Origin of the sequence: Variovorax boronicumulans NBRC 103145 (assembly GCF_001591345.1) — a bacterium.
Classification (GTDB): Bacteria; Pseudomonadota; Gammaproteobacteria; order Burkholderiales; family Burkholderiaceae_C; genus Variovorax; species Variovorax boronicumulans.
In genome coordinates this window covers 1-55,751 of the sequence record NZ_BCUS01000028.1, presented here as the reverse complement: position 1 = coordinate 55,751, position 55,751 = coordinate 1, and the positions used below count along the sequence as shown (strand labels likewise).

Below are 55,751 nucleotides of genomic sequence, written 5' to 3'. Positions count from 1 at the left end.
CATCGGCAAGCGCATGGTGATCATCGGCCAGGTGCTGATCGTGGCCGTCGTCTTCGACGTGCTGTACCGCCGCAAGTTCGGGGAGAGCTGACATGGCCGACATCGACAAGACAAAACCACTCGTCGAGCTGCGCGAAATCCGCAAGGCCTTCGGTGGCGTGAAGGCCGTGGACGGCGTGAGCATCAACCTCTACCCCGGCGAAGTGGTCGCGCTGCTGGGCCACAACGGCGCGGGCAAGTCCACGCTGATGAAGATGCTTGCGGGTGCCTACCCGATCGATTCGGGCGACACGCTCATCGCGGGCGAGAAGGTCCACATCCGCACGCCCTCCGAGGCGCAGGCCCAAGGCATCGAGACCATCTACCAGACGCTCGCGCTGGCCGACAACCTCGACTCGGTGGCCAATCTCTTTCTGGGCCGCGAGAAGATGACGGCGTGGAACACGCTGGACGACCACTTCATGGAAGTGCAGGCGCGCAAGGTGTTCCAGCGCCTGAACAAGAACTTCACCAACATCCGCATCCCGGTGCGGCGCCTGTCGGGCGGGCAGCGGCAGGTGGTGGCGATCTCGCGCGCGCTGTACTTCAACGCGCGCATCCTCATCATGGACGAGCCCTGCGCCGCGCTCGGCCCCGAAGAGACGGCGATGGTCGGGCGCCTGGTCAAGCAGCTGAAGGACGACGGCGTCGGCATCTTCCTGATCACGCACGACATGCCCGACGTGTTCTCGCTGAGCGACCGGCTCGCGGTGATGAAGAACGGCAAGCTCGTGGGCACCTACCGCACGGCCGACGTGACCGAGGACGAGGTGCTCGGGATGATCATCGCCGGCAAGCGGCCCGAGGGACGCGAACAGGCGCACCACGCCGCAACCGCGGCCACTGCAGCGGCATGAAGACCATCGGCGACCAGCAGCTGCTCAAGCGCCTGAACCGCAGCGTGCTGCTGCGGTTGCTGCGCGCGCAGCCGGGCTTGTCGCGTGCGCGCCTTGCGAGCGAAAGCGGGCTCACCAAGTCGACCGTGAGCCTGCTGGTGCGCGAGCTGCTCGACGAGGGCTGGTTGAGCGAATCGGGCGCCGCCGTGGCCGACGGGCTCGGGCGGCCGTCCACGCCGCTGCGGATCAACGTCGGCGTGCGCGCGCTGATGGGCGTGGAGATCGCCGTCGAAACGCTGCGCCTCGTGTGCGTCTCGCTGCAGGGCGAGGTGCTGCACGCGCAGGCCGAGCCGCTGGACGACGGTGAGCCCGCCCGCGTGTGCGCGCAGCTTGCGCGCATGGCGGCGGCGGCGCACGCGCAGCTCGACCAGCGCGGCCTGCGCCTGTCGAGCATCGGCGTGTGCGTGCCGGGCGCGGTGGACGACTGCACGGGCGTGGTCCGCTTCGCGCCCAACCTCGGCTGGCGCAACGTGAACCTGTTGCCCGCGCTCGAGAAAGCACTGGCTGCGGCGGGCCTGCCGGGCGTCACCGTGCAGCTGCAGAACGACGCCGATGCCGCCGCGCTCGGTGAGTACGAGTTCGCGGCGGGCGAAGGCGAAGACCCGCTGATCTTCGTCAACAGCGACGTCGGCGTGGGCGCGGGCGTGGTGCTGAACGACCGCCTCTTCACCGGCGCGCAAGGCATGGCCGGCGAGATCGGCCACACCATCCTGCAGCTGGACGGGCCGCTGTGCTCGTGCGGCCGGCGCGGCTGCGCCGAGGCCTTCTTCGGTTCGCGCGTGCTGGCGCGCGAGGGCGCGGACATGGCGCGCGCTGCTGCGTTCTTCGGCGTGCTGCTGCAGAACCTGTGGGTCACCTTCAACCCGCGCGCGATCGTGCTCGGGGGCAAGGTCTGCGCCGAGCATCCGGAGTTCGCGCAGGCGGCGTTCGAAGGCGTGAAGGGGCACGCGGAGCGCGCCGGCATGCCTGCGCCGGAACTGCGCACGGCGCGCTATGAAGAACTCGCTCCGGCCGTGGGCGCGGCGGCACTGGCGTTGCACGACTACCTGCGGCCGTTGCAGCCCGATGCGAAGGCGCGCCGCGCGCGTGCGCTGGCCCGCGCCGGCGCCTGAACCGTCAGTCCGCTACCGCGCTGCTGTCGTCGTCGCGCCAGCCGCGCAGCCGCCGGTACAGCGTGCCGCGCGACACGCGCAGCTGCCGCGCCGCCTGCGACACGTTGCCGCCGTGCGCCGCGAGCGTGTCCTCGATCAGCTTGCGGCTGTGCTCGCGCAGGGTTTCGGTGGGCGGCACCGGCTCGATGTCGCTGGCGGGTGCAAGCGCCACGGGCTGCTGCGCCTGCACGTCGATCGCCACGGGCGCATCGACCGGTGCGCTCGCCATCTCCGGCATCGCCACCGCGTGCCGGAAGTCCGCGCCGTCCGCGCCCTTGAGCTGGGCCTGCATCCACACGCCGAGCCCGCTGGCCAGCCGCAGCGGCTGCGCGGCCTCGCGCCGGCCCAGCCGCAGCAGGCTCGCAAGGTCGTGGCCCAGCAGGCATTCCACGTCGCGGTCGTCGGGGGCCTCGGGCAGCCGCCCCAGCAGCCGCGCGCCGGCGTTGTTGAGCCATGCGATGGTGCCGTCGGGCGCGATGCCCGCGAGCGCCTCGAGCGGCGTGCCCAGCAGCGTGGGGCTGGCCTGGAAGCGCAGGATGAGGTGGTCGCGCGACTGCGCCTGCAACAGCCGGTTCTCGATGATGGTGGCGTGCAGCGCGACCATCGAGGCCGCGTCGAAGCCGAAGCGCCGCGCCTCCACCGTGAGGTCGAGCACGCCCGCGAGCTGGCCGCTCACGTCGCGGATCGGCGCCGCGGCGCATTGCATGTGGCACAGCACGTCGTAGTAGTGCTCGGCGCCGTCGACGGTGCAGGCCTGCCCGGTGCTGGCCACGATGCCCGGCGCCGTGGTGCCCACCACGCGCTCGGAAATGTTCACGCCCAGGCGCGCGGTCTGGCGCAGCACGGGCTGGTGTGTGCCGGCGGGCTGGCTCGTGACATGCACCACCACGCCGTCGCGGTCGGTGAGGATCACGCGGCAGTCGGTGCCCGCGAGCATGTGCTCCATCTGCACGAGTTCGTGCCGCGCCACGTCCAGCAGCTCGCGGTTGCGCGCGAGCGTGGTGTGCAGCCGGCTGGGCGTGACGGCGTCGAAGGCCACCACGCGCTGCCGGTCGGCGTGGGTGCGGCTGCAGCGCATCCACGACTGGATGACCGCCTCGCCGACCAGCCCCGAGGGGCGCACACCTTCTTCGAAGAACTGCTGCCGCGCCAGCGCCACGCGCTGCGCCGGCGTGCTGGCAAAGAGTTGGCGCGGCGCATCCGCCGTGCCGAGCCTGTCGAGCGCCATGGGTTCGCCACCTCTTCCGGGTTCAGGGACCCTTTCGAATGTGTTCCGCAATGGAACAAGGCTTGATTGGGGAAATCCCGGGGGTGAAGGCCGATGCCGTGCGAACGATCCTTGGGGCAGAACGAAGAAGGAGACAGACCCCGATGAAGACGACAACGACACAGCCTCTTTCCGGACGGCGCCTGCTTGCGGGCGCCTTGCTGTGCCTGGGCCTGGCGGCCCCGGCGCTGGCCCAGACGGCCGCCAGCCCGCAGGACCGCGCCGGCGCGGCCGCCAAGCGCGTCGACGGCAACTTCGTGCGCGCCAACGCGGCGAAGAAGACGCCCGACTGGCCCAGCTACGGGCTGGACTACGCCGAGTCGCGCTTCAGCAAACTCGACCAGGTCAACACCGGCAACGTGAAGCAGCTCGGGCTGGTCTGGTCGTACAACCTCGAATCGACGCGCGGCGTGGAAGCCACGCCGCTGGTGGTCGACGGCATCATGTACGTCACGGCCTCGTGGAGCATCGTGCATGCGATCGACACGCGCACCGGGCAGAAGATCTGGACCTTCGATCCGCAGGTCGACCGCACGAAAGGCTTCAGGGGCTGCTGCGACGTGGTCAACCGCGGCGTGGCGCTGTACGAGGGCCGCGTCTACGTGGCCGCCTACGACGGCCGGCTGATCGCGCTCGACGCCGCCACCGGCCAGAAGGTGTGGGAGAAGAACACCATCGAGGGCCAGAAGGGCAGCTACACCATCACCGGCGCGCCGCGCGTGTTCAAGGGCAAGGTCATCATCGGCAACGGCGGTGCCGAGTACGGTGTGCGCGGCTATGTCACCGCCTACGACGCGAAGACTGGCGACCAGAAGTGGCGCTGGTTCGTGGTGCCCGGCGACCCGAGCAAGCCCTTCGAGGACGAGTCGATGGCGCGCGCCGCCAAGACCTGGGACCCGAGCGGAAAGTACTGGGAAGCCGGCGGCGGCGGCACCGCCTGGGACAGCTTCGCCTTCGACCCCGAGCTCAACCTGATGTACGTGGGCACCGGCAACGGCTCGCCCTGGGCGGCCAAGGCGCGCAGCCCCAAGGGCGGCGACAACCTGTACCTGGGCTCGGTGGTGGCGCTCGACCCCGACACCGGCAAGTACAAGTGGCACTACCAGGAGACGCCCGGCGACAACTGGGACTACACCTCCACGCAGTCGATGATCCTGGCCGACGTCAAGCTGAACGGCAAGGCGCGCAAGGTGCTGCTGCATGCGCCCAAGAACGGCTTCTTCTTCGTCATCGACCGCACCAACGGCAAGTTCATCTCGGCGAAGAACTTCGTCGCGGTCAACTGGGCCACCGGCTACGACAAGAACGGCCGGCCGATCGAGGTCCCCGCCGCGCGGCAGAACGAGAAGCCGGGCGACAGCATCCCGGGCCCGTTCGGCGCGCACAACTGGCACCCGATGTCCTACAACCCGCAGACCGGCCTGGCCTACCTGCCCGCCCAACACGTGCCGATCAACCTGATGGACGACAAGGCCTGGAAGTTCGACGAGAACGCGCCTGGGCGCCCGCACGCGGCGCTGGGCTGGAACCTGGGCAAGTTCGCCAACGTCGAGCCACCCACGAGCAAGCCCTTCGGCCGCCTCGTGGCCTGGGACCCCATCAAGCAGAAGGAAGCCTGGGGCGTGGACTACGCCTCGCCGTGGAACGGCGGCACGCTGACCACCGCCGGCGACCTGGTGTTCCAGGGCACGGCCGACGGGCGCCTGGTGGCCTACCACGCGAAGACCGGCGAGAAGCTCTGGGAAACGCCCACCGGCACCGGCGTGGTGGCGGCGCCCGCGACCTACATGGTGGACGGCAAGCAGTACGTGTCGGTGGCCGTGGGCTGGGGCGGCGTGTACGGCCTGGCGCAGCGCGCCACCGAGCGCCAGGGCCCGGGCACGGTCTACACCTTCGCGGTCGGCGGCACGGCCAAGATGCCCGCGTTCGTCGAGTACCGCATGGCCAAGCTGGTGCAGGGCGTGAAGTACGACCCCGCCAAGGTCCAGGCCGGCACCATGCTGTACGTGAGCAACTGCGTGTTCTGCCACGGCGTGCCGGGCGTGGACCGCGGCGGCAACATCCCGAACCTGGGCTACCTCGACCCGGCCTACATCGAGAACCTGGACAAGTTCGTGCTCAAGGGCCCGGCCATGTCGCGCGGCATGCCTGACTTCACGGGCAAGCTCTCGGGCGACGACATCGAGAGCATCAAGGCCTTCATCCAGGGCACGGCGGACGCGATCCGGCCGAAGTAAAGGCATCGCGGACTCAAACAGAAAAGGCGCCATCGGCGCCTTTTCTTTTGGTGCAGGGCGGTGGTCAGCCCGCCAGCCGCAGCTCGTGGATCAGCCCCGCCACGTTGCCCACCTGCAGCTTGTCGTAGATCGACTGGATGTGGTTGCGCACCGTGGCCGGCGAGCGGTTCAGGATGGCGGCCACTTCCTTGTGGGTGTCGCCGCGCGCCAGCAGCTCGGCGATGGTGTGCTCGCGCGGCGTGAGGCTGTCGGCGCGGCAGCGGTGGCGGCACTTGAGGAACAGCAGGCGCTGCTCGACGCGGTGCGTGACCACGATCTCGCGCCCGTTGAAGCGCGCGTGGCCCTGCAGGAAGTGCTGCAGCAGCGCATCGGGCAGCGTGCGGCCGTGCCAGGCCGGCCACTCGGCCTTCAGCATCGCCTCGAACAGCCGGTCGGCGTGGTACAGCACGCCGCGCAGGTCGCCGATGGCCGAGCCGCCGGGCGACGCGCTGCCCGCTTCGAGGCGGTCCAGGTGCATCACGCGGTTCAGCGCCAGCGCCTGCATCACGTGCGGCGCGAGGCTGGCGAGCAGTTGCCGCTCTTCCTCCGTGCCGTGGGCTTCCGGGTCGGCGCGGAACAGGCTGAGCCAGTGGACGAAGCTCGTCTGCGGGTTCGAATCCGAGGTGATGAAGAAGTTGGCCTGCTCGAAGCGGCGGCCGTAGTCGCGCAGCTCGGCCTGGTCGTCGCGGCAGAACCACGCCTGCGCATTGAAGGCGAGCGTGGCGTTCGATTGCTTGGCCACCTCGCCGGCGGCCGTGTCCATGTGCTTGACCTGCTCGTAGGCCGTGACCATCTCGAGTGGCTGGTTGTGCAGGTGGATCGTGTGGATGTCGATCCCGTGGTCGGTGCGGGTGGCGGTGCCCCACATCGACGAGTCGAAGGGCAGCACGGGCTTGAGGAGGTCGAGCGCGGCGTCCTGAAAGGCGTCGATGGGCAGCTCGTGCGAGAGGCGGTACAGCCGCAACAGGAGGTCGCTGAAGTCGCGCGGGACACCGGCCGTGAAGGTCATGCGGGGAGTCTTCCAGTCCCGCCGCCGCATGCCCATCCCATGTTCCGGTGACGCGCGCGGGGCTCGGCCGCACGGTTTCAAGAATGGTGCATTTGCATCATTTGATTTCCAAAAGCGAAAGCTATTGTTTGCAGCGCCCTCGGTTGCTGACCAGGCCCTTTCCCTTTTCGAGAGACCCACGATGCCCCACCCCACCTCCAGAATCCCCCACGCCCTGTCCCTTGCCACCCTGTTGATCCTCGGCGCCTGCGGCGGCGGTGGGGGTGGCGGAGGCGGCGGTGGCTTCGCATTTCCCGTCGGTACGGGCGGCAACGGCGGCACGCCGCCCGCCGCCGAGTCGCCCGGCACGCTGAGCGGCACCGTGGCCACCGGCGCGGCCTTTGCCGGCGCCGCGCTCACCGTGTTCGACCAGACCGGCGCCAAGGTCTGCGAAGTGACCGTGCCGGCCGAGGGCACCTACAGCTGCGTGCTGCCCGCGGGCACCAAGGCGCCGCTGGTGATCCAGGCCGTGCGCGACGACCTCACGCTCTACAGCACCACCGCCAGCACCGCCACCGGCACCACCAACGTCACGCCGCTGACCACCGTGGTGGTGGCGCAGCTGTCGCCCAACGGCGATCCGTCGAAGCTCGCCGCCGCGGTGCAGGCCGACGCCGGCGCCGTCACCCCGGGCGCCATCAGCGACCAGGTGGCGAAGCTCGTGGCCGCGCTCAAGCCGCTGCTGGACGCGCTCAACACCAGCATCGACCCGATGAGCGGCACCTTCCAGGCCAACGGCACGGGCCAGGACCGCGTGCTCGACACGCTGAACGTCTCGGTGCGCCCCGACGGCACGGCCGCCAACATCGAGATCACCGTCAAGGCGCAGCCCGCGAGCGAAGAGAGCGCGCCGGTGTCCATCGTCTTTCGCACCGGCGAGAGCAGCATCGCGCCGCTGCCCGCGGTCGATGCCGCGGCCCTCGTGCAGCCGCCCACGCCGGCGATGGTCAAGGACCTGCTGGACCGCCTCAACGCCTGCTACGCGCTGCCGCTGAACGAGCGCGTGGACAGCACCATCGGCTCCGACGGCAACGCCTTCGGCGAGGCCGCCGACGTGGTCGCGCCGGCCTGCCGCACGCTGTTCGTGGGCGACGACCCGGCCAGCTTCGTCGCGGCCGGCCTGCACATCGGGCGCGCGTCGAGCGGCCCGCGCCGGCCTTTCGAAAGCCTGTTCCGCTTCGGCCCCACCAACCTGAAGCACGACCGCGGCAACTTCGAATACTTCCACCCGGGCGGCGACATCGCGCTCACCTACCGCTGGACCGACAGCGTGGGCAACACCGACAACGACGTGTTCAACGCCAGGATCGTGAATGGCGCGCTCAAGCTCACCGGCAACAGCAACGCCTACCGCGCCGCCGTGCGCCCGCAGCAGGAGCTGAAGGACTTCCTCAAGCACGCGAACCTGAAGTACCACGCCGCGGGCTACAACGTGTCGGTGGACAACGTGCTCGACGGCAATGGCGACTCGATCTTCACGAAGGTGGTGGCCACCTCGTCCGCGCTGCCCGGCCGCGAGCTGGTCCTCGTGCCCCGGGCCGGGCTGACCACCCTGGTGCTCACCACCGACGGCACCGCCAACGGCGCGCTGAACTCCTCGCTGTGGCGCATGGCCGCGCGCTACGTGGACCCGGCGCAAGGCGGCAACCCGAGCAGCGTCGAGCCCGGCAATCTCTTCGCAGCGCCGCAGTTCGACGACGCGCAGCTGAGCGCCATTCCCGATCAGGCGGTCTGGAAGCTCGAGTTCTTCCTGGCGGCCGGCGGGACCAACCCGGTGCAGTACGTGCGCACCTTCTCGCGCGCGCCGACCCTCGCCGAGGCCGTGCAACTGCCGACCGTGGAAATGACGCCGGCCCTGCGCGCCGAGCTGATGTCGGAAATCGACGGCGTTCCGCGCGGCATCGTGTTCGGCGCGCCGGTTCCCTCCGACCCCAGCGCCAACAACATCGACTTCAGCGCCGAGGGCAACCTCGACGGCTGGTCGGTGCCGAACGGCGCCTACGCCCCGACCACCTTCCTGGTGGCCGGCCGTGGCCCGAACAACAACCGCTTCACCGACTCGATCACCGTGCGCACCTCGGCGCGCAAGGCCGTCATCTACTGCCAGCCGGTGAACTCGCCGAGCGACAACCACTGCACGAGCGTCGGCAACAACGCCTACCAATACGCGCAGGGCTCGTCGGTCAGCAGCTTCATCTTCACGGCACGCACCGCGCGCCAAGTCGACGTGCGCAAGAACTTCGAGGCGTGGACCGTCTCGCTCCCCTGAGCCTTCCTGCTGTCACCACCGCATGAAAAAAGCCGCCGACCCGAAAGGGCCGGCGGCTTTTTCTATGGGAGATCGAAAGGATCAGTCAGCGTACACGCCGGCGGCCTTGATGATCGGGCCCCACTTGGCGATTTCGGCGGCAACGAACTTCTTGTGTTCGGCCGGCTCGACGCGCTTGTCGGTGGTGATCACGGCGCCCAGGCCTTCTTCACGCTTGATGAACGCCGGGTCCTTCATGGCGGCCCGGATGGCTTCGTTGATCTTCTTCAGCACCGGTGCGGGCGTGCCCTTGGGGGCATACACGCCGTGCCAGATCGACACTTCGAAGCCCTTCAGGCCCGACTCGTCGAGCGTGGGCAGGTCTTTCAGCGCGGGCGTGGTCAGGCGCTTGCTGGTGGTCACGGCGTAGGCCTTGACCTTCTTGGCCTCGATCTGCGACGTGGTGTTGGTGGTCTGGTCGCACAGCAGGTCGATCTGGCCGCCCAGCAGGTCGGCGATGGCCGGCGCGGTGCCCTTGTACGGCACGGGCGTCATCTCGATCTTCAGCGCGCTCTGGAACAGCAGGCCGCACAGGTGCGAGGCGGCGCCCAGGCCGGCGTTGCCCAGGTTGATCTTGCCCTTGTTGGCATTGATCCAGGTCGTCAGTTCCTTGTAGTTGTTGGCGGGCAGGCCGGGCTTGCCGATGAGCGTCATCGGCACTTCATTGACCATGCCGAGGTATTCGAAGTCGTTCTCGACGTTGAACGGCAGCTTGCGGTACAGCGCCGGCATCGTCGACATGCCGATGTGGTTCAGCAGCAGCGTGTAGCCGTCGGGGTTGGCGCGCGCCACCTTGGCGGTGCCGATCGAGCTGCCGGCGCCGGCGGTGTTGTCCACGATGATCGTCGTGCCCAGCGTCTTCTGCAGCGATTCGGCCAGGTCGCGGGCCACGCGGTCGGTCGGGCCGCCGGCCGAGAAAGGCACCACCAGCGTCACGGGCTTGCCTGCGGGGAAATCCTGGGCGTGTGCGCCGACGGCGGCCGCGGCAATCGCCGCGAGGGCAAACAGTTTCTTCATGATGTCTCCGACGGAGTTTTTAAATGGAAAGGGTCGCGATCTTATCGGCTGACCGGGGGCTGACCCATACCGAATAGCCCTTAGGAATGTCACCGTTTTCGCCCCATGCTGGGGCATGATCACGCCCGTCCCGCGCACCCGCGCCGGGGTGATGACAACCACAAACAGGCCAGCCCGACGGGCGGCATCGAGGAGAAGAAACCAATGGATCCCTGGGTCTATCCGCGCGAGCGCTGGCTCGGCAAACTCACGCTCGTTCTGGGCCTGCTGGCCTGGACGCTGATCGTCGTGGGCACGCTGGGCATCGCGCTCGTCTACGTGCTGCTGGGCTTCATCGGCTACGTGTTCGCGCAGTCGGCGGTCATCGCCTGGATCAAGGGCACGGGCGTGAAGCTGTCGCCCCAGCAGCTGCCCGAGCTGCACGCGCGCTTCGTCGACTGCTGCACCCGCCTGGGCATCGCGCAGCCGCCCGAGGCCTACCTGCTGCACGGCGACGGCATGTTCAACGCCTTTGCCACGCGCTTCTTCGGGCGCAACTTCGTGGTGCTGCTGTCCGACGTGGTCGACGCGATGGAGGCGCAGCCCGACGGCATCCACTTCTACATGGGCCACGAGCTGGGCCACATCCGCCGCGGCCACCTCACGGGCCACATCTGGCGCGCGCCCGTGCTCTGGCTGCCGCTGTTGGGCGCGGCCTATGCGCGCGCCAAGGAATACACCTGCGACCTGCACGGTGCCGCCTGCTGCCGCGAGGTCGACTCCGCACCGCGCGCGCTGGTGGCGCTGGCCGCCGGCGCGCAGCAGTGGCGCAACGTGAACCTGCAGCGCTACGCCGCCCAGTCGGCCGGCAACCGCGGCTTCTGGGGCTCGTTCCACGAACTCATCGGCGGCTACCCCTGGCTCACCAAGCGCGTCGCGCGCGCCATCGACCCGGGCGCCAAGCTGCCCGAGCGCAATCCGGTGGCCTACCTGCTCGCGCTCTTCGTGCCGTATGCCGGCCGGGCCGGCGGCGGCGCGGCAGGGGTGCTGATCGTGGTGGCTGTCATCGGCGTCATGGCGGCTGCAGCCATCCCGGCCTACCAGGAGTACCAGACCCGCGCCGTCGTCGCCCAGGCCTGGGCCGAGGGCGCGCCGGTGCGCAACGCGCTCACGCGCCACTATGAAGAAAAGGCCGAGATCCCCGACACCCTGGCCGCCGTCGGCCTGCCGGAGAACCTGCCCAACGGCGCCACCCTCACGCTCGACCCAGACAGCATGGTGGTGGAGGTGGCCACGCCCAAGGGCACGCTGCGCATGGAGCCGTCGTCGACCGACCGGGGCATTGCGTGGCATTGCAGCGCGGGTGAGGGGTTGAAGGACAAGGCGTTGCCGGCGAGCTGTAAGAAGTAAGTGGCCGTCCGTTGGCTTCGATGACGTCTTCCGCTTCACTCGCGAATGCGTGGCGCTTGCCGCGCGACTTCGCGCTCATCACCCTGGCCGTCGAAGTCGCGTTGGTGTTGTTCCACTTCGGCAAGCAGCTGTGGCCCGGCATGCCGGACAGCCAGCAGATGCTTGCCAGCTATGCCCAGCCGGACGTGTGGGTTCCCATGATGGCCAACCTCTCGATGGCCTGGGTGCTGGCGGCGGCGCTGGCCTGGAGCCATGCCCGCCAGGCACTGGAGGTGCGCGGCGCCGCGAGCGTGGCGCAACTGCCCGGCCCGCACCTGCGTTATGCCGCGGTTTATCTCATCGCGCTGCTGCTGAACCACTACGCGCTGGGCCCGCTTCTCTACAAACTGCAGCAGATGCTCTTCTCGGGGAGCTGGCTTCAGGCGGTCTTCGGTGGCTTCGCGGTGACTTCGACGGCGGTCGTGTACGAAGCGGTGCAGCTGGTCGTGCTTGTGTTGAGCGTGTGGCTTGCGGCCTGGGTGGCACTGCGAGCACCGGCTGCGGCGCCGTCCGGCGACCGCGAGGTGGCAGATGCGGTGCAGGCGGGTGTGTCGCCACGCCGCGCGGTGGCAACGCTGGTCGCTGTCGTGTTCGCGTCGCTGCAGGCGCGCTGCATGATGGCCGCCAACATCGGGACGGCGATCGTCGATCCGTCGAACGGCGTCGCGCTCCTGCTGTTCTGGGGCGGTCCGCCCCTGGTGATTTTCGCGCTGTCGTACTGGGGCGGATGGCTCGGCACCGCGTCCGGCCTGACGCAGGTCCGGCCCTTCCGGGCCGTGGCGGCGTCGGTGCTGGCCTTGGTGGGGGTGTTTGCGAGCTGCGTCGTCGTCTTCGTCGTGGGGCTGCCACTGATGGTGACGTCGTCATCCGGCTTTTCCGGCGCCGTCGGCTTGATCATGCTGCTGGCCGCGCTCGTGCCGCTCTACCCCTTACTGACCGTGCTGCTCACGCGCTTCATCACGCGTCGCCTGTACCGCCCCTACTTGTAGCTGCGCGCGTCCTCGATCACCTTGCCGTCGTTCGGCAGGGTGCCCGGCGCCACCAGCTCGATGGTGCCGCGCAGCTTGGTCACTTCGCGCACCGCATCGGCGATGCGTGCGTCGAGCCCGGCCGGGGCGCCGGCGCATTCCAGCTTGAAGGTCATCTGGTCGTCGCCCATCTCGCCCGACACCACGAGCCGCGCGCGCACGATCTCGGGAAAGCGCCGCACGACCTCGGCGACCTGCGAGGGGTGCACGAACATGCCGCGCACTTTGGTGGTCTGGTCGGCGCGGCCGAGCCAGCCCTTGATGCGCTTGTTGGTGCGGCCCGTGGGGCAGGTGCCCGCGAGCACGGCCGAGAGGTCGCCGGTGCCGAAGCGCACCAGCGGGTAGTCGGGGTTGAAGGTGGTGACGACGATCTCGCCCACTTCGCCGTCGGGCACGGGGTCGCCGGTGCCGGGACGCACGATCTCGACCAGCACGCCCTCGTCGATCACCAGGCCCTGGCGCGCGCTGGTTTCATACGCGATGAGGCCCAGGTCGGCGGTCGCGTAGCACTGGATGCCCTGCACGCCGTGCGCGGCGATCCAGTCGTGCAGGCTGGGCGGAAAGGCCTCGCCGGACACCAGCGCCTTGGTGAACCACGGCAGCTTCTGGCCCTTCTCTTCGGCCTTCTCCAGCAGGATCTTCAGGAAGCTCGGCGTGCCCGCGTAGCCGTCGGGCTTGAGGTCGACGATGGCTTCGAGCTGCTGCTCGGTCTGACCCGTGCCGCCCGCGAAGATGGTGCAGCCCATGGCATGCGCGCCGCTTTCCATGATGGAGCCGGCCGGCGTCATGTGGTAGCTGAAGCTGTTGTGGATCAGCTCGCCGCTGCGAAAGCCCGCCGCATGCAGGGCGCGCGCGGTGCGCCAGTAGTCGCGCGCCTCGCCCTCGGGTTCGTAGATGGTGCCGGGGCTCGCGAAGATGCGCGGCATGCGCGGCCCGCGCACGATCGATGCGAAGCCGCCGAAGGGGTCGTCGGCGCGGCGTGCCTTCTGCAGCTCGAGCAGTTCCGACTTGCGGGTGACGGGCAGCTTCGCGAGGGCTTCACGCGAGGTGACGTCGGCGGGCTTCACGCCGTCGAGGATCTTCGTGAAGGCGGACGTTGCAGTCTGTGCCTGGGTGATCTGCCGGGGCAGCGCGGCCAGCAGGTCACGTTCGCGTTCGGCAGGGTCGCGGATTTCCAGTTGGTCGTAGTGGTCGTTCATGTCCGTACCCTTCGTCTATCGATTCGGTCGCTCTGGGGTGGGTACTTCAGGCCAGCCAACGCTTGCGGCGCTTGTAGCTCTTCACATCGCGGAAGCTCTTGCGGTCTGCGCCGCCCACGCCGAGGTAGAACTCCTTCACGTCCTCGTTCTCGCGCAGGCTCTTGGCCTCGCCGTCCATCACGATGCGGCCGTTCTCCAGGATGTAGCCGTAGTCGGCGTAGCGCAGCGCCATGTTGGTGTTCTGCTCGGCCAGCAGGAAGGTCACTTTTTCCTTGGTGTTCAGGTCTTTGACGATCTCGAACACCTCTTCCACGATCTGCGGCGCCAGGCCCATCGAGGGCTCGTCCAGCAGCACCATGGTCGGGTTGGCCATCAGCGCACGGCCGATGGCGCACATCTGCTGCTCGCCGCCCGAGGTGTAGGCCGCCTGCGAGGTGCGGCGCGTCTTCAGGCGCGGGAAATACGCGTACACCTTCTCCAGCGTCTCCTGCACCGAGGCCTTGCCGTCGGTGCGCGTGTAGGCGCCGGTCATCAGGTTCTCTTCGATGGTCAGGTGGGCGAAGCAGTGGCGGCCCTCCATCACCTGGATCAGCCCGCGCTTGACCAGCTCGGCCGGCGACAGCGCCTCGATGCGCTCGCCGCGCAGCTCGATGGTGCCCTTGGTCACGGCGCCGCGTTCGCCCGCGAGCAGGTTGCTCACGGCGCGCAGCGTGGTCGTCTTGCCGGCGCCGTTGCCGCCGAGCAGCGCGACGATGCCGCTTTCGGGCACGGTCAGCGACACGCCCTTGAGCACGAGGATCACGTGGTTGTAGATGACCTCGATGCCGTTGACGTTGAGAAGGATCTTGGGTTCGCTCATGGTGTAGTCCGAAGCATTCGAAAGAACAACGACGCTGTTCTTTCAGATACCCGCTTGACCCACCGCCCTTCGGGGAACACCGCGGAACCGGCTTTGCCGGGCCGCTGGTGTTGCCCCCTGCAAGGGGGTGGGAGAAGCGACACGAAGTGCGCGTAGCCTGGGGGTTAGCTCAAGACTGGCAGTCGGCCGCTTCGCGGCGGGTGAGCTTCTTTTCGCCCGCGTACTTGTCGGCGGCCGCCTTCACCATCGGCTTGATGATCTGGCTGTCGGCCTCGTACCAGTCGGACATGCCGCCCCACTTGGCGCCGTCCCAGGTATGGACGCGCGCCCAGGTCGAGCCCATGTGGTCCTGGCACGAGGTGCTCACCGGACGCATCACGCCCGAGAAGCCCAGGGCATCGAGCTTCTTCTGGTCGAGCGCGAGGTTCTCCATGCCCCAGCGCACCTGCTCGCCGGTCATGACCTTGCCCTTGCCGAAGCGCTCCTGCGCACGACGCACGGCCTCGATGGTCAGCATCTGGATGATCACGCCGCGCGTGTAGAGCACCGAGCCCACTTCGTCCTTCGGACCCGTGCCCTGGCCCTTGTCGTGCACCTGCTTGAGGATGTCCTGGATCACCTTGGGCTGCGTGCCCGAGGTGTTCAGCGCCAGTGCGTTGTAGCCCTTGGCGTTGGCGCCCACGTCCTTCACGTCGGGTTCGGCGCCGGCCCACCACACGCCGTACATCTTCTCGCGCGGGTAGCCCGTGGCCACGGCTTCCTTCAGGGCGGTGGAGTTCATCACGCCCCAGCCCCACAGCAGCACGAAGTCGGGACGCGACTGGCGCACCTGCAGCCAGGCCGACTTCTGTTCCACGCCCGGCGCGGTCACGGGGATCAGAGAGAGCTCGAAGCCGTTCTGCTTGGCGCGCTCCTGCAGCAGCGGGATCGGCTCCTTGCCGAACGGCGAGTCGTGGTACACGAGGGCGATCTTCTTGCCCTTGAGCTTGTCCATGCCGCCTTCTTTTTTGCCGATGTGCTGGATCAGGATGTCGGCCGCGGTCCAGTAGGAGCCCATGAGCGGGAAGTTCCACTTGAACACGCCGCCGTCCTGCGAGGCCGACAGGCCGTAGCCCAGCGTGATGAGCGGGATCTTGTCGGTGGGCACCTTGTCGGTCAGCGCGAAGGTGATGCCGGTGGCCTGCGGGTCGAACAGCGTCACGCCCGGGCGGCCCTTCAGGCGCTCGTAGCATTCCACGCCCTTGTCGGTGGCGTAGCCGGTTTCGCATTCCTCGTACGTGATCTTCACGCCGTTGATGCCGCCGGTGGCGTTGATGTACTTGATGTAGTCCTGCTTGCCGTTGGCCCAGGGCGTGCCGTTGGGCGCGTAGGGACCGGTGCGGTACACCAGCAGCGGGAAGAACTGTTCCTTGGCCTGGGCCTGCGCGAGCGAAGGCGCGAAGGCCGCGCCGAGGGTGCTGGCCACCAGGGCGGCGGTCAGAGCGAGCGATTTCAGTGTCATGCCTGTCTCCTTTTGTGGGCACCTCGGTGCCGGGTTTTTACGAACGAACAACAACAAGAACGGGAACCTGTCAGTGCGGGAAGGGCCACAGCCGCAGCTTTTCCTTGGCCGTGGACCACAGCCGCGCCAGGCCGTGGGGCTCGACGATCAGGAAGAACACGATCAGCGCGCCGAAGATCATGGTCTCCAGGTGCGAGGCCAGTGCGGTCGAGATCGAGAAGCCCAGCCAGCCCGGCAGCTGGTTCAGGAAGAGCGGCAGCAGCACGATGAAGGCGGCGCCGAAGAAGCTGCCCATGATCGAACCGAGCCCGCCGATGATCACCATGAACAGCAGCTGGAACGAGCGGTCGATGCTGAACGCCGCCGGCTCCCACGCACCCAGGTGAATGAAGCCCCACAGCGCGCCGGCCACGCCGACGATGAAGCTGCTCACCGCGAAGGCCGTGAGCTTGGCGTACACCGGACGGATGCCGATCACCGCGGCAGCCACGTCCATGTCGCGCATCGCCATCCATTCGCGGCCGATGGCGCTGCGCACCAGGTTCTTGGCCAGCAGTGCGAACACCACCACGAAGATCAGGCAGAACAGGTACTTCTGTACCGGCGACTCGATCGGCACGCCGAACACGTTCAGCCCCGCCACGCTCACCGAACCCGACGACGAGTTGTTGGTGAACCACTGGATGCGCAGGAAGGCCCAGTCAGTGAAGAACTGCGCGGCCAGCGTGGCCACCGCCAGGTACAGGCCCTTGATGCGCAGGCTCGGAATGCCGAACAGCACGCCGATCACCGTGGCGCACAGACCGCCCAGCAGCAGCGAGGCGATGAGCGGCATGCCGTCGATGCGCACCTGGAAGTTGTAGGCCGCATACGCGCCCACCGCCATGAAAGCGCCGGTGCCCAGCGAGATCTGGCCGCAGTAGCCGACCAGGATGTTCAGGCCCAGCGCCGCCAGCGACAGGATCAGGAAAGGCGTGAGGATGGCGCGCATCCAGTAGTCGGACACGCCCATCGGCACCACGACGAACGCCACGAGCAGCAGCACCAGGATCGCCAGGCGGTCCTGCGCGATCGGGAAGATCTGTTGGTCGGCGCGGTAGCTCGACTTAAACTGGCCGTTTTCTCTGTAGAACATGTGCTCAGACCCGATCGATGATTTTTTCGCCGAACAGGCCTTGCGGGCGAACCAGCAGGAAGACCAGTGCCAGCACGTAGGCAAACCAGATCTCGATGCCGCCACCGAGCATGGGGCCGAGATAGATTTCAGACAGCTTCTCGCCGACACCGATCAGCAGGCCGCCGATGATGGCGCCGGGGATCGAGGTCAGCCCGCCGAGGATCACCACCGGCAGCGCCTTCAGCGCCACCAGCGAGAGCGAGAACTGCACGCCGAGCTTGGAGCCCCAGATGATCCCGGCCACCAGTGCCGAGAAACCGGCCACCGACCACACGATCACCCAGATGCGCGACAGCGGAATGCCGATCGATTGCGCGGCCTGGTGGTCGTCGGCCACCGCGCGCAGCGCACGGCCCGTGGCCGTCTTCTGGAAGAAGATCGCCAGCACCACCACCAGCGCGGCGGACACCAGCGCGGCGATCAGGTCTTCCTGGCTCAGCAGCAGGCCGCCCTGGAAGGTGCCTTCGAGCACCATCAGCGGTTCCTTGGGCATGCCCACGTCGATCTTGTAGATGTCGTTGCCGAAGATCGTCTGGCCCACGCCGTCCAGAAAGTAGGCGATGCCCAGCGTGGCCATCAGGAGCGTGATGCCTTCCTGGTTCACCAGCTTGCTCAGCGCCAGCCGTTCGATGAGCCAGGCCACCACGATCATCACCGCCATGGCCGCGATGAAGGCCAGGATGTTCGCGAGGATCTGGCTCTGGAAGCCGAACCACAGCGGGAACCACTCGGCGAAGCGCGCCATGGCCAGCGCCGCGAACAGCACCATCGCACCCTGCGCGAAGTTGAAGACGCCCGAGGCCTTGTAGATCAGCACGAAGCCGATCGCGATCAGCGAATACAGCATGCCGACCATGAGGCCGCCGAAAAGGGTTTCGAGGAAAAATCCCATGGTCAATGCTCCACGCCGAGGTATGCCCGGATCACGTCTTCGTTGTTCCGAACTTCATCCGGCGTGCCGTCGCCGATCTTCTTGCCGTAGTCCAGCACCACCACGCGGTCGGAGATGTCCATCACCACGCCCATGTCGTGCTCGATGAGCACGATGGTCGCGCCGAACTCGTCGTTCACGTCGAGGATGAAGCGGCTCATGTCCTGCTTTTCTTCCACGTTCATGCCGGCCATGGGCTCGTCCAGCAGCAGCACCTGCGGCTCCATCGCCAGCGCGCGGCCGAGGTCGACGCGCTTTTGCAGGCCGTAGGGCAGGCGGCCCACCGGCGTCTTGCGGTGCGCCTGGATTTCCAGGAAGTCGATGATGTGCTCGACGAACTCGCGGTGCTGCAGCTCTTCGCGTTCGGCCGGGCCCCAGCGCAGCGCCTGTGCGAACAGGCCGCTCTTCATCTTGAGGTTGCGCCCGGTCATGATGTTGTCGAGCACGCTCATGCCCTTGAACAGCGCCAGGTTCTGGAAGGTGCGCGCCACGCCCATCTCGGCCACCTGGCGCGAGTTCATGTGCTTGAAGGTCTGGCCGCGGAAGGTGATGGAGCCCTGCTGCGGCCAGTACACGCCGTTGATGCAGTTCAGCATCGAGCTCTTGCCCGCGCCGTTGGGGCCGATGATGGCCCGCACCTCGTGCTCGCGCACGTTGAAGCTGATGTCGGTCAGCGCCTTCACGCCGCCGAAGCTCAGGCTGATGTTCTGGACGTCGAGGATGACGTCGCCAATTTTCCGATTGCTCATGCGGCGGCCTTCACGATGGGGAAGGTCTTGGCGTCGTTGATCTTCAGCGTGGCGCTGACAACCCCCGTGCGTCCGTCCTCGAACTTGACCTGGGTCTCGATGTACTGCGCGGTCTTGCCGCCGTACAGCGCGTCGACCAGCACGGCGTATTTCTCGGCGATGAAGCCGCGGCGCACCTTGCGCGTGCGGGTCAGTTCGTCGTCGTCGGGGTCGAGCTCCTTGTGCAGCACGAGGAAGCGCGCGATCTGCGTCTCGCCCATGCCGTCCTCGGCCGCGAGGTCGGCATTGACCTTGGCGATGCACTCGGCCACCAGCGTCAGCACCTCGGGCTTGCCGGCCAGGTCCACATAGCCGCCGTAGGCCAGGCCGCGGCGCTCGGCCCAGTTGCCGACGGCCTCGAAGTCGATGTTGACGAAGGCGCAGACCTCGTCGCGGCCGTTGCCGAAGCACACGGCTTCCTTGATCTGCGGGAAGAACTTGAGCTTGTTCTCGATGTAGTTGGGCGCAAAGATCGCGCCGCCCACGAGCCGGCCCACGTCCTTGGCGCGGTCGATGATGCGCAGGTGGCCTTCGCTGTCGAGCACGCCCGCGTCGCCGGTGTGGAAGTAGCCGTTGGCATCGAGCACCTCGGCGGTGGCGTCGGGGCGCTTGTAGTACTCCTTGAGCACCGACACGCCGCGCACCAGCACCTCGCCGTCGTCGGCGATCTTCAGTTCGATGCCCGGCGCCGCCGTGCCCACGGTCTGCAGCTTGACCTTGCCGTCCTGCTGCAGGCACACGTAGGCGCAGGTCTCGGTCTGGCCGTAGAACTGCTTGAGGTTCACGCCGATGGAGCGGTAGAAGCGGAACAGGTCGGGCCCGATGGCCGCGCCGGCCGTGTAGGCCACGCGGATGCGGCTCATGCCCAGCACGTTGCGCAGCGGGCCGTAGATCAGCAGGTTGCCCAGGCTGTACATGAAGCGGTCGCCGGTACTCACCGGAGCACCATTGAGGATGTCGGCGCCCACGCGCTGCGCCAGCGCCATGAACTTCGCATACAGCCAGCGCTTGGGCGCGGCCGCGTCTTCCATGCGGATCGACACGGCCGTGAGCAGGCCTTCGAAGGTGCGCGGCGGGCCGAAGTAGTAGCTCGGGCCGATCTCGCGCATGTCGTTCATCACCGTCTCGGCCGACTCGGGGCAGTTGAGCGTGAAGCCGCCCACCAGCCACTGCGCCACCGAGAACAGGTGGTCGCCCACCCACGCCATCGGCAGGTAGCTCATGATGTTGTCGCCGGGGCCGAGCTTGTCGGTCTCGACGCCGCCGCGCCCCGCCGCGATGAAGCTGGCGTGCGTCTGGCACACGCCCTTGGGGCGGCCGGTGGTGCCCGAGGTGTAGAGGATCACGCCGACGTCGCTGGCCTCGCCGCTCGCCACGGCGCGGTCGTAGTAGCCGGCGTTGGCCTTGTCGAAGGCCCGACCCAGCTCGCGCAGCTGCTCGTAGCTCATGAGCCCCGGCTGCTCGTAGTGGCGCAGGCCCTTGGGGTCGTCGTAGATGATGTGGCGGATGCCCTGCTGCTGGCCCTCCTGGCCTTGCTGCAGCTCGCGGCACTCGAGCAGCTTGTCGACCTGTTCCTGGTCTTCGACGATGACGAACTCGATGCTCGCGTCGTTCAGCATGAAGACCATCTCGCTGGCGACCGCGTCCTGGTACAGCGGCACGGGCACGCCGCGCAGGCTTTGCGCGGCGAGCACCGCCATGTACAGGTGCGGCCGGTTGGCGCCGACGATCGCGAGGTTGTCGAAGGCCTTGAAGCCAAGGCTTGCCAGACCGCAGGCCATCTCGCGCACTTCCTGCGCCACGGCGTTCCAGGTCCAGGTTTGCCAGATGCCAAGGTCTTTTTCGCGCACGGCGGGAGCCTCGGGACGGGCCTCGGCATGCGCGAGCAGCAGACGGGGGAAGGTGGGGGCGGTGGTTTGCACAGTGGCCGGATCGTAGGTCCCACTTTGACGCCCGGTTGTCGTTCCAACGACAATCCTAGGGACACTACTCCCCGGAGTTTCCCGATGCCTCCTGGCAACCTCAACCCACAGAACGTGCTCGGCGGTTCCATCAAGGACCGCGTGCGCCCCGCCAATGCGGCTGAACTCGATGGCATTCCGTGGCTGCCCACGCTCACGCCCGCCGAGCGCCGCCGCGCCGAGGCCACGCTCGTGGTGGGCGAGGCCGAGCCCGGCGACCTGGTGTGCCGGGTCGGGCGTTCGCCCACCTACTGGTTCGGCGTGGTCGAAGGGTTGCTGAAGATGAGCAACGACAACGCCGACGGCGGCTCGGTCACCTACACCGGCGTGCCGCCCGGTGGCTGGTTCGGCGAGGGCACGGTGATGAAGCGCGAGCCCTACCGCTACAACATCCAGGCACTGCGCCGCAGCCTCGTGGCGGGGCTGCCGATCGAGAGCTTCCACTGGCTGCTGGACCACTCCATCGGCTTCAACCGCTTCGTGATGAACCAGCTCAACGAGCGGCTGGGCCAGTTCATCGCGGCGCTGGAGATCGACCGCCTCAACAACCCCGACGCACGCGTGGCGCGCAACCTGGTGTCGCTGTTCAACCCGGTGCTGTACCCCGGCGTGGGCGAGGTCTTGCGCATCACGCAGCAGGAACTGGCGTACCTTGTCGGCCTGTCGCGCCAGCGCGTGAACGAGGCGCTCAATGCGCTGTCGGCGCAGGGGCTGATCCGCGTGGAGTACGGTGGCCTGCGCGTGCTCGACCTGCCGGGCCTGCGCGCCACCGCGATGTCCAGCCGCAAGAACAACAGCACCTCGAACTGAAAGAAAAAAACATGGCCCTCTCCGACCACCTGCAGATCGTTCCCGCCGACGCCCAGGCGAGCTTTCTGCCGCCGCAGCAGCAACAGGCCACGCAGGCCCGCAACGAGGAAGACGACGGCCCGACGCTGGAAGAGGCCATCGACCGCGCCGAGGCCTTGGGCGAACAGATCGACGCGCTCAACGAGATCCTGGCGCGCCCGCTCAAGGACATCCTGGCCGACCGCGAGAAGTCGGAAGAAGCCGCGCTGGCCTGGGACCGCTTCGGCGCGATGTGGATGCTGTCGCAGCGCGCCATGCGCCGCGTCGCGCTCGACCTGGCCGCGCAGCTCGGCGTGAGCGAGGAAGAGGTCGTGGCGCGTGCCATGGCGAACGCCAATGCCGTGCTCAACGGTGCGGACGAGGTCGACCTCGGCGGCTCCATCGCGCCCGCGCAGCTGCAGCACATCGCCCGCCACCGCAACTTCCTGCGCGCCCAGTTCCGTACCGGCTGACGCGCGCGGCCTTTCGATATCCCTTAGCCTTGCGGCCTTCTCCTGCTCCCACACCCCCATGACCACCTCCGCCTCTTCCCACCTCACCGTCATCACCGGCGCCTCGCGCGGCCTGGGCCGTGCCATGGCCGAACAACTGCTGCAGGCCGGCCACACGGTGCTCGGCATTGCGCGCAAGTCCTCGCCCGAACTGGCCGAAGCCCCCAAGGCGGCCGGCGCCGAACTGACGCAATGGGAGCAGGACCTGTCCGACCCGGTCGCCGCCGCGGCGCGCCTGTCGGACTGGCTGCGCACGCTGGACGGCCAGCGCTTCGACAGCGTCACGCTCATCAACAACGCCGGCACCGTCGGCAACCCCGCGCCGCTGTCGCGCGCCGTGCCGGCCGAACTGGCGCAGGCGCTGCGCATCGGGCTCGAGGCGCCGATGCTGCTCACGGCCGCCTTCCTCGGCGGCACGCGCGAATGGCGCGGCGCGCGCAAGGTGCTGAACATCTCGTCGGGCCTGGGCCGCAACGCCCTGGGCAGCCAGGCGCCGTACTGCGCGGCCAAGGCCGGCATGGACCATTTCTCGCGCGCCGTGGCGCTCGAGGAGGTGCATGCACCGAACGGCGCGCGCATCGTGTCGCTGGCGCCCGGCATCATCGACACCGACATGCAGGTGCAGCTGCGCGGCGCTTCGGCCGAACAGTTCCCGGACCGCACGCGCTTCGTGAGCATGAAGGAAGAAGGCCGGCTCGACAGCCCCCAGAGCGCGGCGGCCAAGGTGCTCGCCTACCTGACGCGCGCGGACTTCGGCAGCAACCCCGTGGCCGACGTGCGCGACCCGGCCTGAACACGGCGACCACATCATGGCCACCGCAAAGTCCATCGACACCGTCGAATACAAGCTCTTCCCGTCGCCGAGGAACGTGCACCGCATCGTCTTCGAGCACCAGGTGTTCGTGCCGTACCCGTACGCGCTGATCGTGATGGACGAGTTCTATTTCAAGGGCCGCTACAGCCTGTTCTCGGCCTGCCGCATGAGCGACGGGAAGATGGGGCAGGTGGCGACGTTCGAGGATGCGGCGGACGTCGAGATCTTCAACGCCAAGTTCGTGCCTGATTGAGCTCGCCCCCAGGCTTCGCGCACTTCGTGTCGCTTCGCCAACCCCCTACCGGGGGCAACACCAGCGGCCCGGCAAAGCCGGTTCCGCGGTGTTCCTGGTATGAAAACCCCTCTTACTCGATCGTCGCGCCCGAAGCCTGCACGATCCCCTTCCACTTCTCGTAGTCGGTCTTCAGCAGCGCGCCGAACTGCTCCGGCGTCATGCTCTGCGGCTCGGCGCCCTGGGCAATGATGGCCGCCTTCATTTCGGGCGTGGCCAGCAGCTTGTTGACTGCCGCATTCAGCGTGGTGACGATGTCCTTGGGCGTGCCGGCCGGCACGAAGACGCCGTACCAGGTGCTCACGTCGAAGTCCTTGTAGCCCAGCTCGGCCACGGTGGGCGCGTCGGGCAGCGAGGTGCTGCGCTTGGCGGAGGTGACCGCCAGCGGGCGCAGCTTGCCGGCCTTGATCTGCGCCATGGCCGAGGGCACCGACGACACCATCAGGTCGACGTTGCCCGCGAGCACGTCCATCATGGCCGCGTTGGAGCCCTTGTAGGGCACGTGGCGCATCTTGATCTTGGCGGCGCCGTTGAAGATCTCGCCGGCCAGGTGGATGGTGGTGCCGTTGCCCGGCGAGCCGTAGGTGATGGTGTCGGGCGCGGCGCGCGCGGCCTTCACCACGTCGTCCAGCGTCTTGAACTTGGAGTTGGCCTGCGTGACGATCACCACGGGCGTGTAGGCCACGTGGGCCACGGCCGTGAGGTCCTTCACCGGGCTGTAGCTCAGGCTCTTGTAGAGCCAGGGCGCGACGACCATGTTGTCCTTCTGGCCCATCACGATGTCGTAGCCCGTGGGCGTGGCGCGCGCGGCCTCGGCGATGCCGATGGTGCCGCCGGCGCCCGCGCGGTTGTCGGGCACCACGGTCCAGTGGTTGGCCTCGGTGAGCTTCTGCGCGACCAGGCGCGCCAGGATGTCGGTGCCGCCGCCGGGCGGGAAGGGCACGACCATGCGGATGGGCTTGGCGGGGTAGGCGGCGGTCTGGGCGTGGGCCGGGGCGGTGGCCGCCACGGCGGTGAAGGCCAGCGCAAAGGCCAGCGGACGGAGGAAGTTCGATGGGGTCATGGGGGGCATTGTCTCGTTCTGGGGGCAGGGGGGATGCAGTCTGCCGGAAGTGCCGGCGCGGGGTTTTCGCGGTTCGCGATGGCCCTCGTCTCGGCTGGCGGGGGCAGAACACGGGGCGGTGCGTACTTTCGGACGCCTTGACACCGCCCATCGTGAGTCGAATACTCCACCAAATGGTTGAGTATTTCTGGCTCGCCCGGCGCTCGGCGGTTTCCGGGCGCCCTTCCTCTTTGCGGGAGGCTCCCATGCTCGGACACATCAATGCAGTGGCCAACCTGGCGGTGAAAGACCTCGCCGTGGCCCGACGCTTCTACGAAGACACGCTCGGCCTTGCGCAGGTCGATGCCGAAGGCGACGAGGTCGTCGTCTACCGCAGCGGCAACACGCGGCTCAACGTCTACCGCTCGGCCTTCGCGGGCACCAACCAGGCCACGGCCGTGACCTGGTCGGTCGACGGCGACATCGAGCGCCTCGTGGTCGCGCTCAAGGCCAAGGGCGTGCGCTTCGAGCACTACGACATGCCCGGCACCACGCTCGCGGGCGACATCCACGTCATGGGCGAGATGAAGGTCGCGTGGTTCAAGGACCCCGACGGGAACATCCTGAACCTCATCAACGTCTGAGGAGCCCCTGTCCATCCGGCATCCCCCGTTTGGGGGAAGCCAAGGGCAGCGCGCTGCGGACAATTCCTCCTGCCATGCACCGGCCTGGCTTGGAGGAGTTCCCACATGAGCGCACCGCCGCCCGAGCAGTCAACGCCTGAACCACCCGCGCGCCCCGAGCGCGTCGCGGTCATCGCCATCCACGGCGTGGCCGACCAGAAGGCCGGCGACACGGCGCGCGCCATCGCCTCGCTGATGCTCAACCACCCCGGCCCCGGCGCCACCTACCGCCAGGCCGACTGCGACAGCCACCTCCTGCCGGTGCCGCCGCTGACCTCGATGGTGCAGCAGCGCACGGGGCATCAGGACAAGACCGAGAAGGCCGCCACGGAAGGCGGCGCTGCGCAGAAGGCCTACGTGCCGCCCGTGCGCAAGGCGATGCGGCAGTCGAAGACCTCGGACTTCAGCGCCGACGACTGGATCTCGACCGCCGAGGCCGACGACGCGGGCGTGGTGCGCGCCGCCAAGGGGCGCGGGCCGCTCACGCCGCGCGAGCTGAAGCGGAGCAACCCCGACATCGCCTTCAGCGACTACCTGCTGTTCAAGTCGCAGCGCGCCGAGCCCGACCACGAGGCCTACGAGGCCACGCGCGTGCGCATGACGCGCGACGCCACCGATGCGAACGGGCAGCCGGTGCAGCAGCGCATCGACGTGCACGAGATGTACTGGGCCGACCTGTCGCGCCTGCCGGGCTCGGTGGCGCGTATCGTCGCCGAGCTGTTCACCATCGTGTTCCGCCTCTCGCAGCTGGGCCGCGATTCGGTGGACCGCGCCGCCGAAGCGGCCGGCGTGAACAGGAAGCCCCGGCCGCCGGGCGCGCGGCGCTGGGCCTGCTTGGCCTCGCTGCAGACCGCGCTCGACTGGGCCTTTGCCAACCTGCTGGCGAACCTCTTCCTGCAGCTGCTGCTGATCGGGCTGGTGATCGCGGGGCTCGGCGGGCTGGCGCGGGTCGAGCCCGCGCCCCATGCGTTGTCGCTCACCGAGCTGCTGCGCCGGGTGCTGGCCGTGGCGGTGCCGGTGCTGGCGATCTGGTGGTACTGCTACCAGGCGCGCACCCAGGCTTCCTCGCGGATCGTGGTGGGCCTGTACGCGCTCCTGGCCGGCTGGTTCCTGTGGGCGCTGGTGCCCGCGCACTGGGTGGTCGGCGTGGCCTGGCTGGCGCTGCTCGCCGCGCTGGCCGACCGCGCCCTGCGCATCGCGCGCGACCGCTTTCCGGCGGCGCGCACCTGGGGGCTGGGCTTGATGGCGCTGACCGTGGCGGCGCTGCTCGTGCACGTGGCGATCAACGCCGCGGCGGCGGGCGCCACGGACGACCTGCGCCACTGGGTGCGCGCCGGCATGCGGGTGGTCGAGTACCTGTTGCTGGGCGTCGTGGCCTGGTGGGGCGTGGCCGGCGTGCTGCTCATCGCCTGGCTGCTCGCCGGGGAGACGGTGCCCGACCGCGGCGCCGCCGCGCGCGCCAGCATCGCCACGGGGCGGCTGGGGCTGTTCGTGTCGGTGGCGGCGTTCGTGGCGCTGTCGATGGTGTCGTGGGCCGTGCTGACGAACCTCGTGGAACTCGGCGCGAAGGACGTCGACTACGCGCCGTTCTGGTTCGGCAAGGGCATCTACTGGGCCGACGGCGCGAACTTCCTGCACAACCGCTACGAGAAGAGCACGCAGGCCTTCGCCTTGACGGCGGGCCTCACGCTGTCGCTGCTGGCCTACCTGGTGGCGGTGCTGGTGCCCAGCCTGTTCGCCGAACTCAAGGTGGCCTTCGGCACCTCGCAGGGCCTGGGCCGCTGGCTCGGCGCGGGCTACCGGCGGCTGGACCGCTTCGTCGCCGTGCTGACCAGCGCCAGCGTGGTGGTCGCCTTCGCGGTGGCCCTGTTGCTGGTGCTCAAGCAGTGCAATGTCTCGGTCGGCGGATGGATCGACGAGGCGGTGATCTGGGTGTCGGCGCTGTCGCAAAGCGGGCTCAAGCCGCTGATCTTCACCGCCGCCACGCTGGCCGCTTCCGTCTCGCTGCTCGGAGGTTTTCTCACGCGCACCGTGCCGGGCCTGCGCATGCCGCTCGACGTGGCGCTGGACGTCGACGGCCACTTCCGCGAGTTTCCGCGCCGCGCCATTCCGCGCGCGCGCATCTTCTCGCGCTACGTGTCGCTGCTGGAGCACGTGGCGGCGCAGGGCTACGACCGCATCGTGATCGTGGCCCACAGCCAGGGCACTGTGATCTCGACCGAACTGCTGCGCTACCTGCAGTTCCGCGCGGCGCAGCAGGTCGATGCGCGGGTGACCGACCTCTGGGCGGCGCTCAACAAGAGCCGCCTGCTGCTGCTCACTGCCGGCTGCCCGCTGCGCCAGCTGTATGCGGCGCGCTTTCCGCACCTCTACGGCTGGGTGACGGCGGAAGACGCGAACGGCGGCGGGCCGAGCGCGGCCCAGGTCGGCGTGGCCCGCTGGGTCAACCTCTACACGGCGGGCGACTACGTGGGCCGCTGGCTCTGGGGCGCGGACGACAAGCCGTACGAGCAGGTGACGACGCCGCCGGCCTGGTGTGTCGCGGCCGAGCACGAGGCCTGCCTCGGCCTGGGCGCCCACACCCACTACTTCGACCTCGACCAGGCGTACGTGGCGCGCTGGATCGACTGGATGGTGACGGCGCGCCCATGAAAAAAGCCGGCCCGCAGGCCGGCTTTTTCTTCATGCCGAAAGCATGGGCTTCAGCCGAAGTTCTTGGCCGCGAAGTCCCAGTTCACCAGCTTGGCCAGGAAGGTCTCGACGAACTTCGGGCGCAGGTTGCGGTAGTCGATGTAGTACGCGTGTTCCCACACGTCCACCGTCAGCAGCGCCGTGTCGGCGGTGGTCAGCGGCGTGCCGGCGGCGCCGGTGTTCACGATGTCCACCGAACCGTCGGCCTTCTTCACGAGCCACGTCCAGCCCGAGCCGAAGTTGCCCACGGCCGACTTCACGAAGGCTTCCTTGAAGGCGTCGTAGCTGCCCCACTTGGCGTCGATGGCCTTGGCCAGTGCGCCGGTGGGTGCGCCGCCGCCTTGGGGCTTCATGCAGTTCCAGAAGAAGGTGTGGTTCCAGATCTGGGCGGCGTTGTTGTAGATGCCGCCGCTGGACTTCTTGACGATCTCTTCGAGCGTCATCGCTTCGAACTCGGTGCCCTTTTGCAGGTTGTTCAGGTTCACCACGTAGGCGTTGTGGTGCTTGCCGTGGTGGAACTCGAGCGTTTCCTGCGAGTACTCGGGGGCCAGTGCGTCGATGGCGTACGGCAGCGGGGGAAGGGTGTGTTCCATGGTGGAGCCTTTCTTTCTAGTTGGTGGATAAAGACAAAAGAGGGTGCCTCAGGCGCGGGCCTTGGGCACGATGCGGTAGGCGCAGCGCCGCGCGCCCGCGAGCACGTGCTCGACACGGCTCACGTCGGCCTCGGGCCCCAGCACCTCGTCGAAGAGCTGCAGCTCGCTGCGGCAAAAGCCGGTGCAGGCCTGCGCCGCGGTGCAGATGGGGCAGTGGTTCTCGATGAAGAGAAAGCCGTCGCCCTCGGCCCGGTACTCGGCCATGTAGCCCTCGCGGCTGCGGATGTCCGCCAGCCGTTCGAGCCGCGCCTCGAGGTTGCGCGCGCCGCGCATGGCCTCGGTGTAGGTGGCGCGCATGGTGGCTTCGCGCGCGCCGATGAGCTGGTCCATGCCCTTTTCGCCGAACACGCTGATCACGGCGCTGATCATCTGCACCGTCATCTCGGCGTGCGTGTCGGGAAAGCGCTTGTGGCCCTCGCCGGTGAGCCGCCAGATCTGGGTGGGGCGGCCGCGGCCGCTGGAGCGGCTCTCGGCGTCCACCAGCCCTTCGGTCTCGAGCTTGGACATCTGCTGGCGCACCGCCTCGACCGTCACGTGCAGCACCTTGGCGATGTCGGGGATGCCGAGCGCGCCACGGGTCTTCAGCGTGGAGAGGATGCGGTCTGCCGGCTGGTGCGGCATCCAGGTGGGCTTGGTGGCATCGGGGGCGGACATGGCGGCTTCGGTCGTGGGGGAAAACAGCGTCATTGTCAGGTGGTTGGGCCTCCCCTCGCATCCGTGGGCGCTTGCCAGCCTCCGCCCAGTGCTTTGTAAAGCGCCACGAGGCTGGTGAACGAGGCCGTTTCAGCCTCGGCCACGGCATCCTGCGCGCGCAGCAGGGTGCGCTGCGCGTCGAGCACGCTCAGGTAGGGCGCGGCGCCTTCGCGGTAGCGCACTTCGGCCAGCTCGGCGGCGCGGCCGCTGCGGGCCGAGGCCTCCAGCAGCCGCTGCAGGCGCAGCTGGTTCTGGCCGTAGCCGGTGAGGGCGCTTTCGACGTCCTCGATGGCGCGCAGCACGGTCTGTTCGTAGACGGCGCGCTCGCCCTCGGCTCGCGCTTCGGCGCCGCGCAGGCGGGCCTTGACCGAGCCCAGCCGCAGCGCAGGCCAGCTCACGCCGGGCGTGACGCTGAAGGCGCGGCTCGACGAACTGCCCAGGTCGGCCCCGCGCAGCGCGATGAAGCCCAGGAAGCCGCCGATGTCGACGCGCGGGTACAGCTCGGCCGTGGCCGCGCCCACGTCGGCGGTGCTGGCGGCCAGGCCGCGCTCGGCGCGCAGCACGTCGGGCCGGCGGCGCAGCAGCTCGCCCAGGTCGCCGATGGGCAGACGCTTGTCGAGCACGCGCAGCGGGTGTGGCTGCAGCATCGGAGTCAGCTCGGCCGGGCGCAGGCCCGCCAGCACGGCGACGCGGTGCGCGGCCTGGCGGCGCGTGGTCTCGAGCGCGGGCAGCTGGCTCTCGGTGCTGGCCAGGTTGGCCTGCGCGCTGGCCAGGTCGCCTTCAAGGCCGCGCCCGGTGCGCACCTGCGCCTCGGTCACGCGCAGGCTCTGGCGCAGGCTCTCGAGGGTGCGCTGCGTCACGGCCAGGCGCTGCTCGGCGCCGCGCATCTCGTAGTAGTTGCGCGCCAGTTCGGCCACGGCCACGATGCGCACCTGCGCGAGGTCGGCCGCGCTGGCCTGGGCGCGCGCGGTGGCGGCTTCGTCCAGGCGCTGCAGGCGGCCGAACAGGTCGATCTCCCAGCCGGCGTCGAAGCCGGCGCGGCTGCTCTGGGCCAGCGTGCGCGCATCGGCCGGCACGCCGTTGCCTTGTGCGATGCTGCGTGTCTTGCCGGCGCCCAGCGTCACCACGGGCAGGCGGTCGAGCTCGGCTTCGGTCTGCATCGCACGCGCTTCCAGCAGCCGTGCGTGGGCGATGCGGATGTCGTGGTTGCCGGCCAGCGCGCGTTCGACGAGCGCGTCGAGCTGCGGATCGTCGAGCTGGCGCCACCAGTCGCGCTGCACCGCGTCGGGCGCGAACAGCGCGCGCTCGGGGGCGGCGATGGCTACCGGCGCATCGTTCGGCGCGGCGTACTTCGGCCCGACCGCGCAACCGGCCAGCACCAGCAGGCTGAGGGCGAACGGTGCGGCGTAGGAGAAGGGTCTTGTTGTCGTCATGGTCATGCTCCCGGTGTCTCAGACGGTGTCGCCGGCAGGCTCGCGCGCCACGAGCGCCTCGAGTTCGGCGGCGCGCTGCGAGCGGCCCACCGTGCGGTGGTCGCGTGCCAGCAGCGTGTACATGGTGGGCAGCACGAACAGCGTGAACAGCGTGCCCACCAGCATGCCGACCACGATCACCAGGCCGATGCTGAAGCGGCTGTTGGCGCCCGCGCCGCTGGCGAACAGCAGCGGCACCAGGCCCACCACCATCGCGGCCGTGGTCATCAGGATCGGGCGCAGCCGGATGCGCGCGGCCTGCTCGATGGCGGCGCGGCGCTCCAGGTTCAGGCGCTCCTGGATCTCGTTGGCGAACTCCACCATCAGGATGCCGTGCTTGCTGATGAGCCCGATGAGCGTCACCAGTCCGATCTGCGTGTAGATGTTGATGGTGGCAAAGCCCAGCGCCAGCGGCACCAGCGCGCCGCAGATCGACATCGGCACGCTGACCAGGATGATCAGCGGGTCGCGCAGGCTCTCGTACTGCGCGGCCAGCACCAGGTAGATCACCACGATCGCGAACACGAAGGCCATCACCAGGGCAGAGCCTTCCTGCGTGAACTGGCGCGCGTCCGACTGCCAGTCGTAGCTGAAGCCGGCCGGCAGCTTCTTCGCCTCTTCGCTCAGGAACGCCACGGCGTCGCCCATGGTCACGCCCGGCATCGGAATCGCCTGGAAGGTCGCGGCGTTGAGCTGGTTGAACTGCGTGAGCTTGTTGGGGCCCACGCTGGTCGACAGCGTCACCAGGTTGGCCAGCGGCACGGGCTGGCCGCTCGCGCTCTTCACGAAGTAGCGCGACAGCGCCTCGGCCGTGAGCCGCTGGTCGCGCGGCGACTGCGGAATCACGTCGTACGAGCGGCCGTCCATGCCGAAGCGGTTGACGTAGTTCTCACCCACCAGAACGGCCAGCGTGTCGCCGATGGCCTTCATGGTCACGCCCATGCTGTTGGCCTTGGCGCGGTCCACGCGCACCTCGGTCACGGGGTTGTTGAACTCCAGGTCGCTGTCGACCACGGCGAACTTGCCGCTCTCGCGCGCCGCCTTCTTCAGCGTTTCCATCGCCTCGAACACGCTGCGGTGGTCGCCCGCGCTGCGGATCACCATCTGCACCGGAAGCCCACCGGTCGAACCGGGAAGCGACGGCAGCTGAAAGGCGAACACGCTGCTGCCCTCGACCTCGTTCATGCCGCCCTGCACGTCGCCCTGGATCTGGTCGGCGTTGCGCTGGCGATCTTTCCAGTCGGACAGCTGCACGCCGCCGATGCTGTTGGAGACGCCGTCCGAGCCGTTGATGAGCCAGCGGCCGGTGTTCTCGGGCAGCTTGGCCAGCACCTCGTCCCACTTCTGGCCGAACTTCTCGACGTAGTCGATGTTGGCGTGCTGCGGCGACTTGATGACGGTCATCACCATCGCCTGGTCTTCGCCCGGCGCCAGCTCGCGCTGCGCCGCGTTGTACAGAAAGGGCAGGCTCACGAGCACGGCCGCCGCCAGCAGGCCCGTGACCCAGCGGTGGTGCAGCGACACGTCGAGCAGCCGTCCATAGGCCGTGGCCAGCTTGTGGAAGAAGGCCTCGGCATAGCGCGCCATGCGGCCCGCCGTGGCGTCCTGCGGCAACAGGAACGAGCTCATCACCGGCGACAGCGTGAGCGCGATCACGCCCGACACCACCACCGCGCCCGCCAGCGTGAAGGCGAACTCCTTGAACAGCGAGCCCGTGAGCCCGCCCATGAGGCCGATGGGCGCGTACACCGCGGCCAGCGTGAGCGTCATCGCGATCACCGGGCCGGCCACTTCGCGCGCGCCGATCAGCGCGGCCTGCACGCGCGACTTGCCTTCCTCGATGTGGCGGTGCACGTTCTCGACCACCACGATGGCGTCGTCCACCACCAGGCCGATGGCCAGCACCATCGCCAGCAGCGTGAGCAGGTTGATGCTGAAGCCGAACAGCAGCATCAGTGCCGCCGCGCCCAGCATCGACAGCGGAATGGTCACCACCGGAATGAGCACCGCGCGCAGCGAGCCCAGGCACAGGAAGATCACCAGCACCACGATGGCGATGGCTTCGAGCAGCGTCTTCTGCACCTCGTCGATCGAGGCCTCGATGAAGCGCGCGAGTTCGAAGGGCAGCTGCACCTCCACGCCCGGCGGGAGGTTCTGCTTGATGCCGGGCAGCAGGTCGCGGATGCGCTTCACGATCACCAGCGGGTTGCCGTTGGGCGCGGCCTGCAGGCCGAGGTAGATGGCCTTGTCGCCGTCCATCGTCGCGCTGCTGTCGGCGCTCGCCGCGCCGAGTTCCACCGTGGCCACGTCGCCCAGCCGCACGATGGCATCGCCGTCGCGCTTGATGACCATGTCGCGGAACTCCGCCACGTTCACCAGGTCGGTGTTCACGCGGATGTTCGACACCACGTACAGGCCCTTCACCTGCCCGGGTGCGGCCTGCACGTTGTTCTGGCGCAGCGCGTCGGCCAGCTCGCCGGCCGAGATGCCGCGCGCGGCCATGCGGTTGGCGTCCAGCCACACGCGCATCGCCAGCGTCTGCCCGCCCGACACCTCGACGCCCGAGACGCCCTCGATCGACGCGAACTGCGGCTGCACCACGCGCGAGAGGTAGTCGGTGAGCTGCGGCACGGGCATCGTCTTGCTCGAGAAGCCCACGTAGGCGACGGCCGTGGCTTCGCCCGACGACTTGAGGATCACCGGGTCGAAGGCCTCGGCCGGCAGCCGGTACTTCACCTGGCTGACCTGCGCCATGGCCTGCGTGAGCGCCTGGTTGGCGTCGGCGTTGAGCTTCATGCGCACGCTGATCACGCTGCGGCCCAGCGTGGACGACGACGAGAGGTAGTCGACGTTCTCGATGGTCGCCACCGCCTGCGCGATGGGCTGCGTGACGAAGCCCTGCATCAGCTCCGGCGAGGCGCCGGGGTACTGCGTGGTGATGGTGAGCGTGGTGCTCTCGGTGAGCGGGTACTGGCGCACCGGCAGGTCGCCCAGCGCACGCGCGCCGAGCAGCAGGATGAGCGTGCTCACCACCAGCGCCAGCACGGGCCGGCGCACGAAGAGGTCGGTGAACTTCATGACTTCGCGTCCTGCAGGGCCAGCGTGTCCTTCGCGGCCGGGGCCACGGCGGCGCCGTTGTACAGGCGCAGCTGGCCCGAGGTGACGACCTGCTCGCCGGCCTTCAGGCCCTGCTCGACGACGACCAAGCCGTCTTGTCGTTCGCCGGTCTTCACGAACACCTGCTGCACCGAGAAGCCGTCGCCCTTGTCGCCGGCGCGCACCACGAACACCGAGTCGCCGTGCGTGCTGTAGGTGATGGCGGTTTCAGGCACCGCGATGGCGTCGGCGCGCGCGGGCAGCGCCACCTTGGCGTTGACGTACATGCCGGGCGTGAGCGCGCCGTCGGCGTTGTCGACCGTGGCCTGCAGCCGCACGGTGCGCGTGTCGCTGCCGATCATGGGCTCGATGGCGCTGAGCTTCGCGGGGAACACGCGGCCCGGGTAGGCGTCGACCGCGAGCGCCACCGCCTGGTTGCGCCGCAGTGCCGGCAGCGCGTTCTCGGGCAGCGTGAGGTTGGCGAACAGCGTGCGCGCATCGGTGAGCGACACCAGCGCATCGCCGGCGCGCACGAACTGGCCGAGGTTGACCTTGCGGATGCCCAGCACGCCGTCGAACGGCGCCCGGATGTGCTTCTGCTCGATGAGCGCTTGCACGCGGCGCAGCTCGCCGCTGGCCTGGTCGAAGGCGGCCTGCGCCTGCTCCATCTGCTCCTGCGTGGCGGCCTGCTGCGGCAGCAGGCGGCGCGTGCGTTCGAGCAGGGCCCTGGCATTGGCCTGCTGGGCGCGCAGCCGTTCGAGGTCGCCCTGTTCGGGCGCATCGTTCAGCTGCACCAGCAACTGGCCGGCACGCACCTGCGCGCCCGGCGTGAACAGGATCTTCGCGACCCGTCCCTCCACCTCGGCTGGCACCTCGACCTGCCGGTTGGCCTCCAGCGTGCCGATGCCGCCGAGAAAGCGCGCCATCTCGGTTTGCCGCGCGGGGGCCACCGCCACCTTGGCCGGCGGCATCACGCCGCCCTGTGCATGGGCCGGCTGGAACTTCGCCACGAGCCCGTAGCCCGCCGCGCCCAGCACCGCGACCGTGAGACCGGCGCCGAGCCAGGTCCTGGTTTGTTTGTTCATACGCAACCTGCTTTTTTATCAAAGAAAGTGCTTTGATTATTAGATCGCGTCCGAACGCTGTCGAGAAAGACGTGGCAATGGCCCCGATAGGGCAGGGCTATCTTTGGCGTGGCGTGCATGCGGGGTGCTCCGGGTGGTTGCGCGGGGACATCCCCGCACCCCGAAGACGGGCAGCGCGTCGCTTTTGTGACGCGGCGCCGGTGTGCAATCGCCGTACGGCCGCCGGGACATCGCTCGCGCCGCCAAGGGCCGATGTACATTGCGACCTGCGCATGAACCTATTCAGCATGGCCACCAAACCCCGTAAGAAGTCCGCGGCTGTCACCGAGGACGAGGTCTTCGACATGGCCGCCGACCTGTTCCGGGCCATGGCCGCGCCCATGCGGCTGAAGATCGTGAGCCTGCTGTGCAACGGCGAGAAGAACGTGAGCGAGCTGCTCGCGCAGATCGACACCACGCAGCCCAACATGTCGCAGCACCTGAACACGCTCTATCAGGCGGGCGTGCTCGCGCGACGCCGCGACGGCGTGAGCATCTACTACAGCATCGCGAACGAGACCGTGGTGGCGCTGTGCCGCAGCATCTGCGTGCAGATCGCCATCGAGCAGGAATAAGAAGAAGAGAAGAAGGCCGGCGTCAGCCGGCTTTCGCGCCTCAGGGCTTCAGGTAGACGTAGCCTTCCTTCGCCTGCAGCCGCGCCACCTCGGCCACGCCCGAGGGCACCACCTTGGTTTCCATCAGCAGCTTGCCCGCGTCGATGTTGCGCGTGGTGAGCGTGTTGTTGCACACCTTGAACTCCACGCCGCGTCCGGCCAATGCGCTCACCGGGCCGCTGAACTCGCGGCCCCGGCTGTCCTTCGCATCGCTCAGTAGGAAGTCGATGCCGGGGCCGTGCGTGACCACCACGATCTTCGCCTTCGGCTCCGCGTTCAGGTGGTTCGTGATGTTCGCCAGGATGGCGGCGCTGCTCTCCACGCCGGTGTTCACGTGGTAGACCACCTTGGTCTCCTGCGCGCCCGCGAACGTGGCGACCATGGCGAGCAGGAAAGCGATGAATGCGTGTCTCATGGGGAAACCCTCTGGCTGTTGTCGTTGCCCGCAAAATATCATCTTCTGCTTATATTTACAGCCGGGCAAGCCCGCGGCCCTCGCCGCCCAGCCCGCAGGAGACGACCCACGATGTTCCCGTGCCGGCCCACCGCCGTTCGCGCGAAGGCGCTGCTGATGTGCGCTGCGCTCTGGCTGAGCGCCAGTGCCGCGTTCGCCGCGCCCGAGATCCGCCCGCTGCCGGTGGCGCCCGACATCTACTACGTGCAGGGCATCCCCGCGCTGGGCTCGAAGGAGAACCAGAACTTCATCTCCAACGCCGGCTTCGTCGTCACGCGCGACAGCGTCGTGATGATCGACGCGCTCGGCTCGCCCGCCGTCGCCGAGCGCATGGTGCAAGAGATCCGCAAGCTCACGCCCAAGCCGATCAGCCACGTCATCCTCACGCACTACCACGCCGACCACATCTACGGCCTGCAGGTGTTCAAGGCGCTGGGCGCGCAGATCGTGGCGCACGCGCGAGGCAAGAGCTACCTCACGTCCGACACCGCGCGGCTGCGGCTCGAGGCCTCGCGCCAGGAGCTCGCGCCGTGGATCGACGAGCGCACGCGGCTGGTGCCGGCCGATGTGTGGATCGACGGGCGCACCGAGCTCACCATCGGCGGCACGCGCTTCGTGATCCAGCCCGCCGGTCCCGCGCACACGCCCGAAGACCTGGCCATCTTTTTGCCGCAGCAGAAGGTGCTGTTCACCGGCGACATCGTGTTCCGCAACCGCACGCCCTACGTGGGCTCGGCCGACAGCCGGCACTGGATCACATCGCTCGACGCGCTGCTCGCGCTCGACGCACGCACCATCGTGCCGGGCCACGGCCCCGCGTCGGACGACCCGGCGCAAGACCTGCGGCAGACGCGCGACTACCTCGTCTTCCTGCGCGGCGCGATGCAGAAGGCCGCGACCGAGATGACACCTTTCGACGAGGCCTACGCCGCCACCGACTGGTCGCGCTTCGAGGCCTGGCCGCTGTTCAAGGTGGCCAACCGCATGAACGCCTACAACACCTACCTGCTGCTGGAGCAGGAGGCGCGATGAGCGGCGACCGCACGCGCCGGCAGCTCGTCGCGGGTCTTGCCGCGTGGTGCGTCGCGCCGATGGCCGTGCATGCGGCCGATGTGCAACTGCCCGCGCCCGTCTCGCTGGCTGGCGCGCTCGCCGCGGCGCTGGCCCGCGCGCAACCGCTGGTCGTCATGGCCAGCCTGCAGGGCTGCCCCTTCTGCAAGATCGCGCGCGAGCACTACCTCATGCCCGAACTCGCCGCGGGCTTGCCCGTGGTGCAGATCGACTTTCGCGACCCACGCGCGGTGCGCGACTTCGACGGCACCACGCGCACGCACGACGCGCTCATCAAGGCGTGGCACGTCAGCGTCGCGCCGACCGTGCTCTTCTTCGGCCGCAACGGCCGCGAGGTCGCCGAGCGCCTGACCGGCGGCGACTCGGACTTCTACGGCGCCTACCTCGAAGCACGCCTGCAGCAAGCGCGCACCGCCGTCCGCAGCTGACGTTATGCATGGCGAAACCGAACGGGTTTCCCCCAAGAGCAAAGCCCTTCCCTTGTTCACGATCGTCCCTAAAATCAATACATAACGATTTACTTATTTAACAATGAAACCGGCCGCTTCGGGGCGCGTTTCGAGGAGACCGAATTGAAGTTGCTGCTGCCGTCGCTCGCCGTCGCTGTCACCGCGTTGCTGCTGTCGACACCGGCCCTTGCCAACAAGGAACTGGCCCAGAAGAACGCCTGCCTCGCCTGCCACGCAGTCGACAAGAAGCTGGTCGGCCCCGCCTACCTCGACGTCGCAAAGAAGTACACCGGCCAGGCCGACGCGCTCGCCGCGCTCACCGCGAGCATCCAGAAGGGCAGCACCGGCAAGTGGGGCGCCGTGCCCATGCCCGCGCAGCCCGCGATGAGCGAGGCCGATGCCAAGGCGCTGGCCGCCTGGGTATTGGGCGGCGCCAAGTAAGGCTCACGGACGCGACGCCATGAGCGGCAGCATCCAGCAGACCGGGCAGGTTCGCAAGGCACCCGAGAACTTTCTCGACGCGCAAGGCGTGCGCGCCGTCTTCGCCGAAGCCGGCAAGGGGCGACGCGACTTCATCCGCAATGCCTTCGCCGCGGCCGTCGCAGGCACGGCGGCCACGTCGTCCGCGCTTGCGCAAACGCGCACCGCCGTGGGCGACGGTGACCCCGCGATATTGAACCTGCCCGCGCACAGCACGGGCCTCGGCCAGCCGGTGGTCACCGACGGCTACGGCAAGCCTTCCAAGTACGAAGCCAATGTGCAGCGCCGCCAGAGCCCGGGGCTCACGCCGACTGCGCAGGCCTCGGTGTCGTTCGCGCCGCTGCAGTCGCTGTTCGGCATCGTCACGCCCAGCGGCCTGCACTTCGAGCGGCACCACCAGGGCTGGTGGGACATCGATCCCTCGAAGCACCGCCTGATGGTCAACGGCATGGTGAAGACGCCGAAGGTCTTCACGCTCGACGAGCTGATGCGGCTGCCGTCGGTGTCGCGCTTTCACTTCATCGAGTGCGGCGCCAACACCGGCATGGAGTGGGGCAACGTCGCCGTGCCCACGGCCCAGTACACGCACGGCATGCTGTCGTGCAGCGAGTTCACCGGCGTGCCGCTGATCACGCTGCTCGAGATGGCGGGTGCCGACCTCAAGGGCGAGCGCTTCGTGCTCGCCGAAGGCGCCGACGGTTCGTCGATGACGCGCACCATTCCCATGAGCCTCATCCGCTCGGGCGAGGTGCTCGTGGCCTACGGCCAGAACGGCGAGATGCTGCGGCCCGAGCAGGGCTACCCGCTGCGGCTCGTGGTGCCCGGCGTGCAGGGCGTGAGCTGGGTCAAGTACCTGCGCCGCATCGAACTCGGCGACCAGCCCTACGGCGCCAAGGACGAGACCGTGCACTACGTCGACCTGATGCCCGACGGCCAGCACCGCCAGTACACCAGCATCCAGGAATGCAAGAGCGTCGTGACCACGCCCTCGGGCGGGCAGATGCTGCTCGACAAGGGCTTCTACAACATCACCGGCCTCGCGTGGTCGGGCCGCGGCAAGGTGAAGCGCGTGGACGTGAGCGTGGACGGCGGGCGCAACTGGCGCACCGCGCGGCTCGAATCGCCCGTGCTCTCGAAGTGCCTCACGCGCTTCAACATCGACTGGGTGTGGGACGGCACGCCCGCCATCATCCAGAGCCGCGCCATCGACGACACCGGCTACGTGCAGCCCAGCTACAAGCAGCTGCGCGCGGTGCGCGGCACGCGCTCGATCTATCACAACAACGCCATCCAGTCGTGGCAGGTGCAGGCGAACGGGGAGGTGGCGAATGTCCAGCTTTCCTAAGCGCGCGCTGCTGTTGCTCGTTCTCGCATGCGGTGCAGCCGCATGGGCGCAGCCCAAGACAGCAGGCTATGCCGGCATCGGCCGCGACGCCACGCCCAAGGAAGTGGCCGCGTGGGACATCGACGTGCGCCCCGACTTCAAGGGCCTGCCGCCCGGCTCGGGCTCCGTCACGCGCGGGCAGGACCTGTGGGAAGGCAAGTGCGCCTCGTGCCACGGCGTGTTCGGCGAATCGAACCAGGTGTTCAGCCCGATCGTCGGCGGCACCACGGCCGAGGACATCAAGAGCGGCCACGTCGCGCGCCTGAAAGACCCGGCGTTCCCGGGCCGCACCACGCTGATGAAGGTCACGAGCCTGTCGACCGTGTGGGACTACGTGTACCGCGCCATGCCGTGGAACCAGCCCAAGTCGCTGACGCCGGACGATGTGTATGCCGTCACCGCCTACATGCTGAACCTCGGCGGCATCGTGCCCGACGACTTCACGCTGTCCGACAAGAACATCCGCGAGGTGCAGGCCCGCATGCCCAACCGCAACGGCGGCACCACCGCGCACGCGATGTGGCCCGGCAGCGAGTTCGGCCGCGCCACGAAGCCCGACGTGTCGGCCGTGGCCTGCATGCGCGACTGCGTGCCGGCGGCGTCGTCCGTCGCGCAGTTGCCGCCGCATGCGCGCGGCAGCCACGGCAACCTCGCCGACCAGAACCGGCTGGTGGGCGCGCAGCGCGGCATCGCCACCGCGGCGCCTGCTGCTGCCGTGAAGACCAGCGCACCGGCCGCGGCACCGAAGGTGCCCGTCGCGCTGCTCGAGAAGAACAGCTGCACCGCCTGCCACGGCATGACGCAAAAACTCGTCGGCCCCGCCTTCTCGGACATCGCGAAGAAGTACCCCGGCCAGACCGACCACCTGCTGCAGAAGATCAAGGCAGGCAGCACCGGCGTCTGGGGGGCGATCCCGATGCCGCCGCAGACCCTCGGCGACGATGATGCCAAGGCCATCGCACGCTGGCTCGCCGACAGCGCCGGACCATGATTCGACAGGAGACAACCCCATGAAAAACCGCAGACAGATGCTCACGCAGTCCGCCGCCCTCGCAGGCCTGGCGGCCACCGCCGGCTGGCTTCCCGCCACCGCCCTCGCGTACTCCAAAGACGCCTTCGACGCCAAGAGCGTGGCCGACGCGCTCAAGGCCGTCGGCGTCACCGGCGCGCCCACCGAGAGCAAGGACGTCACCATCACCGGCCCCGACATCGCCGAGAACGGCGCCGTGGTGCCGCTCAGCGTGGCCACCGCCTTGCCCGGCGTGAAGCAGCTCATGCTGCTGGTCGAGAAGAACCCGAACGCCGTGGTTGCGATCTTCAACACCTCGGAGTTCGTCGAGTCGAACTTCACCACGCGCGCCAAGCTGGGCCAGTCGTCCGACGTGTACGCGATCGCGGTCATGAACGACGGCAAGGCGCTCTTTGCCAAGAAGGAAGTCAAGGTCACGCTCGGCGGCTGCGGCGGCTGAGCGACGGGCTTCACACACAGAACACGACGAGAAGAAGGAGACCACCATGGCAGATCCCATGCGCATCCGCGCCCAGGCCGCGGGCGACAAGACGACCGTGCGCATCCTCATGGCGCACGAAATGGAAACTGGCCAGCGCAAGGACGCCGCCGGCAAGACCATCCCCGCCTGGTTCATCCAGGAGGTCACGGCCTCGCTCAACGGCAAGACCGTGCTCACGGCCGACTGGGGCCCGGCGGTGTCGAAGAACCCCTTCATGCAGTTCACGCTGAAGGGCGCGAAGGCCGGCGACAAGATCGCCGTGACCTGGAAGGACAACCGCGGCGACACCCGCACCGACGAAGCCACCGTCAGCTGACGCTTTCTTCGCCCACGCGGGCGCTCGCTCGCGTGTTGTTGTGTTCCCCACGAGAAAAAAAGGCGGCCCCATGAGGACAACCACATGCCTGAGCCTGCTGGTGCTGGCCGGCAGCATCGCACTGCCCGCCGCGGCGCAGAAGACCACGGCCGAGGGCATCGCCGAGTACCGCGCGCTGCTGCAGGACGGCAACCCCGCCGAACTGTTCGAGGCCAAGGGCGAAGACCTCTGGAAACAGAAGCGCGGGCCCAAGGCCGCGTCGATGGAGAAGTGCGACCTCGGCAAGGGCCCGGGCGTGGTGAAGGGCGCGTTCGCCGAACTGCCGCGCTACTTTCCCGACACCGGCCGCGTGCAGGACATGGAGTCGCGCCTGCTCACCTGCATGGAGACCTTGCAGGGCTTCGACGCCGCCGCCATCGCGAAGACGCCGTTCGGACAGGGCGAGCAGAAGAACCTCGAGGGGCTGGTGGCATGGATCTCGGCCGAGTCGAAAGGCCTGCCGCTGAACCTGCCGCAGTCGCACGCGAGCGAACGCCGTGCGTACGAAGTGGGCAAGCGCCTGTTCTTCCTGCGCGCCGGCCCGCACGACTTTGCCTGCGCCACCTGCCACGGCGCCGACGGCAAGCGCATCCGCCTGCAGGACCTGCCCAACCTCACGAAGAACCCCGGCGCCGGTGAAGGCTTCGGTGCCTGGCCGGCGTACCGCGTGTCGTCGGGCGAGCTGTGGGGCATGCAGCGCCGGCTCAACGACTGCTTCCGCCAGCAGCGCTTTCCGTACCCGGGCTACGCCAGCGACGTGACCGTGGCGCTGGCCGTGTACATGGGCGTCAACGGCAAGGGCGGCAAGACCACCGCGCCCGCCATCAAGCGCTGAAGGAGCCACGCCATGAAATCCGATCATTTCTTCGGCCTGGCCGCCGTGGCCTGCGCGCTCACCGTGTTCGGCTGCGCGTCTGTCGACAGCGCCGCCGAGCTCGACAAGCTCACCGCCGACGCGCTGCAGCGCTCCTTCCGCGACCAGGGCATCGCCAAGGTCGACCGCCTCGTGCAAGACCCGGCCAACCTCGCGTGCAGCGAAGCCGAGGCCAGCGGCAAGCCGCTGGACGACCAACGCACCAAGGAGATCGAGGCCGCCAACATGAAGACCGTGCGCTGGCCCTCCGACGGCAAGTTCGTCGGCGACTGGCGCGAGGGCGAGAAGATCGCGCAGAACGGCCGCGGCCTCACCTGGACCGACGCCGCGAATGCGGCCAACGGCGGCAATTGCTACAACTGCCACCAGATGTCGAAGGAAGAAATCTCCTTCGGCACGCTCGGCCCGAGCCTGTACCACTACGGCAAGCTGCGCGGCGTGAGCGACCCGGCCAGCGCTGCGTCCAAGCCCATCGTCGAATACACCTGGGGCAAGCTGTGGAACGCGCGCGCCTACAACGCCTGCTCGAACATGCCGCGCGTCGGCCATTCCGGCATCCTCAACGAGAAGCAGATCCGCGACGTGATGGGCTTGCTGCTCGACCCCCAGTCTCCCGTCAACCGCTGAACGCCCGGCTTCTTCCTTCATGAACCTTTCCAAGCGCGAGTTCGTCCAGATGCTCGGTGCCGGCGCTGTCGCCGGCCTGGGCCTGGGCCGCCACGGCAGCAGCGTGGCCGCCGGCCTCGACGGCATGTACACCGTGCCGGCCTTCGGCAACGTGTCGATGCTGCACATGACCGACTGCCACGCGCAGCTCAAGCCGCTGTACTTCCGCGAACCGGGCGTCAACATCGGCGTGGGCCACATGCGCGGCAAGGTGCCGCACCTCGTGGGGGAGCATCTGCTGAAAGCCGCCGGCGTGAAGCCCGGCACGCGCATGGCGCATGCGCTCACGTACCTCGACTTCGACAAGGCCGCGCAGCGCTACGGCAAGGTCGGCGGTTTCGCGCACCTGGCCACGCTGGTCAAGCAGCTCAAGGCCAGCCGCCCCGGCGCGCTGCTGCTCGACGGCGGCGACACCTGGCAGGGCTCGGCCACGTCGCTGTGGACCGATGCGCAGGACATGGTCGATGCCTGCAAGCTGCTCGGCGTCGACGTGATGACCGGCCACTGGGAGTTCACCTACGGCATGGCGCGGGTGCAGCAGATCATCGAGAAAGACTTTGCGGGCAAGGTCGAGTTCGTCGCGCAGAACGTCAAGACCGCCGACTTCGGCGACCCGGTGTTCAAGCCTTACGTGATGCGCGAGATCAACGGCGTGCCCTGCGCCATCATCGGCCAGGCCTTTCCGTACACGCCCATCGCCAACCCGCGCTACATGGTGGCCGACTGGACCTTCGGCATCCAGGATGACAACCTGCAGCGCGTGGTGAACGAGGCGCGCGGCAAGGGCGCGCAGGTGGTGGTGGTGCTGTCGCACAACGGCATGGACGTCGACCTGAAGATGGCCAGCCGCGTCACCGGCATCGACGCCATCCTCGGCGGCCACACGCACGACGGCACGCCCATGCCCACGCTCGTGAGCAACGCGGGCGGCAAGACCATCGTGGTCAACGGCGGCTCCAACGGCAAGTTCCTCGGCGTGATCGACTTCGACGTCAAGGGCAAGAAGGTGAGCGACTTCCGCTACCGCCTGCTGCCCGTGTTCTCCGACCTGATCCCCGCCGACAAGGAGATGGACGCGCTCATCACCCGCGTGCGCGCGCCCTACGAGGCCAAGCTGTCCGAAACCCTCGCGCACACCGACGGCGCGCTGTACCGGCGCGGCAACTTCAACGGCACCGGCGACCAGCTGCTGCTCGACGCGCTCATGGACGTGCAGGACGCACCCATCGCCTTCTCGCCCGGCTTCCGCTGGGGCACCTCGCTGCTGCCCGGCCAGGCGATCACGCGCGAGTGGCTGATGGACATGACGGCCACCACATACTCGTACGCCACCGTCACGCAGATGACCGGCGAGACGCTCAAGACCGTGCTCGAAGACGTGTGCGACAACCTCTTCAACCCCGACCCCTACTACCAGCAGGGCGGCGACATGGTGCGCGTGGGCGGGCTGCAGTACACCTGCGACCCGACCGCCGCGATGGGCCAGCGCATCCAGGACATGCGCCTGGGCGGCAAGCCCATCGACGCCAGCCGCAGCTACAAGGTCGCGGGCTGGGCGCCCGTGAGCGAAGAGGCGCGCACCGCTGGCAACAAGCCGGTGTGGGAAGTCGTCGAGCCGTGGCTGAAGTCGCGCAAGGTGGTGACCACGCGCCGGCTCGACGAACCCGTGCTGAAGAACATCGCGCCGAACCCCGGCCTGGGCTGAATGGGGCCCCGCACGCGCGGGGTCGCTCCCTAGAATCGGGGCATGTCCATCGCGCAGCTTTCCCTTCTCACCACGCTCGCGCTCGTGGCGGCCTTCGTGCTGTCGGCGGTGTTCGGCGCCGTCGCGCGCGCCACGCGCTTTTGCACCATGGGCGCGATCAGCGACGTGGTGGCACTGGGCGACTGGACCCGCGTGAAGCAGTGGGCCGCGGCCGGCGGCGTGGCGCTCATCGGCTTCTCGGCGCTCGTGTTCGCGGGGCTCGTCGATGCCGACCGCACGCTCTACGCCTCGCACCAGATCCTCTGGCTCGCCGCGCTCGTCGGCGGCCTGCTGTTCGGCGTCGGCATGGTGCTGTCTTCGGGCTGCGGCAACAAGACGCTGGTGCGTCTGGGCGGCGGCAACCTCAAGGCGCTGGTGGTGCTGGTGCTCATGGGCGTGTCGGCCTTCGCCACGCTGAAAGGCATCACCGCGGTGCTGCGCGTCGCGACCGTCGATGCGGTGCACATCGACCTGGCGATGAATGCGTCGCTGCCCGATGTGCTGGCCGCGTCTTTCCAACTCAACGCAGCATCGCTGCGCCTCGCGCTCGGCCTCGTGCTCGGCGGCACGTTGCTCGTGTGGGCCGCATGGGGCCGCGAGACGCGCGACGTGCGCAGTCTCGTCGGCGGCATGCTGATCGGCGCACTGGTCGTCGGTGCGTGGTGGCTCAGCGGCCACTGGGCGGTGGTCGAGGAGCATCCGCTCACGCTCGAGCACGTGTTCCTCGCCACCAACTCCGGCCGCGCCGAGGCGCTGAGCTTCGTCACGCCAGTGGCCTATGCGCTCGACTGGCTCATGTTCTACAGCGATGCCAACAAGCGCCTCACGCTGGGCATCGTGTCGGTGGCCGGCGTGGTGGCGGGCGCGGCGCTGCATGCGCTGTGGTCGCGCGAATTCCGCTGGGAAGGCTTCGCCGGCACCGGCGACCTCGCGCACCACGCGACGGGTGCGGTGCTCATGGGCATCGGCGGCGTCACGGCCATGGGCTGCACCATCGGGCAGGGCCTGAGCGCGTTGTCGACACTGAGCATCGCGAGCCTGCCGGCCATCGCGGGCATCGTGATCGGTGCGGTGGTAAGCCTGAAGTACCAAGCCTGGCAGCTCGAACGCACGCTCTGACTTTCCAGGGCACGCCTTGAAGCGAATCCTCACAATTTAGTTCGGTGCGCGGGGCTTTTTTCGCGCGTTCGCGACGATCGGGCTCGGTGGCGCTGGCTATCATTTTCCGCACCTGATGCCGCTGCGAACGATGGCCTTCATCGACGGGCGCGGCACCGAACAACCACAACCGAGGGAGAGCGCCATGACTGCGCACAACAACCGATCGGCGCGCACGCGCCTGTTTGCCTTGAGCCTTTGCTTCTGCGCCGTGCTCGCGGCCTGCAAGGAAGACAACAAGCCGACGCCGGCGGCAGCCTCGCCATCGCCGTCCGCATCGGGCAAGACCCAGCCCGCCAAGGACCCGGCCCGCGTGCAGGCCGCGGCCCGCACCACCTACAGCCAGGGCTACAACCGGCTCATCGACGACAACCGCAGCGTGGGTGCCAAGTACAAGAGCTACGTGCAGATGAACGTGAACGGCAAGTCGCCGAGCGGGAACTCGTTCTATGGCAGCCCTTCCGATGTGCAGTCCATCGTGGACGACCTGAAGAAGGCACGCGCCGACGGTTCGGGCGACGCGGCGCTCGACGCGGCCGTCGACGGCGTGGTGACCACGGGCGAGAAGCTCGTCGCCGTCTGGACGCCGATGGACCCGTACTACCGGTCCAAGAGCTTTCTCGAAGACAAGTGGGTCAAGGGCCGCGCGGCCGACGCCGACATGAACGCCGCCTTCAAGGGCCTGCTGGCCAGCATCGACACGCTGGGCGGCGAGCTGGACCGCGTGCAGGAGGCGTTGCGCACCGAACGCATGGCCAAGCTCAAGGCCGAGGGCGACATGCTCAACTACCACACGCTGGCCTCGATGGCGGTGGCCAAGAAGTTCGTCAACGGCCTCGACCAGATCGACGGCCTGAAGAACAAGGACGCCGTCGCCAAGGTCGATGCGGCGGCCAGCGAGTTGCAGGCCTCGCTGGAAGAACTCTCCAAGGCGCTGGAAGAAGCCAAGGCCGCAGCCAAGGCCAAGGGGGAAGCAGGCAAGGCGCCCAACTACAACTACGAGTCGCTGCACGGCAGCCTGCTGAACATGATCGGCCAATGGCGCACGTTCAAGGACAGCAAGTTCCCGTCGACGTACAAGAACATCGTGAGCTACTACAACTCCGCCGTGGGTTCGTACAACCGCGGCTTCGGCCGCTGACCCGGGCCATGGGCACCGCGCGGGTTCTTTCGCGCGGCAGCGTCGCGGCCCTGGCGGTCGCGGCGCTTCTCGTTGCGACGGGGTTGGCGGGATGCGGCAGCGCCCGCGAGACGCAGCAGATTCCCGTCTCCGCGTTCCGCAACTACGGCGCGTCGCCGCTGCAGCACACCTTCTACATCGGCTCCGACGCGCGCTTCCACCGCTTCCAATGGTCCAACGGCAAGCAGGGCGGCACCTGGTTGATCGCGCGCGCCGAGATGGACATCGTCAACGAGAAATCAATCGACGACCCGGGCGTCGGCCGCGCCGGCTACTTCCTCAGCCGGCGTGATGACGGGCGGTGGATGGCGCACTGAGCCTGTCGCTCGCCCGGAATCATCGGGGCATCACGTCCATGACCACCGGGTAGTAGATGTCATAGACAGGGCCTCCGTCCGGCGTGTAGCGGAACTGAACCTGTGCGCTGTAGCGTCCGGGCGGCAGGCATCGGTCGTTGTAGCAGGCCTGCACCTGCGTACTCCAGCTGTAGCTCTTCGTCGCGTACCTGGGCAAGCCCGCTTCGTTGTAGAAGTAGTCATAGAGCCACAGGTTCGGCCCTGGGTACATGCTGGTGTCCACGCCGGGCGGTGTGTTCATCACCATGCCCATGTAGCGCATCTTGTCGCTGGTGTTGCCCGGGAAGAAGACCGCGTTGTCCTGTGCGGGCGCCAGGGTGGGCGTTCCTTCCTTGACCACGAAGTGCGCCTCCGGTTTGGCCAGGACGTAGGGCGCGCTGGAGGGGTTGGTCAGCACGCTCACCTCCAGCAGCCTGGACAGTTTCTGCCCGTCCGAGGTGATGGCGCTCACGCTGAAGCTGGCCTTGTACGACGAGGCGCTCGGCAGCAGCGCCGGCAGCGAGACCACGAGGTTCGGGGAGCCGTCGCCCGCCTTCTCGACCTTGAAGGTATCGGTCGATCCGATCGCCGGCGCGACGGCCCATGAGGCGGCGCCCTCGGGCAGCGTGACCGGAACCGTCACAGGCGCCACGGCGGCGCCGAAGGGGGTGACGAAGTCGACGTTCTTGCTGCCCAGGACCAGTCCGGTCTTGACGGTGATCGCATACGGAATCTGCGGATTCTCGACCCGGATTTCCGACTGGCATGCCGTGTCCAGGCAGGCCTTGATCGTCATGTTGCCCTTGTAGGTCTTGGGGCCGTCGGGTGCGATCTTGCCGGTCATGTTCAGCGAAGCCGACTGTGCCGCGGCATTGATGGCGATGGCGGGCTTCTCTTCGAACAGCGGATCGGGCATCACGACAAGGAGCACCAGCACCTTGCCGCTCAGCAGATTCACGTCGCCCGACAGCGTGCCCGACACCAGGACGCTCGGGATCATCTGCCCTTCGTAGACCGTCTTGTCGATGCTGGCCGGCTGGTTGATGCGGATGGACAGGCCGTTGACATAGTTCACAGGGGGGGCGACGGGCGCGATGCCGATCGGAAAACCGCCACCACCGCCTCCTCCTCCACCACCTCCTCCGCCGCCACAAGCGGCGATCACCAGGGACGCAAGGCCGGCCGCAGCCGCCTGAAAGACACGCTTCAGTTTCATCTCTTCCTCTCAGTGGATTTCACTTTTTTGCGGGCCCGATCGATCGCTCTTTCGGTCCGCACCCTCTTTGGTTTGCGCTGGCTTCCTGCGCTCTCGTTTTCAGAGATTGTTGTCGATTCCACCTGGCGGCGGCAAACAACCTGACAGGCGCCACCGATCGCCCTGTCTTGGCAGACATGCACCCGACCCGATCGGCAGATAGCATGCGCGTTCATCCCCACCAACTTCGCCCCCGCATGACCCTCTCGACGAGAAACCTGAAGGCGCTTCCAGACATTCCGACGTTGAAGCGACTGACCCAGTCTCTTGCAATGCTCGACGCCATGCTCTCGCCGGAGTGGGAGTACCGGTACTACTCGTTCAACGCCGCGTGGTCGGATGAGGCGGCGATGGCATCGATGCGCAATGGTTCGGGCGATCATTGGTTTGCCATCTTCTGCCAGGCCGGCGTCGCGCTCCACGGGCTTGCGCACGAGGCTCCGGCATTCCGGCCGGGGACGCCATGGCCCGGAATCTTCGAACGGCTGCCGGCGGAGTTCCGCGCCAACCTGCTGGAAGAGCCGGCGTTCACGACCAGCGACAGCACCTTCTGTCTCTGGCGCCTGAGCCATGAAGAACGCTGGACTTGCGGACCGGTCGAGCTTCCGCCGGGGGAGGATCCGGATGGCTCCGCCGAGTTGCTTGGCATCCTCGCCGGGCGGCCCGCGCAGTACGTCGAATTCGCGACCGACTACTACGAACGCGACCTCGACCTGGGCGATGTCGAGGCGATCTATCGGCACCAACCGCTCAGCGACGCGCTCGTCCGGCGATTCAATCCCGACCTCGACATGGCGTCGCTCGAAAATGACATCGCCGAGATCGGGTATCCCCGGCAGGTGGACTGACAGGGCCGCGCCATCGGCAACAGCCTCGGCTGTTTGAATGGCCCCGGCTCCCTTGCTGGAGCTCGCCGAGACATTCGACGCGACGCACCAGGCGGGCCTCATCCTCTGCGTTGCCCGCGTTTTTACGCTTTCTTTACGGCCCCCCACTCACTCTTTCCCCCGGTTTTACGCACGCCTGCCGAGACTCCTTTCATCTTGTTTGCAGGAGTGATGAATGGACATCGTCTGGATGGGCGCCTTGCTGGCGCTGTGGGTCGTGGTGGCGGCCATGGTCGTCGGGCTGAACCGGCTCGAAGGGCCGCAGAAGCCGCACGCGGGCGTTGAGACGACACGCACGCCGGGGGATGCATCGTGATCGGCCTCGAAGTCCTGTACGGCTTCGGCGCGCTGGTCGCCGTGGTCCTGTTCGCGTACCTGGTGTTCGCGCTGATCTGCGCCGAGGAGTTCTGACATGGAAACCTCGGCCTGGGTCTTGCTGGCCCTTTTCCTCGGCGCCCTGCTGGTGCTGGCCTGGCCGCTGGGCAAGCTGCTGGCCGCGCTGTGCGCCGAGCGCGTGCCGCGCTGGATGCAGCGCGTCGAAGCGCCGCTGTACCGGCTTGCGGGCACGCAGCCCGAGCAGTCGATGCACTGGTTGCGCTATGCGCTGGCGCTGCTCGCGTTCAACGCCATCGGCGCGATCTTTCTCTATGCCCTGCAACGCCTGCAGGGCGGGCTGCCGTTCAATCCGGCCGGCATGGGCGCGGTGTCGCCCGACTCGGCCTTCAACACGGCGGTGAGCTTCGTCGCCAACACCAACTGGCAGGGCTACGCCGGCGAGTCGACCATGAGCTACCTCACGCAGATGCTCGGGCTGGCGGTGCAGAACTTCCTGTCCGCCGCCACCGGCATCGCGGTCGCCTTCGCGCTGGTGCGCGGCTTTGCGCGCCGAGGTGACGGCAAGGGCCTGGTCGGCAACTTCTGGGCCGACGTGACGCGCGTCACGCTGTGGGTGCTGCTGCCGATCTCGTTCGTGCTCGCGCTGTGCCTGGCAGGGCAGGGTGTGATCCAGAACTTCGACGCCTACAAGAGCGTGCAGACGATCGAAGCCACGGCCTTCCAGCAACCGAAGAACGGCCCCGACGGCCAGCCGCTGAAGGACGACAAGGGCGCGCCCGTGATGGAAGACGCCACCACCCAAACGCAGACGCTCGCCATGGGCCCGGTCGCTTCGCAGGAAGCGATCAAGATGCTCGGCACCAACGGCGGCGGTTTCTTCAACGCCAACTCGGCGCATCCCTACGAGAACCCGACCGCGTTCAGCAACCTGCTGGAGATGCTGGCGATCTTCCTGATCCCGGCGGCGCTGTGCTTCGCCTTCGGCCGCGTGGTCGGCGACCTGCGCCAGGGCTGGGCCGTGCTCGCGGCGATGACGGTGCTGTTCGTGGTGGCGGTGCTGGCCGTCACGCCCGCCGAGCAGGCCGGCAACCCGCTGCTGGGCCCGCTGGGCGTGGACCAGGTGGCCAGCGCGCTGCAAAGCGGCGGCAACATGGAAGGCAAGGAAGTGCGCTTCGGCATCGATGCCTCGGCCCTCTTCGCCGCCGTGACCACCGCCGCCTCGTGCGGCGCAGTGAACGCCATGCACGACTCGCTCACGCCCATCGGCGGCATGGTGCCCATGGTGCTGATGCAGCTGGGCGAGGTCGTCTTCGGCGGCGTCGGCAGCGGCCTGTACGGCATGCTGGTGTTCGCCATGCTCGCGGTGTTCATCGCGGGCCTGATGATCGGGCGCACGCCCGAGTACCTCGGCAAGAAGATCGAGGTGCGCGAGATGAAGCTGATCTCCATCGCCATCCTGGTCACGCCGGTGCTGGTGCTGGCGGGCACGGCGCTGGCGGTGAGCGCGGGTGCGGGCAAGGTCGGCATCGCCAACCCCGGCGCGCACGGCTTCTCGGAGGTGCTGTACGCGCTGACCTCGGCCGCCAACAACAACGGCAGCGCCTTCGCGGGCCTGTCGGCCAACACACCGTTCTACAACGGCCTGCTCGGCCTGGCGATGTGGCTCGGGCGCTTCGCGATGATCGTGCCGGTGCTCGCCATTGCCGGCGCGTTGGCCGCCAAGAAGCGCCTGCCCGTCACCAGCGGCACGCTGCCCACGCACGGCCCGCTGTTCGTCTTCCTGCTGATCGGCACCGTGCTGCTGGTCGGCCTGCTCAACTACGTGCCGGCACTGGCCCTCGGGCCGATCGTCGAACACCTCGTGCTCTGGAAATAAGAAGGAGCGCACCATGACTGCCAAAACCAAAACTTCCCTCTCGCTGTTCGACGCAGCGCTGGTCAAGCCCGCGCTGTGGGGCGCCTTCGCCAAGCTGAACCCGCGCACCCAGTGGCGCAACCCGGTGATGTTCATCGTCTACATCGGGAGCATCCTGACGACGCTGCTCTGGGTGCATGCGCTGAGCTTTCCGGGCGACACCGGCATGCAGCCCGCCTTCGTGCTGGCCGTGACCATCTGGCTGTGGTTCACCGTGCTGTTCGCCAACTTCGCCGAAGCATTGGCCGAAGGCCGCAGCAAGGCGCAGGCGGCCTCGCTGCGCGGCCTGCGCAAGGACACCTGGGCCAAGAAGCTGAAGGACCAGCAGCAGCCGCACCACGGTGCGTCGTGGCTGCCGGAGCAGGCGCCCAACCTGCGCAAGGGCGACGTCGTGCTGGTCGAAGCCGGCGACGTGATCCCGCTCGACGGTGAGGTGATCGAAGGCGTGGCCTCGGTCGACGAAAGCGCCATCACCGGCGAATCGGCGCCCGTGGTGCGCGAATCGGGCGGCGACTTCTCGGCCGTCACCGGCGGCACGCGCGTGCTGTCCGACTGGCTGGTGGTGCGCATCTCGGTGAACCCGGGCGAGTCGTTCCTGGACCGCATGATCGGCATGGTCGAGGCGGCCAAGCGCCACAAGACGCCGAACGAGATCGCGCTGACCATCCTGCTGGTCGCGCTCACCATCGTGTTCCTCATGGTCACCGTCACGCTGCTGCCGTTCTCGGTGTTCAGCGTCGAGGCCGCGGGTGCGGGCACCGTGGTGTCGCTCACCGCGCTGGTCGCGCTGCTCGTGTGCCTGATCCCGACCACCATCGGCGGCCTGCTCTCGGCCGTGGGCGTGGCCGGCATGAGCCGCATGATGCAGGCCAACGTGATCGCCACCTCGGGCCGCGCGGTGGAAGCGGCCGGCGACGTCGACGTGTTGCTGCTCGACAAGACCGGCACCATCACGCACGGCAACCGCCAGGCCAGCGCCTTCCTGCCCGCGCCCGGCGTGCCCAAGGGCCGCCTCGCACGCGCCGCGATGCTCGCCTCGCTGGCCGACGAGACGCCCGAGGGCCGCAGCATCGTCGAGCTGGCGCGCCGCGACGGCCTGGAAGCCGCCTCTGTCGACGTGCTGCGCTATGTGCCGTTCACCGCGCAGACCCGCATGAGCGGTGTCGACCTGCCGGCCGCAGCCAACAGCCTGGACACCGATGCCATCGTGCTGCGCAAGGGCGCGGTCGATGCGGTGCGCCGCCATGCCGAATCGTTCGGCGGCACCATGCCGGCCGAGATGTTGCGCGCCGCCGAAGAAACGGCACGCCGCGGCAGCACGCCGCTGGCCGTGGCCGAAGGCAACCGCGTGCTCGGCGTGGTCGAGCTCAAGGACATCGTCAAGACCGGCATTCGCGACCGCTTCGCCGAGCTGCGCCGCATGGGCATCAAGACCGTGATGATCACGGGCGACAACAAGCTCACGGCCGCCGCTATTGCGGCCGAAGCCGGCGTGGACGACTTCCTGGCCGAGGCCACGCCCGAAGACAAGCTCGCGCTGATCCGAAAGTACCAGGCCGAAGGCCGGCTGGTCGCGATGACCGGCGACGGCACCAACGACGCCCCCGCGCTCGCGCAGGCCGACGTGGCCGTGGCCATGGGCAGCGGCACGCAGGCCGCGAAGGAGGCCGGCAACATGGTCGACCTCGACTCCAACCCGACCAAGCTGCTCGAGGTGGTGGAAACCGGCAAGGCGCTGCTCATGACGCGCGGCTCGCTCACCACCTTCTCGATCGCGAACGACGTGGCGAAGTACTTCGCGATCATTCCGGCGATCTTCGTGTCGACCTACCCGCAGCTCGGTGCGCTCAACGTGATGCGCCTGGCCAGCCCGTCGTCGGCCATTTTGTCGGCGGTGATCTTCAACGCGCTCGTCATCGTGTTCCTGATTCCGCTCGCGCTCAAGGGCGTGCGCTACCGGCCGGTGGGCGCCGCCGCGCTGCTGCGCCGCAACCTCGCCATCTACGGCCTGGGCGGTTTGCTCGTTCCCTTCATCGGCATCAAGTTGATCGACTGGCTGCTGGTCGCAGTCCATCTGGTCTGAGGAGTTCTTCATCATGAAAAACAACAACGGCGGCATCGTCCGCCCCGCGCTCGTGCTCTTCGCATTGCTGAGCGCATTCACCGGCCTGCTCTACCCGGCGGCCGTCACCGGCGCCGCGCAGGCGCTGTTCCCCGCGCAGGCGGCGGGCAGCCTGGTGATGCGCGACGGCAAGCCCGTGGGCTCCGCGCTCATCGGCCAGAACTTCAGCGACCCGAAGCACTTCTGGGGCCGCCCGTCGGCCACCGCGCCGCAGCCCTACAACGCGAGCGCCTCGGGCGGTTCCAACCAGGGCCCGCTGAACCCCGCGCTGGCCGATGCGGTGAAGGCACGCGTCGAAGCGCTGCGCGCGGCCGACCCGGGCAACACCGCGCCGGCGCCGGTGGACCTCGTCACGGCGTCGGCCAGCGGGCTCGACCCCGACATCAGCCCCGCCGCCGCGCACTACCAGGCCGCCCGCGTGGCGCGCGAACGCGGCATGGCGCCCGACCAGGTGAACACGTTGATCGCGAAGAACACCCAGTCGCCGTTGTGGGGCGTGCTGGGCGAATCGCGCGTCAACGTGCTGGCGCTGAACCTGGCGCTCGATGCTTCTTCGACGGTGCGTTGAGGAGAAAACAACCATGGCCTATGCCGCCTACCGTGAACATCCTGTCGCCGTCGTGCGAAGTCCGATCGCGCCGCGCACGACGCAGTTCCACGTGCTCGACGTCACCGTCTGCTGCGCCGACGCGCTGCGCGTGCGCCGCAGCATTGCGGCCTGCGCCGAGGCCGGCGTGGTGCGCTGCGAGCCGCTGCTGCATGCCTGCAGCTCGCAGGAAAGTGACGCGCCCTGCGTGCGCCTGATGATCCGCTTTCCGACCGCGCGCTATGCCGAGGTGCTGCACCGCCTCATCGAATGCGTGCCCTCGGGTGAGATCGGCCGGCTCATGAGCTGGCGCGATCACCTTGCGCGCTGCGGCCTGCGCCATGGTCACTGACCTGCTGCACGCGCTGCTGGCCATGGCGGCGCTGTTCGTGCCGCTGGGCTTCGCCTGGTGGGTGCTGTCGCGCACCGCGCGCCGGCATGAACGGCGGCGCAAGAACGGACCAATGCGCTAATCTGCACTCCCTCATGCCCGAGACCCGCCCCGACCCCGACGCCCTGCTCGCGCAACTGCGCAGCGACGAGGCGCGCGCGCTGCGCGGCAAGCTGCGCATCTACTTCGGTGCCAGTGCCGGCGTGGGCAAGACCTGGGCCATGCTCAGCGCCGCCCGACGCGAGCGCGAGGCCGGGCGCGACGTGCTCATCGGCGTGGTCGAAACGCACGGCCGCAGCGAGACCGCCGCGCTGCTCGCGGGGCTCGACACGCTGCCGCTGCGCGAGCTGCCCTACCGCGGCCGCACGCTCGCCGAGTTCCACCTCGACGCCGCGCTGGCGCGCAAGCCCGCCGTGCTGCTGGTCGACGAACTGGCCCACACCAACGCACCCGGCTCGCGCCATGCCAAGCGCTGGCAGGACGTGCAGGAGCTGCTGGCCGCCGGCATCGAGGTGTGGTCTGCGCTCAACGTGCAGCACCTGGAAAGCCTCAACGGCACCGTCGGCGCCATCACCGGCGTGCGCGTGCACGAGACCGTGCCCGACACCGTGCTCGACGAGGCCGACGAGGTGGTGCTGGTCGACGTCACGCCCGACGAACTCACGGCGCGGCTCGCGGCCGGCAAGGTCTACCTGCCGCAGCAGGCCGAGCGCGCCGCGCAGAACTTCTTCCGCAAGGGCAACCTGATCGCGCTGCGCGAGATCGCCCTGCGCCGCACCGCCGAGCATGTCGAGGACGACGTGCGCGGCTGGCGCGTCGAGCAGTCGGGCCCCGGCGGCAACGGGCAGGGCGGCGCGGCGCTGCAGGCCTGGAACACCTCGGGTGCGATCCTGGCCTGCGTCGGCCCGCACGAGGGCGCAGCGCAGACCGTGCGCACCGCCGCGCGGCTCGCGGGGCAGCTCAATGTGCGCTGGCATGCCGCGTACGTCGAGACGCCGCGGCTGCAGCGCCTCGATGCCGCACAGCGCGACCGCATCCTCGCCGTGCTCAAGCTGGCCGAGGAACTGGGCGCGGCCACGGCCGTGCTCACCGGCGCCGATGTGGCGGAGCAACTGTCCGAGCAGGCGCGGCGCCTGAACTGCGCGACGCTGGTCATCGGGCGCGCGGAGCCCGTGCGCGGCTGGCGACGCTGGTGGGGCGCGTCCGCCGT

54 protein-coding genes (1 of these 54 running past the window's edge) are annotated in these 55,751 nt (G+C 68.4%); 36 read left to right on the top strand and 18 right to left on the bottom strand.

Annotated features, from left to right (window positions below; translation table 11 throughout):
* The 3 genes in view from VBO01S_RS10980 to VBO01S_RS10970 are tightly spaced (at most 1 nt apart) and all read left to right on the top strand, a layout consistent with a single transcriptional unit that may run on beyond the window.
* A protein-coding gene (locus tag VBO01S_RS10980; RefSeq protein ID WP_062473919.1) for a sugar ABC transporter permease crosses the window boundary here: on the top strand, positions 1-91 show its 3' end. Its footprint begins 1,100 nt before the window's first position; the window shows 91 of its 1,191 coding nt (coding positions 1,101-1,191); the start codon falls outside the window, past its left edge; the stop codon is at positions 89-91.
* A gap of 1 nt (position 92) precedes the next feature.
* Positions 93-896 (top strand): ATP-binding cassette domain-containing protein, encoded by an 804-nt coding sequence (locus tag VBO01S_RS10975; protein WP_062473917.1) that lies wholly within the window; start codon positions 93-95, stop codon positions 894-896.
* Positions 893-2,047 (top strand): ROK family transcriptional regulator, encoded by a 1,155-nt coding sequence (locus VBO01S_RS10970; protein WP_062473915.1) that lies wholly within the window; start codon positions 893-895, stop codon positions 2,045-2,047. The genes VBO01S_RS10975 and VBO01S_RS10970 overlap by 4 nt, the downstream gene beginning before the upstream one ends.
* A 4-nt stretch (positions 2,048-2,051) precedes the next feature.
* On the opposite strand, the gene VBO01S_RS10965 is transcribed toward VBO01S_RS10970, so the two are convergent.
* The gene (locus VBO01S_RS10965; protein WP_062473913.1) at positions 2,052-3,314 is read right to left on the bottom strand and encodes a helix-turn-helix domain-containing protein; all 1,263 of its coding nucleotides are present in this window, start codon (positions 3,312-3,314) and stop codon (positions 2,052-2,054) included.
* Positions 3,315-3,457: 143 nt separating this feature from the next.
* Here VBO01S_RS10965 and VBO01S_RS10960 point away from each other — a divergent pair, with 143 nt between their 5' ends.
* Positions 3,458-5,590: a PQQ-dependent dehydrogenase, methanol/ethanol family gene (locus VBO01S_RS10960; RefSeq protein WP_062473911.1), complete on the top strand. Its 2,133-nt coding sequence runs from the start codon at positions 3,458-3,460 to the stop codon at positions 5,588-5,590.
* Between the two features lie 64 nt (positions 5,591-5,654).
* Here the strand turns inward: VBO01S_RS10960 and VBO01S_RS10955 are convergent, their stop codons facing one another.
* Positions 5,655-6,638 (bottom strand): helix-turn-helix transcriptional regulator, encoded by a 984-nt coding sequence (locus VBO01S_RS10955; protein ID WP_062473909.1) that lies wholly within the window; start codon positions 6,636-6,638, stop codon positions 5,655-5,657.
* A gap of 181 nt (positions 6,639-6,819) precedes the next feature.
* On the opposite strand from VBO01S_RS10955, the gene VBO01S_RS10950 reads away from it, so the two are divergent.
* Entirely contained in the window at positions 6,820-8,946 is a 2,127-nt protein-coding gene (locus tag VBO01S_RS10950; RefSeq protein ID WP_062473907.1) for a hypothetical protein, read from the top strand.
* Positions 8,947-9,027: 81 nt separating this feature from the next.
* On the opposite strand, the gene VBO01S_RS10945 is transcribed toward VBO01S_RS10950, so the two are convergent.
* The gene (locus tag VBO01S_RS10945; protein WP_062473905.1) at positions 9,028-10,002 is read right to left on the bottom strand and encodes a tripartite tricarboxylate transporter substrate-binding protein; all 975 of its coding nucleotides are present in this window, start codon (positions 10,000-10,002) and stop codon (positions 9,028-9,030) included.
* A 204-nt stretch (positions 10,003-10,206) separates the two neighbouring features.
* On the opposite strand from VBO01S_RS10945, the gene VBO01S_RS10940 reads away from it, so the two are divergent.
* A complete protein-coding gene (locus VBO01S_RS10940) occupies positions 10,207-11,391 on the top strand; it encodes a M48 family metalloprotease (RefSeq protein ID WP_062473903.1) in 1,185 nt (394 codons plus the stop codon).
* Positions 11,392-11,411: 20 nt separating this feature from the next.
* Positions 11,412-12,419, top strand: a complete 1,008-nt coding sequence (locus VBO01S_RS10935) for a hypothetical protein (RefSeq protein ID WP_062473901.1) — start codon at positions 11,412-11,414, stop codon at positions 12,417-12,419.
* Here the strand turns inward: VBO01S_RS10935 and VBO01S_RS10930 are convergent.
* From VBO01S_RS10930 to VBO01S_RS10900, 7 genes are all read right to left on the bottom strand, one after another.
* The gene (locus VBO01S_RS10930; protein WP_062473899.1) at positions 12,410-13,657 is read right to left on the bottom strand and encodes a phenylacetate--CoA ligase family protein; all 1,248 of its coding nucleotides are present in this window, start codon (positions 13,655-13,657) and stop codon (positions 12,410-12,412) included. The two genes, VBO01S_RS10935 and VBO01S_RS10930, sit on opposite strands and share 10 nt — an antisense overlap.
* Positions 13,658-13,703: 46 nt before the next feature.
* The gene (locus tag VBO01S_RS10925; protein WP_062473897.1) at positions 13,704-14,516 is read right to left on the bottom strand and encodes an ABC transporter ATP-binding protein; all 813 of its coding nucleotides are present in this window, start codon (positions 14,514-14,516) and stop codon (positions 13,704-13,706) included.
* A 169-nt stretch (positions 14,517-14,685) separates the two neighbouring features.
* Positions 14,686-16,017, bottom strand: a complete 1,332-nt coding sequence (locus tag VBO01S_RS10920) for an ABC transporter substrate-binding protein (RefSeq protein WP_062473894.1) — start codon at positions 16,015-16,017, stop codon at positions 14,686-14,688.
* A 70-nt stretch (positions 16,018-16,087) separates the two neighbouring features.
* Positions 16,088-17,152 carry a branched-chain amino acid ABC transporter permease gene (locus VBO01S_RS10915; protein WP_062473892.1) on the bottom strand — a complete coding sequence of 355 codons (1,065 nt, stop codon included), beginning with the start codon at positions 17,150-17,152 and terminating at the stop codon, positions 16,088-16,090.
* 4 nt (positions 17,153-17,156) lie between these two features.
* Positions 17,157-18,086 (bottom strand): branched-chain amino acid ABC transporter permease, encoded by a 930-nt coding sequence (locus VBO01S_RS10910; protein ID WP_062473890.1) that lies wholly within the window; start codon positions 18,084-18,086, stop codon positions 17,157-17,159.
* A 2-nt stretch (positions 18,087-18,088) separates the two neighbouring features.
* Positions 18,089-18,874 (bottom strand): ABC transporter ATP-binding protein, encoded by a 786-nt coding sequence (locus VBO01S_RS10905; protein ID WP_062473888.1) that lies wholly within the window; start codon positions 18,872-18,874, stop codon positions 18,089-18,091.
* A complete protein-coding gene (locus tag VBO01S_RS10900) occupies positions 18,871-20,835 on the bottom strand; it encodes an AMP-dependent synthetase/ligase (protein WP_062473886.1) in 1,965 nt (654 codons plus the stop codon). The genes VBO01S_RS10905 and VBO01S_RS10900 overlap by 4 nt, the downstream gene beginning before the upstream one ends.
* An 84-nt stretch (positions 20,836-20,919) precedes the next feature.
* Here VBO01S_RS10900 and VBO01S_RS10895 point away from each other — a divergent pair, with 84 nt between their 5' ends.
* From VBO01S_RS10895 to VBO01S_RS10880, 4 genes are read left to right on the top strand one after another with little or no spacing between them, the layout of a single operon-like run.
* Positions 20,920-21,684: a Crp/Fnr family transcriptional regulator gene (locus tag VBO01S_RS10895; RefSeq protein ID WP_062473884.1), complete on the top strand. Its 765-nt coding sequence runs from the start codon at positions 20,920-20,922 to the stop codon at positions 21,682-21,684.
* An 11-nt stretch (positions 21,685-21,695) separates the two neighbouring features.
* Positions 21,696-22,175, top strand: coding sequence for a hypothetical protein (locus VBO01S_RS10890; protein ID WP_062473882.1), 480 nt, complete (start codon positions 21,696-21,698; stop codon positions 22,173-22,175).
* A gap of 58 nt (positions 22,176-22,233) precedes the next feature.
* Entirely contained in the window at positions 22,234-23,007 is a 774-nt protein-coding gene (locus VBO01S_RS10885) for an SDR family NAD(P)-dependent oxidoreductase (protein WP_062473880.1), read from the top strand.
* Between the two features lie 16 nt (positions 23,008-23,023).
* On the top strand, positions 23,024-23,281 hold the full coding sequence (locus VBO01S_RS10880; RefSeq protein WP_062473877.1) for a hypothetical protein: 258 nt from the start codon (positions 23,024-23,026) through the stop codon (positions 23,279-23,281).
* A 112-nt stretch (positions 23,282-23,393) separates the two neighbouring features.
* On the opposite strand, the gene VBO01S_RS10875 is transcribed toward VBO01S_RS10880, so the two are convergent.
* Positions 23,394-24,383, bottom strand: coding sequence for a Bug family tripartite tricarboxylate transporter substrate binding protein (locus VBO01S_RS10875; RefSeq protein ID WP_062473875.1), 990 nt, complete (start codon positions 24,381-24,383; stop codon positions 23,394-23,396).
* A gap of 245 nt (positions 24,384-24,628) precedes the next feature.
* Between VBO01S_RS10875 and VBO01S_RS10870 the strand changes: the two genes are divergently transcribed.
* Complete coding sequence (locus tag VBO01S_RS10870) at positions 24,629-25,006, top strand: VOC family protein (protein ID WP_062473873.1); 378 nt, start codon at positions 24,629-24,631, stop codon at positions 25,004-25,006.
* Between the two features lie 105 nt (positions 25,007-25,111).
* Positions 25,112-27,697, top strand: a complete 2,586-nt coding sequence (locus VBO01S_RS10865) for a hypothetical protein (RefSeq protein ID WP_062473871.1) — start codon at positions 25,112-25,114, stop codon at positions 27,695-27,697.
* Between the two features lie 50 nt (positions 27,698-27,747).
* On the opposite strand, the gene VBO01S_RS10860 is transcribed toward VBO01S_RS10865, so the two are convergent.
* The 5 genes from VBO01S_RS10860 to VBO01S_RS10840 are packed head-to-tail and all read right to left on the bottom strand — an operon-like array spanning position 27,748 to position 34,735.
* Positions 27,748-28,329: a superoxide dismutase gene (locus VBO01S_RS10860; protein WP_062473869.1), complete on the bottom strand. Its 582-nt coding sequence runs from the start codon at positions 28,327-28,329 to the stop codon at positions 27,748-27,750.
* Positions 28,330-28,377: 48 nt separating this feature from the next.
* Positions 28,378-29,043: a helix-turn-helix transcriptional regulator gene (locus VBO01S_RS10855; protein WP_062473930.1), complete on the bottom strand. Its 666-nt coding sequence runs from the start codon at positions 29,041-29,043 to the stop codon at positions 28,378-28,380.
* 35 nt (positions 29,044-29,078) lie between these two features.
* The gene (locus tag VBO01S_RS10850) at positions 29,079-30,521 is read right to left on the bottom strand and encodes an efflux transporter outer membrane subunit (protein WP_062473867.1); all 1,443 of its coding nucleotides are present in this window, start codon (positions 30,519-30,521) and stop codon (positions 29,079-29,081) included.
* A 12-nt stretch (positions 30,522-30,533) separates the two neighbouring features.
* On the bottom strand, positions 30,534-33,632 hold the full coding sequence (locus VBO01S_RS10845) for a MexW/MexI family multidrug efflux RND transporter permease subunit (RefSeq protein ID WP_062473865.1): 3,099 nt from the start codon (positions 33,630-33,632) through the stop codon (positions 30,534-30,536).
* On the bottom strand, positions 33,629-34,735 hold the full coding sequence (locus tag VBO01S_RS10840) for an efflux RND transporter periplasmic adaptor subunit (RefSeq protein ID WP_062473863.1): 1,107 nt from the start codon (positions 34,733-34,735) through the stop codon (positions 33,629-33,631). The genes VBO01S_RS10845 and VBO01S_RS10840 overlap by 4 nt, the downstream gene beginning before the upstream one ends.
* Positions 34,736-35,022: 287 nt before the next feature.
* Here VBO01S_RS10840 and VBO01S_RS10835 point away from each other — a divergent pair, with 287 nt between their 5' ends.
* Positions 35,023-35,349 carry an ArsR/SmtB family transcription factor gene (locus tag VBO01S_RS10835; protein ID WP_062473861.1) on the top strand — a complete coding sequence of 109 codons (327 nt, stop codon included), beginning with the start codon at positions 35,023-35,025 and terminating at the stop codon, positions 35,347-35,349.
* A gap of 40 nt (positions 35,350-35,389) precedes the next feature.
* On the opposite strand, the gene VBO01S_RS10830 is transcribed toward VBO01S_RS10835, so the two are convergent.
* Positions 35,390-35,803: a DsrE family protein gene (locus VBO01S_RS10830; RefSeq protein WP_062473859.1), complete on the bottom strand. Its 414-nt coding sequence runs from the start codon at positions 35,801-35,803 to the stop codon at positions 35,390-35,392.
* A 111-nt stretch (positions 35,804-35,914) separates the two neighbouring features.
* Here VBO01S_RS10830 and VBO01S_RS10825 point away from each other — a divergent pair, with 111 nt between their 5' ends.
* From VBO01S_RS10825 to VBO01S_RS10765, 13 genes are all read left to right on the top strand, one after another.
* Positions 35,915-36,874 carry an MBL fold metallo-hydrolase gene (locus VBO01S_RS10825; protein ID WP_062473857.1) on the top strand — a complete coding sequence of 320 codons (960 nt, stop codon included), beginning with the start codon at positions 35,915-35,917 and terminating at the stop codon, positions 36,872-36,874.
* Complete coding sequence (locus tag VBO01S_RS10820; RefSeq protein ID WP_062473855.1) at positions 36,871-37,341, top strand: thioredoxin fold domain-containing protein; 471 nt, start codon at positions 36,871-36,873, stop codon at positions 37,339-37,341. The genes VBO01S_RS10825 and VBO01S_RS10820 overlap by 4 nt, the downstream gene beginning before the upstream one ends.
* Positions 37,342-37,485: 144 nt before the next feature.
* On the top strand, positions 37,486-37,803 hold the full coding sequence (locus VBO01S_RS10815; RefSeq protein ID WP_062473853.1) for a c-type cytochrome: 318 nt from the start codon (positions 37,486-37,488) through the stop codon (positions 37,801-37,803).
* 19 nt (positions 37,804-37,822) lie between these two features.
* Positions 37,823-39,187 (top strand): sulfite dehydrogenase, encoded by a 1,365-nt coding sequence (soxC, locus tag VBO01S_RS10810; RefSeq protein WP_062473851.1) that lies wholly within the window; start codon positions 37,823-37,825, stop codon positions 39,185-39,187.
* On the top strand, positions 39,171-40,217 hold the full coding sequence (locus tag VBO01S_RS10805; RefSeq protein WP_062473849.1) for a c-type cytochrome: 1,047 nt from the start codon (positions 39,171-39,173) through the stop codon (positions 40,215-40,217). The genes soxC and VBO01S_RS10805 overlap by 17 nt, the downstream gene beginning before the upstream one ends.
* 19 nt (positions 40,218-40,236) lie before the next feature.
* Complete coding sequence (gene soxY / locus VBO01S_RS10800) at positions 40,237-40,695, top strand: thiosulfate oxidation carrier protein SoxY (RefSeq protein WP_056576806.1); 459 nt, start codon at positions 40,237-40,239, stop codon at positions 40,693-40,695.
* A gap of 46 nt (positions 40,696-40,741) precedes the next feature.
* A complete protein-coding gene (soxZ, locus tag VBO01S_RS10795) occupies positions 40,742-41,053 on the top strand; it encodes a thiosulfate oxidation carrier complex protein SoxZ (protein ID WP_172438442.1) in 312 nt (103 codons plus the stop codon).
* Between the two features lie 70 nt (positions 41,054-41,123).
* The gene (soxA, locus tag VBO01S_RS10790; protein ID WP_062473848.1) at positions 41,124-41,927 is read left to right on the top strand and encodes a sulfur oxidation c-type cytochrome SoxA; all 804 of its coding nucleotides are present in this window, start codon (positions 41,124-41,126) and stop codon (positions 41,925-41,927) included.
* Positions 41,928-41,939: 12 nt separating this feature from the next.
* Entirely contained in the window at positions 41,940-42,593 is a 654-nt protein-coding gene (gene soxX, locus VBO01S_RS10785; RefSeq protein WP_062473846.1) for a sulfur oxidation c-type cytochrome SoxX, read from the top strand.
* A 19-nt stretch (positions 42,594-42,612) separates the two neighbouring features.
* Complete coding sequence (gene soxB, locus VBO01S_RS10780; RefSeq protein WP_062473844.1) at positions 42,613-44,337, top strand: thiosulfohydrolase SoxB; 1,725 nt, start codon at positions 42,613-42,615, stop codon at positions 44,335-44,337.
* A gap of 42 nt (positions 44,338-44,379) precedes the next feature.
* The gene (locus VBO01S_RS10775; RefSeq protein WP_062473842.1) at positions 44,380-45,495 is read left to right on the top strand and encodes a YeeE/YedE family protein; all 1,116 of its coding nucleotides are present in this window, start codon (positions 44,380-44,382) and stop codon (positions 45,493-45,495) included.
* A 184-nt stretch (positions 45,496-45,679) separates the two neighbouring features.
* Positions 45,680-46,675: a DUF3829 domain-containing protein gene (locus tag VBO01S_RS10770; RefSeq protein WP_062473840.1), complete on the top strand. Its 996-nt coding sequence runs from the start codon at positions 45,680-45,682 to the stop codon at positions 46,673-46,675.
* A gap of 8 nt (positions 46,676-46,683) precedes the next feature.
* Positions 46,684-47,031 carry a hypothetical protein gene (locus VBO01S_RS10765; protein WP_062473838.1) on the top strand — a complete coding sequence of 116 codons (348 nt, stop codon included), beginning with the start codon at positions 46,684-46,686 and terminating at the stop codon, positions 47,029-47,031.
* Between the two features lie 19 nt (positions 47,032-47,050).
* On the opposite strand, the gene VBO01S_RS10760 is transcribed toward VBO01S_RS10765, so the two are convergent.
* Positions 47,051-48,124, bottom strand: coding sequence for a hypothetical protein (locus VBO01S_RS10760; RefSeq protein WP_062473836.1), 1,074 nt, complete (start codon positions 48,122-48,124; stop codon positions 47,051-47,053).
* Between the two features lie 377 nt (positions 48,125-48,501).
* Between VBO01S_RS10760 and VBO01S_RS10755 the strand changes: the two genes are divergently transcribed.
* From VBO01S_RS10755 to VBO01S_RS10725, 9 genes are all read left to right on the top strand, one after another.
* Positions 48,502-49,152, top strand: a complete 651-nt coding sequence (locus VBO01S_RS10755) for a hypothetical protein (RefSeq protein ID WP_062473833.1) — start codon at positions 48,502-48,504, stop codon at positions 49,150-49,152.
* A gap of 214 nt (positions 49,153-49,366) precedes the next feature.
* Positions 49,367-49,507: a hypothetical protein gene (locus VBO01S_RS32645; RefSeq protein ID WP_169805043.1), complete on the top strand. Its 141-nt coding sequence runs from the start codon at positions 49,367-49,369 to the stop codon at positions 49,505-49,507.
* Positions 49,504-49,602, top strand: coding sequence for a K(+)-transporting ATPase subunit F (gene kdpF, locus VBO01S_RS10750; protein ID WP_056576794.1), 99 nt, complete (start codon positions 49,504-49,506; stop codon positions 49,600-49,602). Before VBO01S_RS32645 ends, kdpF begins: the two co-directional genes overlap by 4 nt.
* A gap of 1 nt (position 49,603) precedes the next feature.
* Positions 49,604-51,403, top strand: a complete 1,800-nt coding sequence (gene kdpA / locus VBO01S_RS10745; RefSeq protein WP_062473831.1) for a potassium-transporting ATPase subunit KdpA — start codon at positions 49,604-49,606, stop codon at positions 51,401-51,403.
* Between the two features lie 13 nt (positions 51,404-51,416).
* Entirely contained in the window at positions 51,417-53,525 is a 2,109-nt protein-coding gene (kdpB, locus tag VBO01S_RS10740) for a potassium-transporting ATPase subunit KdpB (protein ID WP_062473828.1), read from the top strand.
* A gap of 13 nt (positions 53,526-53,538) precedes the next feature.
* On the top strand, positions 53,539-54,132 hold the full coding sequence (gene kdpC / locus VBO01S_RS10735; RefSeq protein ID WP_062473827.1) for a potassium-transporting ATPase subunit KdpC: 594 nt from the start codon (positions 53,539-53,541) through the stop codon (positions 54,130-54,132).
* 13 nt (positions 54,133-54,145) lie between these two features.
* Entirely contained in the window at positions 54,146-54,502 is a 357-nt protein-coding gene (locus tag VBO01S_RS10730) for a hypothetical protein (RefSeq protein WP_062473825.1), read from the top strand.
* Positions 54,492-54,623 carry a hypothetical protein gene (locus VBO01S_RS33220; RefSeq protein WP_255221096.1) on the top strand — a complete coding sequence of 44 codons (132 nt, stop codon included), beginning with the start codon at positions 54,492-54,494 and terminating at the stop codon, positions 54,621-54,623. The genes VBO01S_RS10730 and VBO01S_RS33220 overlap by 11 nt, the downstream gene beginning before the upstream one ends.
* Before the next feature lie 13 nt (positions 54,624-54,636).
* Positions 54,637-55,751 (top strand): KdpD family sensor histidine kinase (locus VBO01S_RS10725; protein ID WP_502688667.1); only part of this gene is annotated, 1,115 nt, incomplete at its 3' end.

Coding starts and splice junctions, on each gene's coding strand:
- VBO01S_RS10855 (WP_062473930.1), bottom strand. CDS start 29,043: ATGTCCGCCCCCGATGCCACCAAGCCCACCTGGATGCCGCACCAGCCG.
- VBO01S_RS10925 (WP_062473897.1), bottom strand. CDS start 14,516: ATGAGCGAACCCAAGATCCTTCTCAACGTCAACGGCATCGAGGTCATC.
- kdpB (WP_062473828.1), top strand. CDS start 51,417: ATGACTGCCAAAACCAAAACTTCCCTCTCGCTGTTCGACGCAGCGCTG.
- kdpA (WP_062473831.1), top strand. CDS start 49,604: ATGGAAACCTCGGCCTGGGTCTTGCTGGCCCTTTTCCTCGGCGCCCTG.
- VBO01S_RS10845 (WP_062473865.1), bottom strand. CDS start 33,632: ATGAAGTTCACCGACCTCTTCGTGCGCCGGCCCGTGCTGGCGCTGGTG.
- VBO01S_RS10965 (WP_062473913.1), bottom strand. CDS start 3,314: ATGGCGCTCGACAGGCTCGGCACGGCGGATGCGCCGCGCCAACTCTTT.
- VBO01S_RS10895 (WP_062473884.1), top strand. CDS start 20,920: ATGCCTCCTGGCAACCTCAACCCACAGAACGTGCTCGGCGGTTCCATC.
- VBO01S_RS10955 (WP_062473909.1), bottom strand. CDS start 6,638: ATGACCTTCACGGCCGGTGTCCCGCGCGACTTCAGCGACCTCCTGTTG.
- VBO01S_RS10805 (WP_062473849.1), top strand. CDS start 39,171: ATGTCCAGCTTTCCTAAGCGCGCGCTGCTGTTGCTCGTTCTCGCATGC.
- soxY (WP_056576806.1), top strand. CDS start 40,237: ATGAAAAACCGCAGACAGATGCTCACGCAGTCCGCCGCCCTCGCAGGC.
- VBO01S_RS10930 (WP_062473899.1), bottom strand. CDS start 13,657: ATGAACGACCACTACGACCAACTGGAAATCCGCGACCCTGCCGAACGC.
- VBO01S_RS10765 (WP_062473838.1), top strand. CDS start 46,684: ATGGGCACCGCGCGGGTTCTTTCGCGCGGCAGCGTCGCGGCCCTGGCG.
- VBO01S_RS33220 (WP_255221096.1), top strand. CDS start 54,492: ATGGTCACTGACCTGCTGCACGCGCTGCTGGCCATGGCGGCGCTGTTC.
- VBO01S_RS10945 (WP_062473905.1), bottom strand. CDS start 10,002: ATGAAGAAACTGTTTGCCCTCGCGGCGATTGCCGCGGCCGCCGTCGGC.
- VBO01S_RS10920 (WP_062473894.1), bottom strand. CDS start 16,017: ATGACACTGAAATCGCTCGCTCTGACCGCCGCCCTGGTGGCCAGCACC.
- VBO01S_RS10865 (WP_062473871.1), top strand. CDS start 25,112: ATGAGCGCACCGCCGCCCGAGCAGTCAACGCCTGAACCACCCGCGCGC.
- soxC (WP_062473851.1), top strand. CDS start 37,823: ATGAGCGGCAGCATCCAGCAGACCGGGCAGGTTCGCAAGGCACCCGAG.
- VBO01S_RS10840 (WP_062473863.1), bottom strand. CDS start 34,735: ATGAACAAACAAACCAGGACCTGGCTCGGCGCCGGTCTCACGGTCGCG.
- VBO01S_RS10770 (WP_062473840.1), top strand. CDS start 45,680: ATGACTGCGCACAACAACCGATCGGCGCGCACGCGCCTGTTTGCCTTG.
- VBO01S_RS10820 (WP_062473855.1), top strand. CDS start 36,871: ATGAGCGGCGACCGCACGCGCCGGCAGCTCGTCGCGGGTCTTGCCGCG.
- soxZ (WP_172438442.1), top strand. CDS start 40,742: ATGGCAGATCCCATGCGCATCCGCGCCCAGGCCGCGGGCGACAAGACG.
- VBO01S_RS10970 (WP_062473915.1), top strand. CDS start 893: ATGAAGACCATCGGCGACCAGCAGCTGCTCAAGCGCCTGAACCGCAGC.
- soxA (WP_062473848.1), top strand. CDS start 41,124: ATGAGGACAACCACATGCCTGAGCCTGCTGGTGCTGGCCGGCAGCATC.
- VBO01S_RS10940 (WP_062473903.1), top strand. CDS start 10,207: ATGGATCCCTGGGTCTATCCGCGCGAGCGCTGGCTCGGCAAACTCACG.
- VBO01S_RS10935 (WP_062473901.1), top strand. CDS start 11,412: ATGACGTCTTCCGCTTCACTCGCGAATGCGTGGCGCTTGCCGCGCGAC.
- VBO01S_RS10905 (WP_062473888.1), bottom strand. CDS start 18,874: ATGAGCAATCGGAAAATTGGCGACGTCATCCTCGACGTCCAGAACATC.
- VBO01S_RS10950 (WP_062473907.1), top strand. CDS start 6,820: ATGCCCCACCCCACCTCCAGAATCCCCCACGCCCTGTCCCTTGCCACC.
- VBO01S_RS10730 (WP_062473825.1), top strand. CDS start 54,146: ATGGCCTATGCCGCCTACCGTGAACATCCTGTCGCCGTCGTGCGAAGT.
- VBO01S_RS10830 (WP_062473859.1), bottom strand. CDS start 35,803: ATGAGACACGCATTCATCGCTTTCCTGCTCGCCATGGTCGCCACGTTC.
- VBO01S_RS10850 (WP_062473867.1), bottom strand. CDS start 30,521: ATGACCATGACGACAACAAGACCCTTCTCCTACGCCGCACCGTTCGCC.
- VBO01S_RS10825 (WP_062473857.1), top strand. CDS start 35,915: ATGTTCCCGTGCCGGCCCACCGCCGTTCGCGCGAAGGCGCTGCTGATG.
- VBO01S_RS10775 (WP_062473842.1), top strand. CDS start 44,380: ATGTCCATCGCGCAGCTTTCCCTTCTCACCACGCTCGCGCTCGTGGCG.
- VBO01S_RS10915 (WP_062473892.1), bottom strand. CDS start 17,152: ATGTTCTACAGAGAAAACGGCCAGTTTAAGTCGAGCTACCGCGCCGAC.
- soxB (WP_062473844.1), top strand. CDS start 42,613: ATGAACCTTTCCAAGCGCGAGTTCGTCCAGATGCTCGGTGCCGGCGCT.
- VBO01S_RS10910 (WP_062473890.1), bottom strand. CDS start 18,086: ATGGGATTTTTCCTCGAAACCCTTTTCGGCGGCCTCATGGTCGGCATG.
- soxX (WP_062473846.1), top strand. CDS start 41,940: ATGAAATCCGATCATTTCTTCGGCCTGGCCGCCGTGGCCTGCGCGCTC.
- kdpC (WP_062473827.1), top strand. CDS start 53,539: ATGAAAAACAACAACGGCGGCATCGTCCGCCCCGCGCTCGTGCTCTTC.
- VBO01S_RS10890 (WP_062473882.1), top strand. CDS start 21,696: ATGGCCCTCTCCGACCACCTGCAGATCGTTCCCGCCGACGCCCAGGCG.
- VBO01S_RS32645 (WP_169805043.1), top strand. CDS start 49,367: ATGGACATCGTCTGGATGGGCGCCTTGCTGGCGCTGTGGGTCGTGGTG.
- VBO01S_RS10975 (WP_062473917.1), top strand. CDS start 93: ATGGCCGACATCGACAAGACAAAACCACTCGTCGAGCTGCGCGAAATC.
- VBO01S_RS10885 (WP_062473880.1), top strand. CDS start 22,234: ATGACCACCTCCGCCTCTTCCCACCTCACCGTCATCACCGGCGCCTCG.
- VBO01S_RS10960 (WP_062473911.1), top strand. CDS start 3,458: ATGAAGACGACAACGACACAGCCTCTTTCCGGACGGCGCCTGCTTGCG.
- VBO01S_RS10755 (WP_062473833.1), top strand. CDS start 48,502: ATGACCCTCTCGACGAGAAACCTGAAGGCGCTTCCAGACATTCCGACG.
- VBO01S_RS10875 (WP_062473875.1), bottom strand. CDS start 24,383: ATGACCCCATCGAACTTCCTCCGTCCGCTGGCCTTTGCGCTGGCCTTC.
- VBO01S_RS10870 (WP_062473873.1), top strand. CDS start 24,629: ATGCTCGGACACATCAATGCAGTGGCCAACCTGGCGGTGAAAGACCTC.
- VBO01S_RS10860 (WP_062473869.1), bottom strand. CDS start 28,329: ATGGAACACACCCTTCCCCCGCTGCCGTACGCCATCGACGCACTGGCC.
- VBO01S_RS10880 (WP_062473877.1), top strand. CDS start 23,024: ATGGCCACCGCAAAGTCCATCGACACCGTCGAATACAAGCTCTTCCCG.
- VBO01S_RS10835 (WP_062473861.1), top strand. CDS start 35,023: ATGGCCACCAAACCCCGTAAGAAGTCCGCGGCTGTCACCGAGGACGAG.